Genomic DNA, 56,661 nt, shown 5'->3' on the forward strand with positions numbered 1-56,661 from the left:
TGGGTGATTTGAAGATGCGCCGATTTGAAGATTTGGAGATTGCGCGCGGTAACTCAATGACCCCCGGAGGTTTCAAATAGCCGGTTGAATTCCAGACCCCGGATTTTTATTTTAATTGTTAGTAAGCCAATTAGCTCATTGCGATTTCCAAATTACTTCATTGGTAAACTACCTCATTGGCAAATTCACAAATTGGCAAATTGGCAAATTGCCAAATCAACCTACCGCGCCATCGCCACGGCCTTCTCCCGGATAATGTCTGCTACCGGCCGGCCCTGCAGGTGGCTTTCAAGCCAGGAGAGGATGTCCAGGTAGAGGAAGGCGCGTTTCTCGTAAGGGTGGTCTTCATAGACCTTGAGCCGGTCGTATAATTCCTGGAAGGCATCCTTGAGTTCGTGGGGGTAAATAGACCCCATTTTCCTCAGGAATTTGATCATCTCCCGCTGCACCGCGTGCAGTTCATTCATTTTCAACAGGAATTTATACGTGCTTTTAAGCTGCACCTCCAAATGGTAGTCCATCCCCGCCTCGTAGTGTGCCACCAGGCTCAGTACCCGGGCAAAACACATCAGGTCTTCCCGTACCTTGAGGCTCTTGTTCTGGATAATTTTTTTGAGGTAGAGAATGCAGTTTTTATGGTCTCCGTTCCCGAAATACAGGCAGGCAATCTTGTAGTAAAACAGCATGATGTGGTGCTGGTCCAGCCGCTGCCGGTGCTTGGCGATGCCGTATTCCACAATGCGCACCAGGTCCAGGCCTTTACGGAAAGTGCCTTCCAGGAAATGCAGGTTGAGCTTATTGGCATTCACATAGAGGAAACTCAGGGAGGTCACATTGTCGTTTTTGGGGAAATCTTTGCCGGAAATTACGGTTTCCATATGTTCCAAGGTGCTGCGGAACTGGCTGCTGTATTGCACGTAGAACAGGGATTCCAGCAGGTAGTTGTTCCCCTTGAGGTAGAACACGGGGTTCAGGCAGATCTGGTCCGGGTTGTCGTTGAACAGGCTCACCCATTTGTGGGCATAGCGGTAGGCGGATAAAAAATCCTGGGTCAGGAAACTGTACCACAGGTATGCCTTGTACAACCAAAGTTTTTCGCGGAACCCCAATTGGTTGAGTCGGTAGTCCGGAAGGTGCTCGTCAAAATACTCGGTGACCCTTCGGTAATCCTCGTCGTTGCGTACGTAGCCCACCTGCAGCATCATCCCGTACAACTGCAGGGAAAGGTTGGAGAGCTTGCTGGTGATGTTGTTCAGGTCGGCCAGGCGCTCGGCTTCGGTGGTGAGTTCCCGGGCCCGGTCCGGCAGGCTTCGGGTGATGTACTGTGTCTCGATGATCTTTTCGAGCTCCACGATCTCAAAAGCGATATTTTTCTCCTCGTGTTCGATGGCGGTGGCCTTGACCTTTTCGAGGATTTTCAGGCTTTGCTTGTAGAGGCCTTTCTGATAGAGGATTGTGGCAAAATCGAGTTGTTCCCGGATTTGCACGCGGACATTCTGGTTTACCGGGTTCAGGCGCAGGCTGATCAGGATTTGCTTGTAGAGGTGCGCCTTGAGGTTGGACAACTGGGATTTTTTGACAATTCCGCTCTGCAGGATGGCCTCCTCGTCATAGGCTTTGTGCTTGTCCAGTAAGTTGAACAAAGCCAGGAACTTGGCATCCGCGTTGACGCCCAACCGGCCCACATAGAGTTTGAATTGGCGCTTTTCCGATTTGGACAGGGATTTGACCAAAACGAACAGGGCGTCTTTATGGGTATTCGTCATCGTAATAATTCCATATTAAGCGACTGTTTTACAGCACTGTACGAATAGCAAACTGATCCTTAACATTGTAAATGGACAGGCGGATATCCCGGATTCCAACCCACTCCCGTTATCTTCGTTAATTGGTGATTAAAAGTATGTAAATATAATGAGCAAAGATAAGGTACAGATTTTTGACACAACCCTCAGGGACGGCGAACAGGTCCCGGGTTGCAAACTGGATACGGAGCAGAAGCTGATAATCGCCGAACGCCTCGATGCGCTGGGGGTGGATGTGATCGAAGCGGGCTTCCCGATTTCAAGCCCCGGGGATTTTAAATCTGTTTCGGAAATCTCCCGCCTGGTTAAAAACGCGACGGTCTGCGGCCTGACGCGTGCGGTTAAAAAAGATATCGAGGTTGCTGCCGAGGCCATCAAGGACGCCAAAAAGCCTCGGATACACACGGGCATCGGTACGTCGGAATCCCATATCAAATACAAATTCAATTCCACCCAGGACGAGGTGTTGCGGCGGGCAGTGGAAGCCGTCAAATACGCCAAGACTTTTGTGGAGGACGTGGAGTTCTACGCCGAGGATGCCGGGCGTACCGAGAATGAGTTCCTGGCACGGATCTGCGAGGCGGTCATCCAGGCCGGGGCCACAGTCCTGAACATCCCGGATACCACCGGTTATTGCCTTCCCGAAGAATACGGGGCCAAGATGAAGTACCTGCGGGAAAATGTGCGCGACATCGACAAGGCGATCCTCTCATGTCACTGCCACAACGACCTGGGGCTCGCCACCGCCAATTCCATTGCCGGGGTGATCAACGGCGCCCGTCAGATAGAATGTACCATCAACGGGATCGGCGAACGGGCCGGGAATACCTCCCTGGAAGAAGTGGTGATGATCCTCCGCCAACATCCCCACCTGAACCTGGATACAGGGATCAACAGCAAACTCCTGTACGATACCAGTCAGATGGTTTCCCGGAAAATGGGCATGCCGGTGCAGCCCAACAAGGCCATCGTGGGCTCCAATGCCTTTGCCCACAGTTCCGGAATCCACCAGGACGGGGTCATCAAAAAACGGGAAACCTATGAAATTATCGACCCGGTGGACGTGGGGGTGACCGAATCTTCCATCGTGCTGACAGCGCGCAGTGGCCGGGCGGCCCTGGCTTACCGGGCCAAGAAAGTCGGGTATGAACTGACCAAGTTGCAGCTCGATAAAGTATACGACCAATTCCTGGTCTTTGCGGACCGCAAAAAAGAAATCGAAGATGCCGATATCCACAGCATTGTGGAGGCGTCCGGTGTTAATATAGAAAGTATCGCTTGATGAAATTGAAAATCGCATTGCTCCCGGGAGACGGGATCGGACCCGAGGTGGCCGCCCAGGCCGTTGCCTGCCTGCAGGCTGTTGAAGAGGCCTTCGGGCACCAATTTGAATTTACCAAGGCGCCAGTCGGCGCCATTGCCATCGACCAGACCGGGAACCCCCTTCCGGACGACACCCTGGAATTGTGTAAGCAATCCGACGCCGTCCTGTTCGGGGCCATCGGCGACCCGAAATACGACAACGATCCGGAATCCAAGGTGCGCCCCGAGCAGGGCCTCCTGCGACTGCGCAAGGAATTGGGGCTATTCAGCAATATCCGCCCGGTAAAGGTCTTCCCTACCCTGATTGACAAATCGCCTCTCCGGAAGGAACGCATTGAAAACACGGATTTCGTTATTTACCGGGAACTGACAGGGGGCATTTATTTCGGCGAAAAATTCCTGAGCGAAGACGGGAACACCGCTTCCGACCTCTGCATCTACAGCGAAGAGGAGATCAGCCGGATTGCGCACCTGGCTTTCAAGGCCGCAAAAGGCCGCCGAAAGAAACTCACCCTGGTGGACAAGGCCAACGTACTGGAATCCTCCCGCCTGTGGCGCCGGGTGGTTACGCGCATCGGGGAGAGTTACCCGGACGTGGAACTCCACTATCTCTTTGTGGATAACGCGGCCATGCAAATGATCTTGAACCCCAGCCAGTTCGATGTGATCCTCACGGAAAACATGTTTGGGGATATCCTGTCGGACGAAGGAAGCGTGATCGGCGGGTCCATCGGCCTGTTGCCCTCTGCGTCCGTAGGGGAATCCAGCGCCATGTTTGAGCCCATCCACGGCTCCTACCCCCAGGCTACCGGCAAGAACATCGCCAACCCGATTGCCTCGATCCTGTCGGCAGCCATGCTGCTCGACCATTTTGGCCTGGACGAAGAGGCTGCCGCCGTGGTGCGCTCGGTGAACAAAGCCCTGAAAAAGGGAATGGTCACCCCGGACCTCGACCCAAAAAGCAAACACGGTACGGACGATGTGGGCCAGTTTATTGCCGGACACATCAGCGATTCGGACGATTTCAAGGGGTTGAACCAGGAGAATATCGGCCTGGGAAAATCCACGATTATCTGATACCGCCTGCATTGCAAAGCAATCCCCCCGGCCCTTAACGCCCGGGGGTTTTTATTTTAATCCGGGCCGATGGCGGAAAGTGGAATAAATAGGGACATTGTTTTATCTTTGTTCGCTTAAAACAGCGGAATGAAAATCTCCTATAAATGGTTGCGCCAGTTCATCGAAATGGACTGGCCGGCGGAAAAAACCGCAGAGTTGCTTACAGACCTCGGGCTCGAAGTGGAAGGAATCACGCCGTTTGAATCCGTCCCCGGGGGCCTCAAAGGTATTGTGGTGGGAGAGGTGAAAAGCTGTGAAAAACACCCGAATGCCGACAAGTTGTCGCTATGCCAGGTGGATATCGGTGCCGATAAACCGGTTCAGATTGTCTGCGGGGCGCCCAATGTGGCCAAAGGCCAGAAAGTTCCGGTGGCCACTATCGGAACGACGCTCTACACGGCAGACGGGGAGCCGTGGAAAATCAAAAAAGGGAAAATCCGCGGAGAGGCGAGCCACGGCATGATCTGCGCCGAAGACGAGATAGGCCTGGGAGACAGCCACGACGGCATCCTGGTGCTCGATACGGATGCCGCCCCGGGTACCCCCTGTGCAGAACTCTTCCAACTGGAGGAAGACGAAGTCTTTGAAATCGGGCTGACCCCCAACCGCGCAGACGCCATGAGCCATTACGGCGTGGCGCGCGACCTGCGGGCCGGCTTGAAACAACAGAAAATATCGAAGGAACTCATTACCCCCTCGGTGAGCAATTTCCACGTGGACAACCGCTCGGGGCGGATTGAGGTGCAGGTGGAAAAACCGGAACTCGCGCCCCGGTACTGCGGCGTCACCATCAGCAATTTGATCGTTCAGGAATCACCGGACTGGTTGCGCAACCGGCTCCGCGCCATCGGCCTGAGCCCGATCAATAATGTAGTGGATGCCACAAACTACGTCCTGCACGAACTCGGGCAACCCTTGCACGCCTTTGACGCGGACCGCATCCACGGCAAGAAAATCCTGGTAAAGACCGTTAAGGCCGGTACCAAATTCATGACGCTGGACGGGGAAGAGCGCATCCTCCACGAGGAAGACCTGATGATCTGCGACGCGGAAAAACCCATGTGTATCGCCGGCGTTTTCGGGGGCATCAACACGGGAGTCACCATGGATACCCGGAATATTTTTCTGGAGAGCGCCTATTTTGACCCGGTTTCAATTCGGAAGACCGCCAAGCGACACGGGCTTAACACGGATGCTTCCTTTCGCTTCGAACGGGGCATTGACATCAACAATGTGGAGTACGCCCTGCTGCGGGCCGCTATCCTGATCCGGGACATTGCGGGGGGCGAGATCAGCTCGGACGCCGTGGACCTTTATCCGAAAAAGATGCCGGACCACAATGTGTTCCTCACCTACGAAAAAATTTACCGGTTGGTCGGCACGGAAATTCCCCGGGATACCGTTATTTCGATCCTGGCTTCCCTGGATATCCAGGTAAAGAGCGTCACAGAATCCGGGTTGGGCCTGGTGATCCCGTTTTACCGGGTGGATGTTCGCCGGGAAGTGGACGTAATTGAGGAAATCCTACGGGTGTACGGATACAACAACATCCCGGATAAGTCCCAGTTTACCGCTTCCATCGAGCCCCCTGCCGGCGTGGCGCCCCATAAACTACAGGATCGCATCAGCGGCCGGCTGGCTGCACTGGGGTTTGACGAAATTCTAGGCAACAGCCTCTGCAATCCTGCCCACAATGCGCTTTTGGGCGGTGATCCGGAAGGGGAAGTCGCCTTGATGAACCCGCTCAGCCAGGAGCTGTCCGCATTGCGCAGAGACCTTCTTTTCTCGGGATTGGGTGCTATCTCGCACAACCTGAACCGGCGCCAGCAAGACTTGCGCCTGTACGAATTTGGCCAAATTTATTCCCGGGAAGGGACCCAATGGGAAGAACGGGAAAGGCTGGCCCTGCTCCTGACGGGAAATCAGCATCCCGACCATTGGGAAAACACTGCAAAGCCTCAGGGGTTCTTTGACCTGAAAGCGGTAGTGGCTCATGTTCTGGATAGTCTGGGAGCCGGGCCCCGGGAGGAAATGCCGGTAACGGACCAACGATTTTCGGAAGCCCTCGAGATTTCTATGGGAAAACGCGCCGTCGTCCGGCTGGGATCCGTACACCCGGATATCCTCCGGGCCTTTGATATCCGCCAGGAAGTACTCTATGCGGATATCGACTGGCCGCTGCTGCTCCAGGGGGTTCAGGGCGCGGAAATTTCGTATACCGAAATCCCCAGGCACCCGGAAGTTCGCAGGGACCTGGCCCTGTTGCTGGACGAATCGGTATCCTTTCGGCAACTGCACGACCTGGCACTGAAAACCAATAGAAAAATTCTGCGCGATGTCCGGCTCTTTGACGTTTATACAGGTGATAAGCTGCCGGCTGGGAAAAAATCCTATGCCCTGAGCTTTTTCCTCCAGGACCCGAAAAAGACGCTGGCAGACAAGCAGATCGATTCGGTTATGGGCTCATTGCAGAAAGCGTTTGAAAATGAATTGGGCGCAGAACTCCGCGGGTAATCCATCCGATTTTGGAATCCGGGCCAGTTGGCACACGGACCGACTTTTATAAAGGCGCGGGGAGCACTACCCGGTCGATCTCGTGAAAAACCAGGCGTTCGCTGCCTAAGTCCGCACAGGTAATCCGGGCTCGATTCCCCGAACAATCGGTAAGATAGATATCGGAACCCTCCAGGGTGGCAATCAGGTCCTCACCCTGCAGCGTGGTAAATCGCGTCGTGCCTTTTCCGCGGCTCAGGGCCCGTAAAATTTCCGAAGCGGACAATTCCCCGGCTACGATGTGATAGCCCACCAGGGACTTCAGGACTTTTTTATTCTCCGGTTTCAGCCAGTCGCGCACCCGGTCCGGATCGAGTCTGTGAAAAGCTTCGTCCGACGGTGCAAAAATGGTAAACGCGCCGTTCTCGAGGATTTCCATCAAGTCGGTGGCTGCCACGGCCGTCAAAAGGGTGGGATACTGGTCCGGGGAGAGTCCGAGCCGGGTGATGGGTACTTGTTGCCCCATGCCGCTGTGCCGCTGAGCACACATATCGGGTACCTGGAAAAAAAGGGCTGCCAGCAGCAGCATTCCATAACGGGTAAGCATCCTTATAGTCGATTTCGGGGGCGGGAATACACCGATTCTACCGGAATTCCCGCCCTGAATATACGCAATTCGCCCCCTCAGGCCAATTTGCGGGAATCCGGAAAATGATTTTAACATATCTTTAACAGTTTTAACAACGATACTGTATTTGACTCCCAAAGCCCCAATGCGTATTTTTGGGTAATTGCTAAAAGAAAATTCATGTTAAAGAGGACCAATGTCGAATCCCGGTTGCAGGCGATCCGGGAAAGGGAGTGGCAGGATTCACAGCTTTCCGGCCTGCTCCAAGCCCTGCAAATCCAACAATCCGGGAGAGCCGTGCCAACAGATTTGCCCATCGCGGAAAGCGGGGACAACGATAGGGATGGGCGCCCGGGAAATCCGCCAAATACCTTTGATTTTGACCTGCTGGAAACCCGTAGGATCTACCGGCTGGATCAGATCCGGGCTGTTTGCATCGATTACCGGCTGCGCTTCCTGGACCTGAAGTACTTTAAACCTGAACTCCCGGAAAGTGCCCGTCAGGCCATTGCCGACCTGGAAAACGCACACGATACGCGGCTGGAGGGATTGAAAATCATCGCCCCTTCCCGCCTGTTTAAACTCCAAGACCGGGACGACCCGTTGCTGTTTGTTCCCCTGGGGAACGATTACTTTTACCTGGTCCACAAATGGGGGAACGATCTCCACCCCCTGCGCCGTCTCCTGGTATGGCCTTTCCGGAATATCGCCAACCTGACCCTGGTGGTGTTGCTGGTGAGCTACCTGGTCTCCCTGTTGGTGCCCGGCGGTTTGTTTTCCAAAAACGACAGCGCTGCGGAATTCTGGATCATCTTTTTCTTTATGTTCAAATCCCTGGCAGCCGTGGTGATTTTCTACGGTTTTGCCCTCGGGAAGAACTTCAACCCGGCTATTTGGAACAGTAAGTATTTCAATGCCTGAAATCCCGGCCCGTCAGGCTGGGACACCGTATAATTTCTGCCGTTGCTCCCGGATGGCCGGATCTGACATGTAGTCGTCAAACGTCAGGTAGCGGTCGATGGTATGCGTCGGGGTGAGTTCCACAATACGGTTGGCCACTGTCTGGGCAAACTGGTGGTCGTGGGTCGTGAAAATCACCGTGCCCTTGAATTGTTTCAGGGAATTGTTGAAGGCCGTAATACTTTCAAGGTCCAGGTGGTTGGTGGGCTCGTCGAGCAGCAGCACATTGGCGCGCTGCATCATCATCCGGCTCAGCATGCAGCGAACTTTCTCCCCTCCCGAAAGGACCGTGCATTTCTTGAGTGCCTCTTCCCCGCTGAAGAGCATTTTACCCAGAAAACCGCGAAGGTATACCTCCTCTTTTTCTTCCTGGGTCTTCGCCCACTGCCGCAGCCAGTCTACCAGGTTCATGTCCTTGTCAAAATAGGCGCTGTTGTCCGCCGGCAAATACGAGGTCGTAGTGGTTACCCCCCAGGAATGGGTTCCGGCATCCGGTTTCCGGTTTCCGGTTATGATTTCATAAAAGGCCGTGGTTGCGCGGGAATCCTTTGAGATTAGGGCCACCTTGTCGCCCTTGGCCAGGTTGAGCTCCCCTTTGCGGAAAAGCCAGTCCCCTTCCTCGCTCCGGGCTGCAAGGCCTTCCACGTGGAGAATCTGGTCCCCGGCTTCGCGTTCCCGTTCAAAAATAATGGCCGGGTACCTGCGGCTGGACGGACGGATATCCTCCACGCGCAATTTCTCGAGCATTTTCTTCCGGGAGGTCGCCTGTTTGCTCTTGGCCACATTGGCGCTGAACCGCTGAATAAACTCCTGCAGCTCTTTGGCCTTTTCCTCGGCCTTCCGGTTTTGCTGGGCGCGCTGACGGGCTGCCAGTTGGCTGCTTTCGTACCAAAAGGTGTAATTGCCGCTATACAGGTTGATCTTTCCAAAATCAATGTCCGCAATGTGCGTACAGACGGCGTCGAGAAAATGGCGGTCGTGGGAAACCACGATTACCAGGTTTTCGTAATCCGCCAGGAAATTCTCGAGCCATTGGATCGTATCGTAATCCAGGTCGTTGGTAGGCTCGTCCATCACCAGCACGTCGGGATTCCCGAACAGGGCCTGCGCGAGCAGGACGCGCACCTTGAGTTTGCCTTCCATCTCTGCCATGCTCGCATGGTGGAGGTCTTCCCGGATCCCCAGGTTGGATAGCAGTGCAGCCGCATCGCTTTCAGCGTTCCAGCCGTTCATCTCTTCGAAAGCCACCTGCAACTCCCCAATCCGGTCGGCGTTTGCATCGTCGTAATCCGCATAGAGCGCCTCCATCTCGGTTTTGATTGCGAACAGGGGCTTGTTCCCCATCAGCACGGTTTCCAGTACGCCATGGGCGTCGTAGGCATTGTGGTTCTGTTCCAGCACGGACATGCGTTTGCCCGGCTCCAGGTGGACGTGTCCGGACGTCGGATCCACTTCGCCCGCGAGGATTCGGAGGAAAGTGGACTTCCCCGCCCCGTTGGCCCCGATAACACCATAACAGTTTCCGGGGTTAAACGTGGCATTTACCTCGTCAAAAAGGACGCGTTTGCCAAATTGGACGGACAGGTTCGAAACCGATAGCATATGTGCTGTTTTTAAATTTTTGCAAAAGTAATCAATTATCTGCCCAACGCCTATTAAAACAGCGTGTTAAAATCGGGCGTCCCGGAAGGCCGCAGCCCTATTTTTAACTAGCCATTAACAGGGGGCGCAAAAGGGTTTCAGTAATTTTGATCGGATATTTTGCAGACAAGATTGTATGGTAAACAAGTACTTTGGTGTTATACTTTTCGTACTGTTGTGTAGTTGTGGGGCTGAGGAATCGCAATCCTCAACAACCTATCTGGGGGGCGAGATCGTCAACCCGACCTCGGAGCAGGTAGTGCTCTTTAAAGGGGAAATTCCCATCGATTCTGCGCTTCTCGATGCCGACAACCGTTTTGAAATCCGATTGGATTCCCTGGACAACGGCCTGTATCACTTTTTTCACAAGCCGGAAATGCAATACGTATACCTGGAACGGGGCGACAGCCTGCAGCTTCGGCTCAACACGGTGGCCTTTGACGAATCCCTGGTTTTCTCTGGCAGCGGAGAGGTCATCAATAATTTTCAGCTCGAAGTATTCCTGGATGCGGAAAAGGAGGAACAACTCATTCGCGAAGATTTCATCCACCTGGAACCGGATGCTTTCAGCAATAAAATCGATTCGCTCAGCGAGAGGAAGCTCGCTCAACTCAACGAATTGCGGTCCGAGGAGGGCTTTTCCGAAGACGCTTACCATATGGCCCGGGCCAGCATTGTCTATAAAAACTGGTTTTACAAAGAGAGTTATCCGTTCTGGCACCGGCGAGCCACCGACGACAAAACGCTTCACAACCTGCCAGAAGATTTCTATGCCTACCGCGATGAGGTGTCCTACAGCGACCCCAGGCTCACCTACCTGAAACCCTATTACGATTTTATGAAATTCCATATAGGCAACCTGGCGTATATGGGCTGCAAAAAGGCATGTGAAGTGGATGAAGGGACAGGCAAACTCACGGGGAAATTGCACTTCAACCGACACCAGCTCGAATTAATCGACAGCCTGGTTCACCAGGAGACTTTGCGCGACAACCTGTTTCGCGGGGTGGCCATTGAATACCTGCTCAAGCACGATACGGAGGAAAATTTCCAGGCGTTTCTGGAGGAATTTCACAAGCGCTCCGGGAACAACCGTCACCTGGACGAGATCAACCGGCTGAGCGAAGGAATCCACAACCTGCGTCCGAACCATCCCCTGCCGCGTTTGCAGGTGTTGGGTGCGGATGGCGAAAAGTACTGGTTGCGGGATATTCCGGTAGCCGGGCAACAGACGGTCTTTTACTTTTGGTCAGGGCCCGAACAGCGGCACCTCAGGAATATCAGCCGAAGGGTACGCCAATTGGAAGAGCACCACCCGGATTACCGGTTTGTCGGTATTTGCATGCAAACCGAGGAGGCCCAGTGGAAGAATCTGGTAGCTACCTACAGCCTGACGCCGGAAGATCAGTTCCTGGCAGATAACTTCAAGGAATTTGCCCACACCCTGGTGGTCTTTAACCCGTATAAAAGCGTCATTGCCAAAGACGGGTTGATCGTGGACGGCTTTGCGAACCTGAATACTTCTTTCCGAACGCAGTCAAATCCCGAATAATAACCACTCAGGGCAGCCCTGGTGTCCTGATTTCTGGGATCGGGCCACCTAACGAACTACCGGCTGGTCTATCTGTATTTATGAATTTCCCTTGCGGTAATCCGCCAGGAACTTCTCCAGCCCGATATCGGTGAGCGGGTGCTTCAAAAGGCCTTCAATAGCAGAAAGCGGCCCGGTCATTACATCGGAACCCAGTTTGGCACATTCTATCACGTGCATTGTATGCCGGATAGAGGCGGCCAGAATCTCGGTATCAAACCCGTAATTGTCGTAAATCTCCCGAATCTCGGCGATCAGATGCAGCCCGTCGGTAGATATGTCATCCAGACGACCGATAAACGGGGATACATAATTGGCCCCGGCCTTGGCGGCAAGCAAGGCCTGCCCGGCCGAAAAGACGAGCGTGCAATTGGTTCGGATGCCCTTGTCCGCGAAGTATTTCAGGGCTTTTACCCCGTCCCGGATCATCGGCACCTTGACCACAATCTGCTCGTGGAGGTCGGCGAGCTCCTCCCCTTCCTTTACGATCTCGTCAAAGGTGGTGGCGATCACCTCGGCGGATACATCTCCCCCGTCCACAATCTTGCAGATATCGATATAGTGCTTGAAAATATTGTCCTTCCCGGTAATCCCCTCCTTCGCCATGAGCGAAGGGTTTGTGGTTACCCCATCCAGGACGCCCAATGCCTGGGCTTCGCGAATCTGATCCAGGTTGGCAGTATCGATAAAAAATTTCATAGTGTATGTCGTTTAATGTTTTAAGCAGCCCCGCTTGCGAACAACAAAAATAACGAGGCGGCTGCTCCGGTCAAAACTACAATTTATAATGTTTCAGCAGAAGTCGTTCAAATATTTTATCGGGCAGCATCCGTTTGAGGGTCAGCGACAGCCGCTGCATGGGGCTACCCACGGTATAATGAACCCTGGGATGCTTTTTCTGCAGGATACGGTAGACTTTCCGGCCAACCTCCTCCGGGTCGTTCCCGGCATCCACGTGGTCGTCCATCAGTTTCAGGCTGTTGCCGTACGATTGCCGGTAGGGCGAATCATCGAGCATCGGGCTGTGAAAGCGGCCCGAGGCGATGTTTGTGGCGTAATCCCCCGGGGCCAGGGTGCACATTTTAATGCCGAAACCCCGAACCTCCATGCGGTAGGCTTCCGTTGCGATCCCGAGGGCCGACTTGCCGGCGCTGTATATGCCCCGATAGGGCAACCCCATAAACCCGGCAATTGAGGTGATGTTTACAATAAAGCCAGACTGCTGTTGCCGCATCACGGGCAGCACATGGCGGATGACGCGCAACGGGCCGTGAAAATTGGTTTCCAGGGCATCCAGGCACGCCTGGTGGGGCGTTTCTTCCAGCGGGCCCGTAATGCCAACCCCTGCATTGTTGATCAATATGTCGATCCGTCCTTCCAGGCCGCGGAGTTCCCGGATTGCCGACCTCACGGAGTCTTCGTCCCGGACATCGAGTTGAAGGAGCGTCACTGCCTCCCCCCCGGTGTTATTCGGGGATTTCCGGGTGGTTCCATAGACCCGGTACCCCCGGTCTGCCAGGTAGTGGGCCGTGGATTTTCCAATTCCCGAAGAGGCTCCGGTAATCAGTACGACGGGGCGATGTTGCATGCGCTCAAAATACGAATAAATATTCGACACCTTCCGGAAAAGGGGGGTCGCGACCCCTGGGAACAGGGCATAAAAAAACGGCAAGCTACCTACATCGCACCGCTACGACCGCATACCCTTGCTGCGTTCCCGCCCTGGGGGATTCTGCAGGAGCTGGTCGTGTAGGACTTGCCGCGCGCAAATATACGATGTTTTGCGTTTGGGACAATGGAAATGCATCCGTAATTTAGTACCCGTTCACCGCTTGGCCAGCGCGTGGATTTACAACCTGCTGACAATGACCAAACAATGATTATGACGAATTTGAAAATGGGCCTGACCGGCCTGCTGCTAACGCTTTTCCTCGCCTGCGACGGCGAGAACCCGGCCCGGGGCTTTGCTGTTGAACTCGGGAAGGGGGGCAGGAAATTTACCCATGGGGAGACCGTAGCGATCGGGTTGAAGAATACCTCCGGGACAGCCGTAGACTCCGTGGTTTATTCCCTGGATGGGGTTCGGCTCAACCCGGAAGGCGGACAGGTTCGCCTGGGCGATACCCGGCTCGGCGAGAAAAAACTGGAAGCCCGAGTTTATACCGCCGACGGGGATTTTACCCTGGAAAAAGAAATTACGCTCCTCGCGGGGAACGCCCCGGAAATCTACACGTACGAAATCGTCAATACCTATCCACACGACCGGGATGCGTTTACTCAGGGGCTTGAATTCCGCGGGGACACGCTGTATGAAAGCACGGGCCAGAAAGGGGCCTCCAGCCTGCGCAAAGTGGATTTCCGTACCGGGGAAATCCTGGCGCGCACCGACTTGTCGGATACGTATTTCGGGGAGGGCCTGACCATCCTGGGCGATACGCTCTATATGCTGACCTGGCAGGCAAAAACCGGGTTTCTCTACAATCCGGATACCCTGGAAAAACTCGGGAATTTTGCCTATGGGGAAAGCCGGGAAGGCTGGGGGCTCTGCAACAACGGGGAATACCTTTTTAAAAGCGACGGCAGCCAACGGATATGGAAACTCGATCCCCGGACCCTGGAGGAAGTCGGGTATATCGAAACGGTCACAGACAAGTCTGTCTTCAACAAGGCGAACGAACTCGAATATGTAAATGGGAAGATCTATGCCAATGTCTGGCAGCGCCCGAGCATGATGATCATCGATGCCACCAGCGGGGCGATTGAAGGTGTGGTCAATTTCGGGGGGCTGGAAAACAAGGTAACCCAGCACGACCAATTGGATGTGTTCAACGGAGTGGCCTACCACGGCGGGAGGCAGACATTCTTTGTAACCGGCAAACGCTGGGACAAGCTCTTCGAAGTGCGCATTGTGAAGCGTGACCCTTGAATCGCTACCGCACATACCGCAGGGTAGCCCCGGAAGACCTGGACAACCTGGACCACGTGAATAACATCCGGTATCTGGAGTGGGTACAGGAACTCGCCGGAGACCACTGGGCGCAACTTACCCGGCCGGAATGGGATGCCGATTATATCTGGGTGGTTAAAAGCCACCAGATCCACTACCACCGCTCTGCCCTCCTTGGGGAAGAGCTAGCCCTTGAAACATTTGTGAAGGAGGCCCGCGGCGCCATCTCCAAACGCGTAGTGGAAATCCGAATGAGGGACTCCCTGGATCCTGTCGCCACCTGTAAAACGGAGTGGTGCCTGCTCGAAAAATCCCGGTTGATGCCCGTGCGGATGCCTTCAGGGATGATTGCGGCATTATTGGGGCATTAACTACTCATTAACAGATACTTACATGATATATTACAGTTTTTTCTTATAGTATCTGTTGCTTTTTCTTGTTTTTCACAGCAAGTATTCCCTACTTTTTCGTGCCGATCATCACAATTTGCGAGGTAAACCATAGTTTTTCTATGGTTTTTACATAGGCCTAAATACCTTGTAATCACTAATTTAACCAAAATTTATCAGGCCTTGGAATTCAATTACAGCATTGTTGACCCAAACGCAGCCACTTTCCTTCAGCTTCAGCACTTTTTGGAGGAATACGAGGGGTTGCAATGCGTGGCCCACGATACGGAGCCCCGCAAGGCCCTTGACAGCATTCTCAAATACAACCCGGATGTGCTGTTCATTAACCTGCAGGAATGCGCCACGGAGTGTTTTTCAATGGTGCGGGACCTCTACCAGTACCTGGACACCCCGCCGGTCTGCATCGGGTTGGCACAAACCAAAGACTTTGCCTACGAAGCCCTGAAACACCAGTTTTTTGACTATTGGATGCTTCCCTTCAGCGAATTCGACATCCGCAAAACCCTGCTGAAACTGGGCAAACGACTCCCGGCCCCCGCCGAATCCCCGGTGATTTGCCTGCAATCGTACAAAGACTATCAATTCCTGGATACCAACGAGATCCTCTACCTGAAGGCGGACAACAACGCCACGGACTTTATCCTCAAGGACGGCACCAAAATCAGCGCGTTCAAAACCCTGAAGAGTTTTGAGCAGCAATTGCCCGCCAATTTTGTCCGGGTACACCAAAGTTATATCCTGAACCAGGACTACATCTCCCGGATCAACTACGGCAAAAACCGCTGCACGCTGAAATTCGCCAAGGCAGAATTGCCATTTTCCCGTGGGTATCGTCAAAATGTGGACGCACTCAAGCAAGCGCTCTCGCTGAAATCCCTCTCCGGTAATAATTAACCGGATTCTCACAGATTCCTGTCAAATTCTCACAAAACCCTGCTGATTGCTAAATGCAGTCATAAAAAGTACCATGACTTTTTAGCTTCGGCTAATTTTCAGATGAAATTGATCCATAACAACCTTCTAACACTATTGATTATGAAAAAAGCAATGAGTTTTGCCGCCGTTTTGGTTTTATTCTTCGGATTAACCGCCTGCGAATCCGATTCCACCCTGGCCGATGTCGACGGGCTTTATGACGCGGAATGTACTACCTGTAATGATGTCGACTTAGACGGCGATGCAGAGTGCACTACCTGTAATGATGTCGATTTAGATGGTGATGCCGAATGTACGACTTGCAACGATGTCGATTTGGATCCGGATGCCGAATGCACCACCTGCAACGACGTCGATTTAGATCCGGATGCCGAGTGCACCACCTGTAACGACGTCGATTTGGACGGCGACAACTAGTCTTTCTGAGATAACGAAATGGGGGCCTTGCTAATTGCAGGGCTCTTTTTTTTAATTTTACTCATACAATAATTTGTATGAAGCTTTATATAAGGTTTATATGCTGTGGGCTTTTGATTGTTGGTTTGCCGGCTTCCTGCATCCAGGAAAAGGGCAATGATGACGTTGTTGATGAAAATCGACAGGAAATCAGCGCCCGCATCAGCCAGCTGAAACCGGATTCAATTTCCCCGGAAAATTTAAGAGGTCAGGTTTATGGAATCCTGGGCGACCTTGATCGTTCAGACGACACACTCCCCAGGTCATTGTATCAGGCTTTGTTCCGGAAACTCAATCAAATCCCATCCCTTAAAAGAGAGGTGATTGATGAAGCACTTAAAGATGCCGCTGCTATTTCCGACTCACTATCTCTTGGCGTATTTTACCTGGATAACAGCTCTTTTTATTATAGACTTGGTGACCCGGATAGCATGTATTTACGAGCCAATTTGGCATTTAAAATTTTCGATGCGCTCGATGAACCGTATTACGCGGGTCGCGGGGCCTACAACATGGCTGTCGCACAATACGGAGCCAGTGATTTTGCGACCGCTGAACAATCTGCTATTCTCGCCCTAAACCTGTTGGAGGAATCATCCAGGGAAAACAAGGAAAGGAGGATTATTTCTACCTATAACTTATTGGGCTCCATTGCATCGGCCATGGGGAATTATGAAAGGGCCATTGATTACCGGGAACAGGCATTGAACTACGTGGACCGGGATGCTGAAGACCGGTCTTCCTATTATAGCATTATGAATAATCTGGGGAGTACCCAGATTGATGCCGGCGCCTACCGGGAAGCCCTTCGATACCTGAGCGAAGTAGCCGAACAAACCGATTTAAGAGAAAGCGATCCGCAATTGTATGCAAAGGTCTTAACGAATCAGGCACGGGCCAATTTTGCCTTGGGCAATTTTGATTCCGTGGAGGCCAACTACCTGGAGGCGCTGCGCATCAATGAAGATATTGGAGAGCGGATTAGTCTCCCCAGAAGCAACTATTTCCTCGCCGAATATTATTGGGATCAACGGGATACTGCACGTGCGCGGGAACACCTGCAGGAAGGCAAGCGGATAGCGCTCGAAACCGAAGAACTGGACGGGCTTCAGGACATTCTCAAGTTGCAGATGCTGGTAGACCGGGAAAACAGCGCCCAATACGGGCTGGAACTCAGCGAACTCAAGGACAGCCTGATCCAGGAAGAGCGGTTGCTCCGGGATAAGTTTGCCCGGGTCCGCTACCAGACAGACCAGTATATTGCAGAAAATCAGTTCCTCAGCCGGCAACGCATGATGTGGATCTGGGTAACGGCCGGGATCGTGCTGCTGGGTATGGCCCTGTTGGTGATTATTAATCAGCGGATCCGCAACCAGAAGTTGCGTTTTCTCCAGCAACAGCAAGAGGCCAACCAGGAAATATTCAACCTGATGCTGACCCAGAACGAAAAAATCGAGGAGGGTAAGCAGGAAGAACAAAAACGGATTTCCGAGGAGCTGCACGATGGCGTACTGGGCGAGATGAACGGCATCCGGATGGTCCTTCTCGGGCTGAATGGAAAAGAGGATGAAAAATCCGTCAGCCTGAGGGCCCAGGCAATCGAAAAGCTCAAAAGCGTCCAGGAGGAGATTCGCGGTATATCCCATGCGCTCAGCGATGCCGCCTACCAGAAATTCTCTAACTTTATCGTCTCCATCGAGGACCTGTTGGAAAGCACGGCCGGGACGGCCGGTCTGGAACACCAGCTCGACTTCGACCGGGAAGCGGACTGGGACGGGGTGTCCGGCGAAATCAAGATCAACTTGTACCGGATTATCCAGGAATGCCTGCAGAATACGATCAAACACGCCCGGGCCAATAAGGTAGTTGTGGAACTACAGGCTTCGGAAAACACGCTCGTGGCGCGTATTTGCGACGACGGCCGGGGGTTCCACAAAAGGCGGGGCAAACGCGGGATTGGCCAAAAGAATATCGCCTCCCGGGTGCAACGTCTCGGCGGGCAGTGGGAGATTGCATCCTCGCCGGGGTCCGGAACGGAAATACGAATCACCATCCCCCGGGGCAGGTCGCTGCCAAGCCCGTCGAATGAAGTCCTTGAGGGAATGCTATAAGGGAACGCTATAAAAAAGTAAGGCGCAAGAATTTGAAACCGAAACCATGAATATCATCCGCATTCTGGCTGTAGACGACCACGAAATGACCACCCTGGGATATAAATTCATCCTGGAGGACAGCGAATTTGAAGGATTTAAAGTGCATGTGGATACCTCCAAAACTTTTGAAGAGGCCTCGGAAAAAATCCGGCAGTCCGTCAACCGGCTCCCCTACCACATCATCCTGCTGGATATCCAGCTCTCCAGCAACATCGAACACAAGGAAAAGACCGGCGAAGACCTCGGGGTGCTGGCCCGGGAAGTGAGCCCGGAGTCCAAAGTGGTTTTCATGTCCTCCTTTAGCGACAACTACCGGATCAACAGCATTATGCAATCGGTAGACCCGGAAGGGTACATGGTGAAATCCGAAATCGACGAAGCCTCCCTACAGGCCATGGTGAAAACCGTTACGTCCAACCCGCCCTACTACACCCAAAAAGCCCTGGCCGCCATCCGCAAGAAAATGGCCAACCGCATCAACCTGGACGAAAACGACAAAAAAATCCTCTACCACCTCTCAATCGGGACCAAGACTAAAGATATGGTCAACCATATCTCCCTCTCCCTCCCTACCATTGAAAACCGAAAACGCCATATCAAAGCGCTTTTTGGCATTGAAAAACAAAACGACCAGGCGCTGATTTCCGAGGCGCGGGATCGGGGCTTTATCTGATGCCCTGTTTTACGGGGTGTCAAACCCCCTTGCATTTCAACGACTTATATAAAAACCATCGATATATTATGGTTTTTACATAATCCATTCTGCCGTCATCCACGTACTTTTGTCACAGGACACTGCTTGGATTTTATTGACGGCGAGATGCAGACGAATTTTCCTTATGATTTATCCCTAAAAATGGATTCCAACCCCTCCCTGCCCGGGTTGGATGATTTCTTAAGATCCCTTGAGCGCATATTTTTTGCAGAATCCGAAGTAAAACTCGTATCGGGGAAAACCGGAGAAAATCAACTGATCCTGAACCTTCGCTGCCGCCTGAGCTTGCTGGATGTTCTCTACCATTTCCGAAAAGGCAATTGGGGCCATTGCGGAAACCCCGAATGCTGCAGTGCGGAAAACGACCATCTGAAGGTGCAGTTGGAAAATCTGCAAAACCGGAACACCCAACCGGTGGATATCGAAGAAGTAAACCTGGAACTGGAAGATGTCCTGATCGTGGTGCGGAGTACGGGCCCCGGAAGTATCGCCGGGGAAATCATCAGGCTTTTTGAGGCGCTTGGAGAGCACTATGTTCACTATACCAAGGGGCTGCAAGCGATTCCCTATGAGATTTACATCCCCGTAAAGGAATCGGTTTCCTCTGCATCCCAACCCCCCTCACACCACTCTGCCGATGCGTTCTACAATTATTGGGCGGTGTATTATGAAGATTCGGTGGATGCCAGGATCTACAGCCTGAGACAACGTCAAATCCTGGCGGAAGACCTGTTTTACAGCGATTCGGAATAGCATTTCTGCAATCCGGGATAATCTGCACGCACCCTATGAGGGACCAGAATAGAGCTGGCTATCCGGCAAAAAGTGGCCGGCTTCCCATCATCTCATTGACTTCCTTTTTGACGGCTTGAGCCGTTTCAGAGGATTCCGGATCGGACAACACCCGGTCGATGAACGATACAACGGCCTCCATGTCTGATTCTACCAGGCCGCGGGTGGTGATGGCGGCGGTTCCGAAACGGATCCCCGAGGTAACAAAAGGCGACTGGTCGTCAAAAGGCACCATGTTTTTGTTGGCTGTGATATCCGCGGTCACCAGCAGGTTCTCCGCATCCTTCCCGGTAATTCCTTTATTCCGCAGGTCGATGAGCATCATGTGGTTATCCGTACCCCCGGAGATCAGGTGGTAGTCGCGGGAGACGAAAGCTTTGGCCATGGCATCTGCATTCTTTTGCACCTGGATGGCATAGTGGAGGAAGCCGTCCGAAAGGGCCTCGCCGTAAGCTACGGCCTTGGCGGCGATTATATGCTCCAGCGGCCCGCCCTGGTTCCCCGGGAATACCGCCAGGTCGATCAGCGAGGACATGGAGCGCAGTTTCCCGCTTTTGAACCGGATGTCAAACGGGTTTTCGAAATCTTCACCCATCAGGATCATCCCGCCCCGCGGGCCGCGGAGTGTTTTATGGGTGGTGGTGGTCACAAAATGGCAATGCGGGATGGGGTCGCTCAGCAGGCCCTTGGCAATCAGGCCCGCAGGATGCGCAATATCCGCCAGCAGGAATGCCCCTACCTGGTCTGCTATCTCGCGGAATTTCGCAAAGTCCATATCCCGGGAGTAGGCCGAGGCGCCCGCAATGATCATGCGCGGCTTCTCCTTCTCGGCGACCTCGAGGATCTTGTCGTAATCCAGGCGGCCCGTCTCCCTGTCCACCCCGTAAAATACCGGTCGGTAAAGTTTTCCGGAAAAATTCACCGGCGAGCCGTGGGTAAGGTGGCCCCCATGGGAAAGGTCGAAGCCGAGGATCGTATCCCCCGGTTTCAAACAGGCCTGGTAAACCGCGGCATTCGCCTGGGACCCCGAATGGGGTTGAACATTCGCATAAACCGCCCCAAAGAGTTCTTTGGCACGGTCGATGGCGAGTTGCTCTACCTGGTCCACCACCTCGCATCCGCCGTAATAGCGTTTCCCCGGGTAACCTTCAGCGTATTTATTAGTAAGGACCGACCCGGCCGCCTCCATCACCTGTGAGCTGGCAAAATTCTCGGAGGCGATGAGTTCCAACCCGTTGATTTGTCGTTGCTTCTCGGCCTGGATCAGGTCGAATATTTCTTGGTCTCGTTGCATTTCAGCAGTTTTGGTTAACGATTGAGCCGGCTTTTTCCGTTCTGCGCTACCCCCCGTAATTACAGGCGATACGGCCATGGCTGGCAGGTTTGATTCCGCTCGGTAAAAGTACGAAAGGACAGCAGTTAAACCAGATAAAATGATATATTTGATCAGGAACTTATCAAATAAAAAATTAACAATATCCTATGTCCATTAAAGCCAATGACCCGAGCCGACAGTCCTGGCTCAACGTACCTGAAGATTCCGATTTTCCCATCCAGAACATCCCCTTCGGGGTTTTTCTGACCCGGGACGATGTGATCACGATTGGAACCCGGATCGGGGATACGGCCATCGACCTGGGTGCCATGCACCAGCTCGGGTATTTCCGGGATATTCCCCTGACGGACGATATTTTCCTGCAGGATAGCCTGAATGATTTTATTTCGGACGGCAAAAAAACCTGGCGCCTGGTGCGGAACCGGATTGCCGAGGTATTTGATAAAAATAACCCGGAGCTGCAAGAACACGAAGCGCATCGCAAAACCGTGTTGTTCGACATGGATGAAATTGAGATGCAATTGCCCGTGCAGATTGGCGATTACACGGATTTCTATTCGAGCAAGGAACACGCCACAAATGTGGGCAGCATGTTCCGTGATCCGGATAATGCCCTGTTGCCGAACTGGCTGCACATCCCGGTGGGGTACCACGGCAGGAGTTCCACAATCGTACCCAGCGGGACGCCCGTGCGACGCCCCAATGGACAAACCCTGCCCAAGGATTCGACACAACCCGTATTCGGACCTTCCAAACGGGTGGATTTTGAGCTGGAAATGGCATTTATCACCACGGATGCCAACAAGATGGGCGAGCCTATCCCCGTGGCGGAAGCAGAGGACTATATCTTTGGCCTGGTCCTTTTTAACGACTGGAGCGCCCGGGACATCCAGAAATGGGAATACGTCCCGCTCGGCCCCTTCCTCGCAAAGAATTTTGCCTCGTCCATATCCCCCTGGATCGTTACCCTGGATGCCCTGGAGCCGTTCCGCACCGAGAGCCCGGCCCAGGATCCCGAACCCCTCCCCTACCTGCGCCAGACGGGGAAAAACAGTTTTGACATTTCCCTGGAAGTAGACCTGATCCCGGAAGGCGGCGCGCCGGCCACCATTTGCAAATCCAATTTTAAATACATGTACTGGACGATGGCCCAGCAACTCGCCCACCATACCGTGAACGGCTGCAAGGTGAACAGCGGGGATATGATGGGAAGCGGCACAATTTCAGGCCCCACCCCGGATTCCTACGGATCCATGCTGGAGCTTTCGTGGGCCGGCAGCAAGCCGTTATCCCTCCCGGGCGGAGCCACGCGGGTATTCCTTGAGGATGGGGACACCGTGGTAATGCGGGGACATTGCAAATCGGAAGGCCTGCGTATCGGCTTCGGGGAAGTTCGCACAAAACTCTTGCCTGCCCCGGCATCCAATTAACTGCAGCACAGTCTTTTGATCCCATTTATACGAAGTTTCATCGATTTTCGTTCTATTTAGGGTTGATTTTGGCACAAACCTTGAAAACCATTTGCCAAACCCCTAAACAGACCATCATGAAAAAAGCACTACTCTGCGGACTCGTCCTGGTTCTGGCCGCTGCCTGTGGCGGCGTCAGGAAAACCCAGGAAGCCGTGAACACCGGAAATTACCAGCAAGCCATCCACCGGGCCATCGACAACCTGGCGGACAACAAGACCAAAAAGGGCAACCAGGCCTATGTGCTGTTGCTGGAAGAAGCTTATGCAAAGTATACCGAGCGGGAATTGCAGGAGATTGCCTTCCTGAAACAGGACGGGAATCCGGCCAACCTGGAAACGATTTATGAGAAATACAACCACCTGAAGGAGGTCCAGAACCGGATCCGGCCGCTCTTACCCCTCCCCATCTTTGAGGAGAACCGGGATGCGAGGTTTCGATTTGAAAATTACGACCGGGAAATCCTGGCCACCAAAGACGACCTTTCGGAATACTTGTATACGAATGCCTCCCAGCTGCTGGCCGGGGCGCAGACCAAGTACGACTACCGGCAGGCCTATGACGATTTCAGGTACCTGGAGGAGATCAACCCGGGGTACGGGGATACGCGTGACCTGATGGAACAGGCCCGGATCAAAGGACTGGACTATGTCAAGGTTACGATGATCAACGATACCCAGCAAATCGTGCCGGCCCGCCTGGAGGAGGAATTGCTGAATTTCAACACCTACGGCCTGGACGACCTCTGGACCACCTACCACACCAACCCCGTGGATGAGGTGGAATACGACTACGAAATGCAGGTTGCCTTCCGGGATATTGTTATTTCCCCGGAGCGCGTCAACGAAAAGCAATTTATCCAGGAACGCCAGATCCCGGACGGCAAACAATTCCTCCTGGACGAGGAAGGCAATGTGGTCAAGGACAGCCTGGGCAATAAGATTGAAGTAGACCGCTTCCGTTCCGTGCGATGCAACTTTTACCAGTTCACGCAGCAGAAAACCGCCCACGTAAACGGGAATGTGAATTTTATCGACCTGCACACCCGCCAGTCACTCAATTCCTATCCCCTGGCCAGCCAGTTTGTATTTGAACATGTCTACGCCAATTACGACGGGGACAGGCGGGCATTGGACAACGATTTGGTAGCCCTGCTGGACCTCGCCGCCGTGCCGTTCCCTTCGGATGAGCAGATGGTTTACGATGCAGGGGAGGATTTAAAGGCCCGGTTGAAAAACATCCTCCAACGACAGAAATTCAATCGCTAGGGATTGCGTTTCCCTGGTATGGAATTGCCAGGCAATACCCATTATTTGAAGCCCCGGTCTCAGGCCGGGGTTTTTTATTGCCGTACATTCAGGATTAAGCGGATACGGGCTTTCAGCCAACCGGGAATTCCTCAGGGTCCAGGCTCTCGATAGCGCCGTGGGAAGCGTGAGCCACCAGTTCCCCGTCGCGGATAACCAGCACCTGGGGGGATTGGTGGGTGCAACCGAACCGTCCTGCCACCAAATCCGAAAGGGGCCGGTTCCGCTTTACGTCGATCAGGAAAAACTCCGCCGCCCCAGCCGGCCACAGGCCCTGGAAGCGCCCGAGCATGATCCGGCTGATCCCGCAGGAATTGGAATGCTTGAACACCACCTGCAGCCCGCCTTCCGCAACAGCGTTAAAAAGGGCCTCCCCCTCCGGGTCTTCCAGGTTGTTCCAGGGAAACCCTCCCCGGGATTCCCCTTCCGTGTTGTCCCCCGACCCAAATAGGTTTCCAAACATATTTGCAATTCCCATATATCCTGTCTTATTGTCTTGAATTATTCGTTTTTGGCTGTCAAAATGGCGGTGAAGCCCCCTTGGTAGGATTCTTGACATCCAAGGGCATAAACGTAAGCATAACAAGGATGAACATAAATAATTTTACCATAAAATCCCAGGAGGCCATCCAGCAGGCGCAGCAGCTCGCCCAGGAGATGGGCCACCAGCAGGTGGAAAACGAACACCTCTACAAGGCCATCGCCACCGTGGATGAAAACGTCCTCCCTTTCCTGCTTAAAAAACTGCGGGTCAACGATGTGCTCGTGGGGCAGATCGTCGACAAGGAACTGGAATCCTTCCCAAAGGTTTCCGGAGCGGACCTGATGTTTTCGGCAGAAGCCGGGCGTACGCTGAATGAAGCAAACTCCATCGCCCGGAAGGATAAAGACGAATACGTATCCGTAGAGCACCTGATCCAGGCCATCCTCCGGTCGAAGTCGAAGGTGGCCCGTATCCTGAAGGATCAGGGCGTGAACGAGAGAGACCTGGGCAGTGCCATCGCAGAACTCCGCAAGGGCGGGCGGGTTACCTCCCAGAGTGCCGAGGACACCTATAATTCCCTGGACAAATATGCGCGAAACCTGAACCAGCTGGCCGATGCCGGCAAGTTGGACCCGGTTATCGGCAGGGATGAGGAAATCCGCCGGATCTTGCAGATCCTCTCGCGGCGAACCAAGAACAACCCGATGCTCGTCGGGGAACCCGGAACGGGCAAAACGGCTATTGCCGAAGGCCTGGCCCACCGCATCGTCCAGGGCGACGTGCCGGAAAACCTGAAAGACAAGGTCATTTACTCCCTGGATATGGGGGCCCTGATTGCCGGGGCCAAATACAAGGGCGAATTTGAAGAGCGCCTGAAATCCGTAATCAAGGAAGTCACGACTTCGGACGGGAATATCGTGTTGTTTATAGACGAGATTCACACCCTGGTAGGGGCCGGGGGCGGGCAGGGCGCCATGGATGCCGCCAACATCCTCAAACCCGCGCTTGCGCGGGGGGAATTGCGGGCCATCGGCGCCACCACCCTGGATGAATACCAGAAATACTTTGAAAAGGACAAGGCGCTGGAGCGGCGCTTCCAGAAAGTCACCGTCGAGGAGCCCGATACGGAGGCTGCCATCTCGATTCTCCGTGGGCTGAAGGAAAAATACGAAACCCACCACAAGGTCCGGGTCCGGGATGAAGCGGTCATCGCGGCGGTGGAGCTTTCCGAGCGGTATATCACGAATCGCTTTTTGCCGGACAAGGCCATCGACCTGATGGACGAGGCGGCGTCCAAGTTGCGGATGGAGATCAACTCCAAGCCGGAGGAACTCGATGCGCTGGATCGGAAAATCATGCAGCTCGAAATTGAAATCGAGGCGATCAAACGGGAAAACGACCCGGATAAACTCAAAGCGCTGAATGCGGAGCTGGCAAACTTCAAGGAGGAGCGCAATGAGATCTTTGCCAAATGGGAAAGCGAACGCGAAGTGGTGGACGGGATCCAGAAGACCAAACAGTCAATCGAGGAATACAAGTTGGAAGCCGAACGGGCTGAACGCAATGGCGATTATGGCCGCGTGGCCGAATTGCGGTACGGGAAAATCAAGGATGCACAGGCCCAGCTGGAAAAGTTGCAGGAGGAACTCGCCAGCCAGCAGGAGGCCGGGACGCTGATCAAGGAAGAGGTCACCCGGGAGGATATCGCCGAGGTGGTGGCTAAATGGACAGGGATCCCGGTAAACAAGATGCTTCAGAGCGAACGGGAAAAGCTCTTGCAGCTCGAGGAGGTCCTCCATAAGCGGGTCGTCGGGCAGGATGAGGCTATCGAAGCGGTATCCGATGCGATCCGGCGAAGCCGTGCCGGCCTGCAGGACGCCAAACGGCCCATCGGCTCCTTCCTGTTCCTCGGAACGACCGGGGTGGGGAAAACCGAACTGGCCAAGACACTGGCCGCCTACCTCTTTGACGACGAAAACGCAATGACGCGAATCGATATGTCCGAATACCAGGAACGCCATGCGGTAAGCCGCCTGGTGGGGGCTCCTCCGGGCTATGTAGGATATGACGAAGGGGGACAACTCACCGAGGCCGTCCGCAGAAGGCCCTATTCGGTGGTCCTGCTGGACGAAATCGAAAAGGCCCACCCGGATACATTCAATGTCCTTTTGCAGGTTCTCGACGAAGGCCGGCTAACCGACAACAAGGGTCGCGTGGCGGATTTCAGGAACACGATCATCATCATGACCAGCAACATGGGCAGCCATATTATCCAGGAAACCTTTGAGGACAACCCGGATATTTACAGTGCTACGGAAGCCGCCCGGGTAGAAGTCCTGGGCCTGCTGAAGAAATCCATCCGCCCGGAATTCCTCAATCGGATCGATGACATCATCATGTTTACCCCGCTGAGCCGGGAGGATATCCGGCAGGTGGTGCGCTTGCAGCTGGACCATGTACGCAGCATGCTGGCCGCCCAGCACATCGAGATCGACGCCACGGAAGAAGCCGTAGAGTACCTGGCAGACAAGGGGTTTGACCCGCAATACGGGGCGCGCCCCATCAAGCGGGTGATCCAGAAGGAAGTACTCAACAAACTTTCCAAAGAATTGCTCAGGGGCAGCATTCGCACCGATGGCGTGGTGCTGATCGACAGCTTTGAGAACGAGCTGGTTTTCCGCAACCAGGATGAGTTGGTGGAATAACCGGTAATGCTTTAAAACCCGCCGATTACAGCGGGGTAAATGCCCCCGGCCAGCTGGCCGGGGGTTTTATTTTTGGCTACTATTATACCATACCGTATCTAATTTTTATATTAGCAGGAAATAACCACCTACATGACTACCAAAGCCGAACGGACCACAGCCTACATTATTGAAACCGTGGCCCCTATTTTCAATCGGCAGGGATATGTGGGAACGAGTATGAGCGACCTCACGGAGGCAACCGGCCTCACCAAAGGGGCGCTTTACGGGAATTTCGAAAACAAGGACGCGCTGGCCCTGGCGGCCTTTGAATACAACAGCACCCGGTTGCTGAATGCCCTGGAGGAGCAATTAAGCGGTCCGGGCACCGCCATGGAGCGCCTGGCCAACCTCACAGAGTTTTATAAGAATTACGATACGTTTACGCGGGATATGGGAGGATGCCCCATCCTGAATGTGGGGGTGGATGCGCAGTATAACCACCGCACCCTGGCCGCCGCGGCCCGCGAAACAGCCCGGACGATTGAAGGGAAAATCGCCGTGGTCCTTGAAGACGGTATCCGGGAGGGCGAACTGCGCCTGCCGGTTCCCCCGCTGCTCTTTGCCAAACAACTCTTCACAATGATCCTCGGGGCCGTCACAATGGCCACGATCAGCAACGACCGGAAATACCTCCACAATACGATTGCCTACCTGGAAATCCTGATCAAAAAAGAACTCGGCAAATAATCTGCTGGCAACGGCTGTCAGCGGATCCTCAGGATCCACAGGTCGCCCTGGTACCTGCCTGAGAATTTGCTGTCCCTGGCCCGCCGGGCGGCTTCTATGGAATCGTACCTCCTCAGGAATACGTAATTGTATTTGTTGGAACTCCTGTAGAACGATCCGGGCTCCAATCCGGCATCCCGCAATTGCTTCATAAAAGCATCGTAATACCGCTTGGTGCCGAAGACATTGGCTATCAGGTAATAGCCGGGCTCCAGGTCGCCTTCCTGGGCGAGTTCCTCATACCGCTCTCCTTTCTCGGGCGTGACTTCCTCCTCCTGCAGGGCCAAAGCCCGCTCGGCTTCCTGGATGGAATCCTGCCTCCGCTGTTCGGCAAGGAGCTGCTCCTGGCGGCGTACGGTTTCCAGGGAATCCCGGCGCATCTCTGCCAGCCGGGTCGCTTCGGCCTCCCGGGCCAGTCTAAGGGAATCGGCCTCCACCAGTCGGGCTTCCTCTTCGGCCTGCCGGCGGGCAGCTTCGAGTTCGGCTTCCCGTTCCAGGTCTTCCTCCACATCGAATCCAACCACTTTCTTCCGCTTATCCGTCTTCCCGAAATCGTAGGAGGCCACAAATTCGTATGTGAGTCCGTCCGTTTCAGGGGCGTTGTCCGATGCAAATTCCACTACCCCCCCTACCGAGAGGTTTTGGAAGAAGCGTCCCCCCAACCCCAGGGAAGGTCCGTAAAAACTGTTATATCCGCCCTGCAACCAGTAACGCGTGGCGGAAAACGAGGCGTTGATACCGTATTGGGTGTCAAAACCCGGGATTTGCTTAAAGTACACCAGGGGTGTAAACCGGTTCGGGCGGGCCGCGGTGCCGCCTCCCGTATCGAATCCATATCGGGCCATCCCCATAACGACCTTCTGGTCGTTCTCGGAAACGGCGCCCCGGTAGTTGAAGCTGTAATCAAACAGGTTTTCGAATGCCATTCCCACACCGAAATCCCCCACATTCAGGGTGAATCCCGGCATCACCTGGATGATAAAATCCGTATTGTCGTCCGGAAACGGCAAAATGGGTTCCTGGAGGATTCCGCTGTCATCCGATAGTTTCTGGCTATAGGCAAAGAGGTTCGTACCGAATGCCAGGTTGATGGACTCGGTAAAGGGGATACTGAAGGCGAAGTTTACAAAACCTCCCGTTTGCTGGAAAATCTGTGTGTTATGCTGAAGGAAACCGCCTGAAAACGCCATATCGCTCTGCCGGTTGCCATACTGCAGCAGCAAGGTCGTGGGATCCGCGTCCGGGGTCTGCCATTGCCAACGGGACCAGGTACTGATCCGGTGTTGGGCCTGCTGGTCGAGGCTCAGGGTCGGGTTAAACAGGTTGGGGGAAACCAGCAACAGGTTCTGTTGCCGGAAATCCGGGGGCAGGGGTTCCTGTTGTCCGAAAACCGTAGCAGCAGCCATTACCAGCACGAAGGACGTGATGCTTTTTACCATAGCGCAAAGCGATTAAAGGTAACGATATACTATATTTGGTGAAATACAGTTAAATTCAGTGGGGAAGACAAATTTACACAAACCGTGTCATTATGAAAATAAATAACTGCCTTATCCTGCTAATGGCCCTGATGCTCGGGCTTTCATGCAAGGATGATCCGCAAACGGCAACGATGGACCCCGCGCCGGGAGAAGTCACTACTTTTTACCTGATCCGCCATGCTGAGAAAGATCGCAGCAACCCGCAGGATGCGGATCCGGAATTGACACAAAAGGGGCTCGGAAGGGCCATGCACTGGGCAGAAATCCTCAATGAAGTTTCCCTGGATGCCATCTATACCACGGATTACGAACGCACGTCCATGACGGCCGCCCCGGCTTCCGTCAAACAAGATATCACGGTACAATATTACGACCCCGAGTCCCTGGATGCCGAAGCCTTTAAAACGGAGCATGCAGGGCAGAATGTCCTGATTGTGGGCCACAGCAATACCACGCCCGACCTGGCCAACCGCTTACTGGGCGAAGACCGCTTTTCCCCGATGGACGATACCGATAACGGCTCCTTATTCATCGTACAGGTAGTGGGAAGCCAGTCCACGGCTACCCGATTGGTATTCAATTGCAACTGCCCAAAATAACCAGCCCGGGGTTCCTTTAGTGCGCCAGGACCTAATACAACCGGCGCCTTATCAGAAAGTATCCGGGTCCACCTGTACATCCTCCAACTCAATCACCGAAAGCAACTCCAGTTTCCCGGCTGTGTAAAGACTGTCGATGGCTGCAATGGGGGCGGCTACCAGCGGTTTATAGTTCCGGTAGTCCTGAAAGCGGATACCCCCCACTGAGCGGTCGTTATAGGCCACGCGGAATCGCTGCCCGCCCCCGTCAGTATGGTATTCATAGGCCAGGTAATCCGGTCGGAAAGTCTCCGTATGGAACCAGTAGATAAAAACATCCTCGAAATCCTCTCCCCCGCCTTCCTGGTCAAAGGTGACCCGGATTTTATAATACTCGGAATCTTCCAGCTTTACCCTGCCCAATAGTTCCTTGTTCACAGCCCGGTCATTCAGGCCGTATGGCAGGTAGGCAAAATAGTGGACGGAGTTTACCGAGTTCGCCAGCCGGTTGCTGGTGGTGTCCGGCAGGATCTGCAAGGTGTCGTTTACCAGCCGTTGGAACGTATTGCCAATTTTGCTGTCCGTGATCACAGCCGTGTCTGTGGTGGTAATCCTGCGCAATACCCGTTTCCCGTTTTCACGAAAGGAGACGTAGTCCCGATCCCTGAAGGCGAATTGAATCGCACTCTCCCGATAGCGGTCACCCCCCGCTACTTCGATGGCACGGTCGACGATTTCCTGTGCGGAGAGATCCGCCTGGGCCTTCTCTCCCCGGCATCCCATAATCATTACAGGTATCAGTATCAAAAAGACATATTTCATATTCACGATATTTAAAGACCACAAAAATGATGAATTCCATCTATTGGTCCCGGGATTCCACTTAAAATAACAGTTTAGCCGCATTTTTTCTTTTAATTTTGGGGGCCATGCAGAAACAGATCAACATCAAGAACCGCCGGGCCCGATTCGATTACGAATTGCTGGACACCTATGTAGCGGGTATCGTCCTTGCCGGAACGGAGATCAAATCGATCCGCCAGGGCAAGGCATCCATCGCCGAGGGATTTTGTGAATTCAACGAGGACGGGGAACTGTTTGTGATCAACATGCAGGTAGATGAGTACAGCCACGGGTCCCATTTCAACCACCAGCCCAAGGCTGCCCGAAAACTCCTGCTCAACAAACAGGAACTGGGCAAACTGCACAAGGCGGTAAAAACGAGCGGGAATACGATCATCCCCCTGAACCTGTTTATCAATGACCGCGGCCTGGCCAAACTCCGGATCGCCCTGGCCCGTGGTAAAAAACAATACGATAAGCGGGACACCATCAGAGCCCGGGAATCCAAACGGCAGCTCGACCGCGTCAAAAAAGCTTTTAATTCCTGATCAGCCCTTGTCCTCCAGCATCGGGACAAAGCGGAATGCCCCTCCTGCCTGCCTTTCGAATTTTGTTTTGGAGGCGCGGCGGATAAGCATCATCGTCTGGTCTTCCTCCCCTACCGGCACCACCATCCGGCCGCCTATGGCCAGCTGGGAAAGCAATTCCCGGGGTACCATCGGGGCACCGGCCGTTACGATAATCCCGTCAAAGGGGGCCTCTTCGGGGAGGCCTTTGTAACCGTCGCCAAAGACAAACTTTTTGGGCCGGTACCCCATACGCCTGAAAAAAAGGTTCGTTTTTTTAAAGAGCTCCAATTGCCTTTCGATGGTGTAGACCCGGAGCCTCAAATGCAGCAGGACCGCCGTCTGGTAGCCGCTGCCGGTTCCGATCTCCAATACCTTGTCTCCGGGTTTCAAGCCCAGCAGAGAAGTTTGGTAAGCCACAGTATAAGGTTGGGAAATCGTTTGGCCCGCCGCTATGGGGAACGCTTTGTCCTGGTAGGCGTGGTCCTCAAAACTGCTGTCCATGAAGAGGTGCCTGGGAACGGCGCGAATGGCGTCCAGGACCGCCTTGTCCTCTATGCCTTTAGCGGCTACTGCCCCGGCCAGTTGGTTCCTCTTCCCACGGTGCTTTAAGGTATCCTTCAAGTTTGTCGGTTTTGCGCTAAGTTAGAAAAATAACAGGAGCTTCCCGACCGGGATTTCGTCAGATCCGGCGTTGAAGAGCCCAAGAAAAACCAGCCGGCCCGCTCTGTCTCCCAAACTATGTTTATTTTTGGGAAAAACCTCAAGGATATGATTAAAGCCGGCGTCTTGGGAGCGGGACATTTGGGAAAAATTCACCTGCGCCTGCTCGGGGAATCCCCCCGATACGAACTCGTCGGGTTTTACGATCCGGACCTCGTGCGGGGCAAGCAGGTTTCGGAGGAATTCGGGATCCGGTATTTCGACAATATGGGCGAATTGATTGACGCCGTGGACATGGTGGATATCGTCACCCCCACGCTTTCGCACTACGATTGCGCCGCCCGGGCCATCCGGGAAGGCCGGCATGTATTTATTGAGAAACCCGTAACCCATACTTACGAAGAAGCGCAGGAGTTGATGGAATTGGTGGAAGCCCGGGGCGTAAAGGCCCAGGTAGGCCATGTAGAGCGTTTTAACCCGGCGTTCACGGCTGTTGCAGATGCCATCGACTCCCCCATGTTCATCGAGACGCATCGCCTGGCAGAATTCAACCCCAGGGGCACCGACGTGCCGGTAGTACTGGATTTGATGATACACGATATCGATATCATCCTGAGCGTTGTCCGGTCTCCGGTTCGCGATATCCGGGCAAGCGGCGTTTCCGTTATCAGCAAGTCCCCGGACATTGCCAACGCGCGGATTGCCTTTGAAAACGGCTGTGTTGCCAACCTCACTGCCAGTCGGATTTCCCTGAAGAATATGCGGAAATCGCGGTTCTTCCAGCGGGATGCCTATATATCGGTGGACTTTTTGGAACGTAAAGTAGAAGTGGTCAAAATGAAAGACGCCCCCTCCTCCCCCGGGGAGTTCGATATGATCCTGCAAAACGCGGAAGGGGAGAAGAAACAGATTTATTTTGAAAACCCGGAAATCCGCGCAAATAATGCCATCCTGGACGAACTGGAAACGTTTGCCACGGCCATCGAAACCGGTGGCGACCCGGTGGTTTCCCTGAAGGACGGCGCCCTGGCGCTGGACGTGGCCCTCCGGGTGATCCGGGCTTTCGACGAGCCCGCCCGCGTGGAACCCTCTTAAAAAACAATACCTGAAATGAAGAACATATCAGTGGTAGGCGCCGGTACGATGGGCAACGGAATTGCCCATGTCTTTGCGCAACACGATTACAATGTCCAACTCATCGATATCTCGGAGGATAGCCTGCAAAAGGGCATGGAAACCATTGAGCGGAACCTCCGGCGCATGGTGGCCAAAGGGACTATCGAATCCGAAAGCGTCCAGGCGACGCTGGGGAATATCCAGACCCATACCTCCCTCTCCGAAGGGGTTGCAGGGGCCGACCTGGTGGTGGAAGCAGCGACGGAAAATGCCGGGCTGAAGATGGATATTTTCAGGGAATTGGATGCCTCGGCCCCGGAAGATGCGATCCTGGCCAGCAACACTTCTTCAATCTCCATAACGGAAATCGCGGCGGCTACCGGCCGGCCCGAAAAGGTGATCGGCATGCACTTTATGAACCCGGTGCCCCTTATGCAGCTCGTGGAGGTCATCCGCGGGTACAGCACGAGCGATGCGGTAACCCGCGCGGTATTGGACCTCTCCGTGAAATTGGGTAAAACCCCCACCGAGGTCAATGATTACCCGGGCTTTGTTGCAAACCGCATCCTGATGCCCATGATCAACGAAGCGATTGAATCCCTGTATACGGGCGTGGCCGGGGTGCAGGAAATCGACACGGTGATGAAACTCGGGATGGGCCACCCGATGGGCCCCCTCCAACTGGCAGATTTTATCGGATTGGATGTGTGCCTGTCCATCCTGGACGTACTGAGCGACGGTTTTCGGAACCCCAAATACGCGGCCTGCCCGCTCCTGAGAAAAATGGTCACCGCCGGGAAACTCGGGGTAAAATCCGGGGAAGGCTTTTACAACTATTCCGAGTCGCGGAAAGCCGAACGCGTATCCCGGCAGTTCAGCTGATCCGATGCCAGAAGCACTCCCTTTTGCAGCCATCCGACCTGCCGTAGACAAGGCCCCATTCGTGGTTTCCCGCTCCTGGGACGATTACCCGCCGAGGGACCGGACGGCCGAAATGCGCGCCAACCCGTTCTCCTTCCTGCATATCATCGACCCGGGTTTTAAATTCAACACCCCGCTGAAAGGCAGCCGGCGCCATGAGATGGTCCGCAACCGGTACCTGGAATTTCTGGAAGAAGGTATCCTCGTAAAGGAGAGCCAGCCCTGTTATTACATCTATGAGAGTTCGCGCCCCGGGTTTACCTGTCGGGGAATATTTTGTGCCACACCCACTTCCCGATACCGGGACGGCAGCATCCGCCGGCACGAAGACACCATCCGCCGGCGGGAGGTGTTATTTGCGGATTACCTGGAACAGGTGCGATTTAACGCGGAACCCGTCCTGCTCACCTACCCGGACAACCCGGCGGTGAACGCTGAAACAGCCGCTATCTGCCGTGGAAAACCCCTGTACCATTTTACCACACCGGACCGGGTGGAACACCGGATGTGGGTGGTGCGGGACGAATCCCGGATTCGCGCCATCCGGGAGGCCTTTGCGGGTATCCCCGTGGTATATATCGCAGACGGCCACCACCGGAGCGCCTCCTCCGACCTGCTGGCGCGGAGGCTGCAGGAAAACAACCCGGATCATCACGGCAAGGAGCCCTACAACTATTTCATGAGCTATCTGATCCCGGAGTCCCAGGTGCGTATCCGGGCCTTCCACCGGGTGCTGACCGACCTCGGCGATTTGCAACCTGCCGATATCCTGCTGCAACTCGATGCGGCATTCCGGATTCGGCCCCTGGGAACCCAACCATACGAGCCGACCCGAAAACACGTATTCTCCATGTACCTGGATGGCGCCTTTTACGAGCTGCATTTGCGCAAATCGGCCCGGCCCCGGGAATCCGCCCTGGACAACCTGGATGTCTGCCTCCTGAACGAGAAGGTACTCAAACCGGTTTTCGGCATTACCGATCCGCGCCGGGACCGGCGGCTCCAGTATCGGTGCTGGGAGCACCCGGCACTGGAACTCAAAGCAGCGGTGGACAGCGGGCTGTTCGCTGTGGGCTTCGGGTTGGTACCCGTGAGTATGGAGGAAATCCGGAATGTGGCGGACAGCGGGCAGACCATGCCGCCTAAAAGCACCTTTTTGGAACCTAAATTACGCAGTGGCCTGACTATTTATGATATTTGAACCCAGAGAAGCACTGTGAAAATTTAAATCCAGAGAAGCACCATGTCCATGGAAATAGCGAAAAGACTTGCGGAACTGAAGGAATCCCTGCCGGATGGCGTTACCCTGGTGGCCGTGTCCAAAACCAAGGACGATTCGGCCATCATGGAGGCGTACGAGGCAGGGCATCGCGTTTTCGGCGAGAACCGGGTACAGGAACTCACGGCCAAGTACGAACGCCTCCCCAAGGACATCCAATGGCATATGATCGGGCACCTGCAACGCAACAAGGTAAAATACCTCGCGCCGTTTGTCAGCCTGATCCAGGGGGTGGACAGCCCGCGCCTGTTACGTGAAATCGACAAACGCGGCCGACAGGCCGGTCGGGTCATCGACTGCCTGCTGCAGGTACATATCGCCGAGGAAGACAGCAAATTTGGCTTCGACCGGGAGGAACTCGAGGAGTTGCTCGCAGGCGGGTCGCTCAGGGAGATGGAACATGTACGGGTTCGCGGGATGATGGGCATGGCGACATTTACGGATAATACCGCCCAGGTACGCCGGGAATTTGCCAGTTTAAAAGCATTGTACGACAGGTGGCTGGAAGCCGACCCCCGGGCAGACATCCTTTCCATGGGGATGAGCGGGGACTACCGCATTGCCCTGGAGGAGGGAAGCAACATGGTCCGGATCGGAAGCAGTATCTTTGGCGCCAGGGATTAACAGTAAAAGAACAGGGATTTTGACGTACGCCGTACTCGACATAGAAACCACCGGGGGAAAATTTGACGAAGAAGGGATTACCGAAATCGCTATCCACCGCTTTGACGGCCATGAGGTGGTGGATACTTTTATCAGCCTGATCAACCCGGAACGCCCAATCCAGCCTTATGTTCAGAAACTCACCGGCATCGACCCGAAAATGGTGCAAACCGCCCCGCGATTCCACCAGGTTGCCAAGCGGATAGTTGAAATTACGCGCGACAGCGTCCTGGTAGCCCACAACGCCCAGTTCGACTACCGGATCCTGCGTACGGAATTCAGGCGGCTCGGGTATAATTTCGAGCGGAAAACCCTGTGTACGGTCGATTTGTCCCAGCGGCTGATCCCCGATGCGGAATCGCACAGCCTGGGCAAACTCGTCCGGTCGCTCGGCATCCCGGTCAGCAATCGCCACCGGGCCAACGGGGACGCCCTGGCTACCTTGAAATTATTGCAACACCTGCTGGACCGGGATACCGGCAAGACCATCACCTCGGAGGTGATCCGTGCAGAAACCCTTGGGGAACTCTCCAACCGCCAACTCCGATTTGTGGAGGAGGCCCCGGATTCCGTGGGCGTTTATTACCTGTACGATAAAGATGGCAACCTGTTGTACCTGGATGGCACGCGCGACATGAAACGCAGCCTGAACCGGCACTTTACCGGGGAGAGCCCGCATTCCAGAGCACTGCGGAAACTGACCCGCGAGGTGCGTTTCGAAAAAACCGGAAGCGAATTGATCGCCAGGCTGAAGGCATTTGCCGAGGTCCGGGAAAACAAACCGTCCTACCGACCCAGGAAAAAAGGCCGGCAGGTGACCCCCGGGACGGCCCTCCATATCAACGGGGACCGGTTTCCCCTTGGGGGATGCGATTTATTGCTTGTGGATACCGGGAGGTCCGAGGGAGAGCGTGCCGCAGTTCGCATCGGACAGCAAGGCGTAAAAGGCATGGGGTACTTTGGGCTGAACCATCAAATCAATAATATTCCTATCTTAGAGAATCTGTTGACCCCAATTGCCGACCCCCGGGGCGGTTTGGGCATTGTTGCCGCCTACCTGAAGGATCAGAAGGTCCTGCGGATTGTAGAACTCAACGAATCCTCTTGAAAGACTCCGACAACAATTTCGGCTGGAAGCGCAAGCTCCACGAAATCATCTACGAAGCCGACACCCCGGAAGGGAAATGGTTTGACCTGATCCTGTTTGCGGTGATCATCCTGAGTGTGCTCCTGGTTATGCTGGAAAGCGTCGCGGAATTCGACGCCAAGTACCACCGGGAGTTGCTGGCGCTGGAATGGGTAGTGACGATATTTTTTACCATCGAATACATTGCCCGGGTGGTGTGCATCCGGAAGCCAACCAGCTATATTTTCAGTTTTTACGGCATCATCGATTTCCTCTCCACCATCCCCCTGTATGTTTCCTATATATTTGCCGGCTCCCAGGTACTGCTGGCCGTTAGGGCCCTGCGCCTGCTGCGTATTTTCCGGATCCTGAAACTCGTGCAGTTTATCGGGGAGGCCTCCCAGCTGAAATCTGCCTTGAAGGCGAGCCGGGCCAAGATCTTTGTCTTTATCTATGCGGTATTGATCCTCTCCGTGATCCTGGGCACCATCATGTACATGATCGAAGGGGACGAAGCCGGCTTCACGAGCATCCCGCGCAGCATTTACTGGACGATAGTCACGCTCACCACGGTGGGATTCGGGGATATTACCCCCCAGACAACACTGGGCCAGCTGATCGCCACGATCATTATGGTGCTGGGATATGGCATCATTGCGGTCCCCACAGGCATCGTGACGGTGGAGTACGGCAGACAGAAGCGGGAAGGAACGGCCTCCAAAGAGCCGGTTGTCCACCTGAATACCCAATCCTGCCCTGACTGCGCCGTCGGGGGACACCGGGACGGGGCGGAATTCTGCTTTAATTGCGGGGCCCGGTTGTGATGGGAAAGGTGCTGATCTCCATCGGCGGCCCTACCGGTATCGGCAAGACCACCTGGGCCATCGGCCTGGCCCGGCATTACCGGGCCGAGATCCTCTCCGCGGATTCCCGGCAGTTCTACAGGGAAATCCCCATCGGGACCGCCAGCCCGACATTGTCTGAACAGGAACAGGCGCCCCACCACTTCGTAGGACACCTCTCCGTACACGATACCTATTCCGTCGGGGACTTCCGGCGGGATGCCCTGGAACGCCTCCGGAACCTGTTTAAAACCCATGATATAGCAATCCTTGTCGGGGGGAGCGGCCTCTACCTGGATGCGGTAACACGCGGACTGGACGAATTCCCGGAGGTGGAAGCCAGGATCCGCCGGGAACTCAATGCGCTTTGGCAGGATCAGGGCCTGGGGGCCCTGCAGGAGATGCTGCGCGAAAAAGACCCCGAGTATTATTCCGCGGTAGACCGGCAAAATCCGCACCGGCTGATCCGCGCCCTGGAGGTATGCCTGGTTGCCGGTCGGCCTTACAGTTCATTCCTGGGCAAACGAAAGGCCCCGGAATTTTTCAAAACGATTCGCCTGGGTATCGATGCCCCTAGGGAAACGGTTTACCGCAGGATTGAACAGCGGGTGCAGGCCATGGTGAAAGCGGGCCTGGAAGCCGAAGCCCGGTCGCTCTACCCCTACCGGGACCTCAATGCACTGCAAACGGTGGGGTATCAGGAATTTTTTGCATATTTCGATGGGAAATACGACCGGGATACCGCCCTGGAGGAAATTGCCAAAAACACGCGGCGCTTTGCGAAAAGACAGCTGACGTGGTTCCGGAAAGATCCCGAAATCCATTGGATCCCCTATGATGCCCCCCTGGACCAGGCCATTGAATATATTGACGCACAAATGAAAAATCTGCGCCATGGATAGCAGCCAACCGGACATATTTATCGTAATGGGGGTTTCCGCCTGCGGCAAAACCACCCTGGGAAAGGCCCTGGCAGCCGAACTGGAGTGTCCGTTTTTCGATGGGGACGACTTCCACCCGCCGGAAAATATCGTGAAAATGAAGGCCGAAGAACCCTTGGGCGATTCGGACCGGGAAGGCTGGCTGAAAGCCCTCAATGCGCTGGCCCGCAAACATACGGGCTCGGGAGGGGCAGTGATCGCTTGTTCGGCCCTGAAAGAAAAGTACCGGGACTGGCTCAGGGAGGGGTTGGCACCTGGGAAAATTTGCTGGGTGGTACTAACCGGCACCTTTGACGCCATCCTGGAGCGCATTCAGGCCCGTGCCGACCACTACATGCCCCCTGCTCTGCTCCGCAGCCAATTTGCGGACCTGGAAGTACCCGATTACGGAATCCACCTTCCGGCCTACGGAATGCCAACCGAAGAAATGGTCCGTCGGGTTTCGGCCCATATTAAAACGAACCGCTAATGCGGATATCCGGGCAGGCTGGGCGTACCGCAGCCCACCACAGCCCGGCGGGCTATTCGGATTTTTCAGAATCGGTCTTGACTACCAGGCGGAAGCCTTCCCCGTGGATGTTGAGGATTTCCACGCTATCGTCTTTCTTGAGGTATTTGCGCAGCTTGGCAATGTAAACGTCCATGCTCCGCGATGTGAAATAGTTGTCGTCCCGCCAGATTTTGGTCAGGGCGAGTTCCCGGGGCATCAGGTCGTTTTCGTGCAGGGCCAGGAGCCTCAGCAATTCGTTTTCCTTGGGGGAGAGCTTGGTGGGCTCCTCGTCTTTGTACTTGAGGAACCGCAATTTGGAATTCAGGTGGAAATCCCCGAAATCAAATTCAAATTGCTTGCTGTCCGCCAGGCTGTTGGAGGCTTTCCTCTGCAGGATCGCCTTGAGTTTCACGAGCAGGACTTCCGAATCAAACGGCTTGTTCAGGTAGTCGTCTGCGCCTGCCTTGTATCCTTTCAGCACATCTTCCTTCATGGTTTTGGCGGTGAGGAAGATAATCGGGATGTGGTCGTTTTTCTCGCGGATCTCCTTGGCCAGCGTAAATCCGTCCTTATAGGGCATCATCACATCCAGGATGCAAACGTCAAAAGGCTCCTTTTTAAACTTCTCGAAGCCCTCCATACCGTTTTTAGCCAGGGTAACGTCAAAATCATTCATCGAAAGGTAATCCTTCAGGACGATGCCGAAGTTCGGGTCGTCTTCCACCAAAAGAATCTTTTTATTCTCTGTTTCCATACTCGCTTGTTAAATTAGTGGGAGTTTGATATAAAAAGTGCTTCCTTTTCCTTTTTCACTTTCCGCATACACCTCTCCCTGGTGATCCTCTACTATTTTCTTGACGTAGGCCAATCCCAGCCCATGCCCTTTTACATTATGTATATCCCCGGTGTGTTCCCGGTAAAATTTTTCAAAAATCCGCTTTAAAACGGCTTTGGACATTCCCGCCCCCTGGTCCTGTACCCGGATCAGGATTGCGTTGTTGGCCACCTCCGTATACACGTCGATCTTGGGGGCCTCCGGCGAATATTTCACCGCATTGTCCAGTATATTAACCATCACGTTGCCAAAGTGCATTTCATTGGCCAGAACCTCCGAGCGCTCCGCGTCCAGGTGCGCCTTTACATACCCGCCACGGTCCAGGACAATCAGTTCCACATGGGTAATTGCCTGCCGGATCAGGTCGTGCACGTCTACCCGTTCCTTGCTGATATCCAGCTGGTTCTTTTCGAGTTTCGATATGCGCAGCACGTTTTCCACCTGGGCGTGCATTCGTTTATTCTCGTCCCGGATCATCTGCAGGTACCGGTTGACTTTTTCCCGGTCATCCATGATTTTCGGATTCTTGATGGCTTCCACGGCCAGGTTGATGGTCGCTATCGGCGTTTTGAACTCGTGGGTCATGTTGTTGATGAAATCCGATTTGATCTCAGAAATCTGTTTCTGCCGGATGAGCTGGTAGATGGCGCTCGCATAGGCCACCATAATGATCAGCGTAAAGAGCAGCGATAACCCCGCCATACTCAGCACCGAATTGAGCAGGAACTTTTTCTTTCTGGGGAATGACAACAGCAGGGCGTATTCCGTATTGCCCTCGATGTCCCGGAAGAGCGGCGCCTTGTAATAGTTTTCCCGGTCGTATTTGTATTTCCTGGAGCGGACCTTGGTAGGCAACCCCCGGCTGTAGACCCCGTATTCATAATCGATATCCAGGTTCCGGTCTGCGAGTTCCCGGTCCAGCAGAAGTTCGATTTCCTGCCGGCTCACCCGTTCGTGTATCGGGACTTTTTCCGCGTATTCCCGGTAGATATCGTCAAAGGCCACTTTGTCCAGGATCGGGATACCGCCCACTTTCTCCCATTTCTCAACCGGGTTGTAGCGGTAGGCTTTCCCGTCCAGGCCGTATTCTTCCTTGAAGACCGCGCGGGTTCTTCGGCTCGTATAACTCTTGATGGTGGTGGTATCTGTTATCGTACCACTGTCAAAGAACGTGGAGGCAATGTCGTAATCCTCTTCGAGGATGCCGTGGGAATAGAAGGTAATCTCATTGGAGTTCAGGTCCCGGTCGATAAAGAAAATGTTGCTCCAATGGGCGCTTTTCAATTCGCCGATACTGTCCTTGAGCGTCAGGAACCGGTCCGAGTAATCCTTGATTTCCCGCTCTTCGATCTGGTCCGTCACCTTCGACAGGATTTCCGTGACCACATTCGAGAACTGTTCTTCCTTATCCTCTACCGAACTCTTGATCCAATAGAGTTGAACTGCAATAATCCCTATGAGCGAAAGGCTCATCAGAATGACGAGCAGCACAAATAATCTCCTATTCATCGTCCTGGTAAAAGTAAAAATTTAACATTTAGAGGCGGGGTGGTTTAACCTAACCTTAACACTACGAAGCCCTGGGGGACCCCGGAATTTCAAGCAATTCCCGGTGAATGCGATGTACTGCACGCCGCGTTGCCTCCAATTCCATGTTTTCGATGACAAAGTCGGACAGGGGGATTTTCCGCTTGTCACTCCACTGGGCGTCCATGCGGCTGCGCACCCGGGAGCCGGAAGTGTTATCCCTGGCGACCACGCGCCGGATGCGCTCCTCCTCGGGCGCCGTGACGAGGATGACCTGGTCTAAATTCCGGTATCCCCCGTTTTCAATGAGGATTGCCGCCTCCTGCAGGACATACGGGGCCTCCTGCCGGGCCGACCAGGATCTGAAATCCGCAGCTACTGCCGGGTGTACCAGGGCATTGAGGGCTTCCAGGAGTTTCGCGTCGCCGAAGACACGGGAGGCGATCCAGGCGCGGTTCAGTTTCCCTTCGGCATAAGCTTCCTCGCCCAAAAGGTTTTCGATACGCCCCCGGAGTTCCGGGTCCGCCTCCATGAGTTCCCGCGCCCGGACGTCCGAGTCGTAAACCGGGATACCCAGCTCCCTGAAAAAACCTGCCACCGTGCTTTTTCCGCTTCCGATACCTCCTGTAAGGCCTACCCGCATCATTCGCTTCGCACAATAAATTCCACCGTGGATTCCAGCAGGACCCCGCTTTGGATTGTCCCGGGCTGTTCGGCAATGCGGAGAAGCAGCCGGCCGGTTTCCGGATCCGGGTTTTCAAAATCGGCTACGATCCGGAAATCGGAAGGTTCGAGTTCCTTGAGGGATTCTATCCGTCCCTTGCACAATACCCCCACCGAAGCGGGAAATGTCCGCACTTCCCGGTCCGCTGGCAGGTTGATGACTTCCACCGGGACATCGACAACCGTTTCGGAAAACCGGAACACCCCGGCGGTCACGGTAACCTGCCCAACGGAAAACTGCGTGTTTGGGAGCCGTCCTGCAACGGGTAGGCTGAGGGTCCTGCTAACCGTATCGCGCACCCCGGTAAGCTTCAGGGGTTCTGTCCAAACCTCCCGGATGGTATCGATTTCTCCCGGTGGACCCAGAAGGTGGACATTCGGCGGTTCCACCTGAATCGGCCCATCCAGCATATAGTTCCTGGCCAGTTCTATCTGAACGGCCGCGCGGACGGGGACCGTACGGGATCGGAGGGCCTGGAAATCCAGAAATATGGTATCCCGGGTCATCTCCAGCAGGCCCATGGCCTCCCCAAGTTGACTTTCCACCTGCCGCCTGTAGGCCTCCGGGCCGATAAAATACGCGCCCTTTCTGCGCTGGGCCGTACGGAGATCAATCGCCACATCCCTGGGGCTGATCTGGTACCTCAGGAGCTGGAATCCGCTGGCGCGGACCCGCACATTCAGGTCCCGGGGTGGCTGCGTCAGCAACACGAGGCTGTCCGGGGGTTGTTCATACTGCATCCGGAATGTCAACGTATGGTTGTATGTCTGCGCCAGGCGTATCAGGAGCCAGGCCGAAAAAGAGCAAAAAAGGAACAGGAGAAAGATTTTCGCCTTCGGGGTATTGATTCCGGATTTTAATTTCTTGATCAAGCCTCAGGTATTATAAAAAAGTTCCGGAAAGAGCGTTTGCGGTTTCTTTCTACTAAAGGTAAGCAAGATGGCGGATTTGAAAAAACCCCATCCATACCCCGTAAATTGCACCAGGACTGCAGGGATCGCCAGGCAGGCGGCCCGCCAGTTGCGCGTTGTGCTCCGGGCGCCCACGCCCAGCGCCGCCAGGTAGGCCAGGTAGGCCCCGGCAGGGATCCAGGCCGCGGGGTGCCGAAATAGCAGGGGTAACAGGAGCGCCACGGCCAGTCCCAGCGTGAAAACGGAGGGAAACCAATAGGTAACCCTGGCGCTCCCCGGGTGCCAGCGGTTGAGGATGGGCCGCGCAAGGCCGAATTTGTATACCTGCCTGTAAAATGAATGGAAATCCACCCGGCGTTTGTGGTAGACCACCACCTCCGGGTAATACCCAAGGCGGAAGCCCAGTTTCCGAAGCCTGAGGCTCAGGTCCGGATCCTCCCCGGGATGGATGTTTCCGAACCCCCCGCTTTTTTGGAAAGCTTCGCGGGAAATGCCCATATTGAAACTCCTGGGTTGGAAGGTCTCCCTCCTTTTTGCCCCCCCCCGCAACCCGCCGGTAGTTAGCGCCGAGGTCATCGTATAGCTGATGGCTTGCTGCACGGGGGAAAAAGAAGGGTCGGCTGCATCCGGACCCCCAAAACAATCCAGGGGGTCCGACTGAAGGGCTTCCTGCAGATTCCCTAGGTAACCCGGGGGAAGGATGCAATCCGAATCCACCAAGAGGAAATACTGTCCCCGAGCGCGTTCCATCCCGAAATTCCGGGAGTCTCCTGGGCCGGTATTGGCCTTGCTGAAATAGCGGATATCCAGGTCTCTCCGGAATGCCTCCACCACCTGCCGGGCATCCTTTTCGGAACCGTCTTCCACCACGAGCACCTCAAAGGGGGTGTCCGCCTCCTGTGAGGCCAGGCTGGCAAACAGTTCCCGGAGCTCGTCCGGGCGGTTGTAGACCGGGATTACAAAGGAAAAGAAGGGGTTCATGGAGTCGGGTTAGTCAATCGGCTCCCGTTATCCCGGGGCTGCTGCCTTCCGGCAGGTTCCGGCCGTGCGGGACGGGCGGATTACTCCGAAAATTCGTCGATGATCTCCTGACTGACCCCCGTGCTGGAAAAACCGCCATCGTGAAACAGGTTTTGCATGGTCACCTTCCGCGTCAGGTCCGAGAACAGGCTAACCGTGTAATCGGCGCAATCCTGCGCAGTTGCGTTGCCCAGGGGCGACATCTTCTCCGCATAGGAAATAAAACCGTCAAATCCCTTGACACCCTGTCCGGCGGTAGTAGGGGTGGGCGATTGAGAAATGGTATTGACCCGTACTTTTTTCTCTTTCCCGAAAAAGTACCCGAAGCTTCGGGCGATGGACTCGAGGTAGGCCTTGTTGTCGGCCATGTCGTTGTAATCCGGGAAGGTTCGTTGGGCCGCCATGTAAGTCAATGCCACAATGCTCCCCCAGGGGTTCAGGGCATCCGCCTTGTAGAGGGTCTGCATAACCTTGTGGAAGGAAAGGGCCGATACATCCCAACCCTTTTCCGTCCAGTCGTATTTCTGGTCCGTGTAGTGCCGCCCTTTGCGGACGTTTATCGACATGCCGATGGAATGCAGGACAAAATCCAGTTTGCCCCCGAGAATTTCCATGGACTGGTCCACGAGTTTCTGCAGGTCCTCTTCACTGGTAGCGTCTGCCGGTATGATCTGCGACCCCGTTTTCTCGGCCAGGGCATTGATCTGGCCCATGCGCATGGCTATCGGGGCGTTGGTCAACACAAATGTCCCACCTTCTTCGTGGACTCTTTCTGCCGTCTTCCAGGCGATGGAGTTCTCATCCAATGCGCCAAAAATAATCCCCTTTTTACCTTTCAATAAATTATATGCCATGGTTTGTCGCTTTGTTTAACAGTTCCAAAGATAGCTAAATTGGAGGATTTAACGGCTACGGCAACTCGGGCAGCAACGAGCCGGCCCCGGCTGTTCTCAACGGTCAGTTCAGCAGTTCGCGGGCATGGGTCAGGGCCGTATCGGTCAGCTGGCTGCCCCCGAGCATCTGGGCGAGTTCCTGGATGCGCTCTTCCTGGGAAAGTTGTCGGATCCGGGTGGTGGTGCGGCCTTCGACATCCTCCTTGTATACTTTGTATTGCTGGTGCCCCTTGGAAGCAACCTGGGGCAGGTGGGTAATGGCAAACACCTGCATATGCCGGCTCATTTCCCGCATGATATCCCCCATGCGGTTCGATATTTCCCCGGAAACCCCGGTATCGATTTCATCGAACATCATGGTTGGCAGGGCTTCAAAAGCTGCCAAACGCGCCTTGATGGCCAGCATGATGCGGGAAAGTTCTCCCCCGGAGGCCGATTTTTTAAGGGGTCCGTAGTTTCCTCCCTTGTTCGCCGTAAAAAGCAATTCCAGGACATCGCGGCCGCTTGGCCCGAAGGCTTCCCGTTGCAGCAATTCCCAGGTAAACGACGCATTGGGGATTCCGAGCTCCACGAGTTCCTTTCTCAGATCTTCGGTGAATCCCGGCAACACCCCGGCGCGACGTTCGGATAACTGCCCGGCAATCCGGTTGAGGGAATCCTGCAATTTTTCGATTTTCCCATCCAGCGCCTCAATGTCGGTCTCCAGCTGGGCTGTATCGTGCACTTTCCTGGAAAGGGAGTCCCGGATGGCCAGCAGTTCCTCCACGGTTGCCACCTGGTGTTTCTTTTGCAGATCAAACAGGCGGCCGAGCTGGCTGTTCACTTTTTCCAGCGCATCCGGATCCGGCTGCTGCTGATCCGTCAGGTCGGCAAATTCAGTGGCGATATCGTCGGATTCAATCAACAGGGACTGAACCCGTTCGTGTAATTGGGAAAAACGGGAGCCGTACGCGGCGAGTTTCGAGGTAACTTGCCGCAATCGCCCGAGCATGGCGAGCAAGCCGTACTCTTCCTCCTGCATCACCTGGTCTGCGTTGCCCAGCAGGCCGATGATTTGTTCGGAGTTGCTGAGTGTGGCCTGCTCTTCTTCCAGGCGCTCCTGCATGCCCGGTTCCAGGTTGGCCCCGTTGAGTTCTTCCAGTAAAAATTCATTGTAATCCTGTTCCCGGAAGGCCAGGTCGCGCTCGTTCCGCAGCGCCTGCAACCGCTTTTCCATTTCCAGGTAGGTTTTCCGGGTTTCCCGGTAGGTCTCCAGCAGGGGGCCGTTGCCGGCCAGTGCATCCACCACGCGCAACTGGAAGTCCCTGTCGGTGAGTTCCAGGGTCTGGTGTTGGGAATGAACGTCGATGAGCCGCTGTCCGAGCTCCTCCATGACGCCGAGAGTTACCGGGGTGTCGTTGATAAATGCCCGGGACTTTCCATTGGGTCGGATTTCGCGCCTCAGCAGGGTTTGGGCATCATAGTCCAGGTCGCGGGTCTCGAAGAATTCCCGCATACCCGGGTAGGCGCCAACGGCGAACTCAGCCTCCACCACGCATTTCTTTTCCGTATCGCGGAGCGCGGAGCGGTCGGCCCGGTTGCCCAGTACGAGGCCGAGGCTTTCCAGGAGGATGGATTTACCGGCCCCGGTTTCTCCAGTAATGGTGGTCAGCCCCCCTTTAAAATCGACGCGCAGGTCCTCGATAAGGGCGTAATTGCGAATGGCGAGGTGGGTGAGCATAGAGGCAGCGGGTTACTGCCTGTAAAGATAAAAGAATCGCCGCAATCCGCTAGCGGTTAATAGGTGATTTGATTCCAGGTACTCGCATAGAATGGCGCCACCCGGTTAAGCGTTTCCTTGAGCTGGACAATATCCACCTTCGGGCCGTCCGAAAAGATGTTCTGGATTTCCTCGGCCTTGGCATCGAAAAACGTCTGGATCAGAAAGGCGTTGGGCCGCCGCTGTATAAGTGTTTCGAACAAGCGCAGGGAACCGGCAATCACTTGTTTCCCCGTACTGTTGTTGTCCGCCATGATGTCGAGTCCCTTCCGGTGGTAGTTGTAGAGGGCAATCCGGTATTCCCGGAACGTGTTGGACAGCAGGTTGTCCACCAACTGGAACCTGGTGCGGTTGTCGGTGGCGGTCTGCCCCCAGCCCGGGTAATTGTTGCCCTGTGCCTGGGTGACGATGGCCCGCGCCTTGTTATACAGGTCGGACCCCCCTTCCAGCTGAAAGGTATCCGCATCCAGCCCGAGCATGATGTAGGCGTAATAAGCCACCACGCCGACCAGGTTGGAACTGAACGCGTTTTCATTGAATACAAGCGGCTGGAATTCAATATATTCAAAATTGAACTTGTCGTCCTTGTAATTCAGGATGGGTGTTTCGTAAGAGGTATTGAATACCGGCCGGGACGACTGGATCTGGATGGTCGCCTCAAAACGGTTTGAATCGAAGTTTGTGACCGTGATAAACATCCGGCAATTGACCCGCTCGTTTTCCCGGTAGACGCGATCCGTCCAGCGCGTCTTGTTGACGAATTCGGCCAGGGAACGCTCCAGGGTCCGGAATATCTGTTGGTTTGTCTGGGAGACCTGGTCCGAATTGACAGTGACCGTACAGTTCAATTCTTGGGCCCGCGCCTGCCAGGCAGCCGCCAGCAGAAGCAGGCCTGCAAGCAGGTTATTTCGAAATACGCGCATCGATCTCCCGGAGTATGTCCCTTGCCACATCGGCTTTGCTTTTTAATTCAAACGATTTTATCCCGGAATTCTTGTCTATGAAACTCACTTTGTTCCGATCCCCTCCGAATCCCGCCCCGGGATCCCTCAGGGAATTCAAAACGATGGCGTCGAGCTGCTTCCGCCGAAGCTTTTCCCGCGCATTTTCCTCCTCGTTTTCGGTCTCCAGGGCAAAGCCCACTACAAACTGCCCCTGTTTGCCCGAGGCAAGTGTCTGGATAATATCCGGGTTCTTCACCAGGTCCAGGCGGAGGGTCTCAGCCGTTTTCTTGATTTTCTGTTCCTGAGTTTCCGCCGGGCGGTAATCCGAAACGGCCGCAGCGCCGATCACCACATCGGCATCCGAAAAATGCGATTGGGCAGCTTCGAGCATGTCCGAGGCGGTCTGCACGCGCAGGCAGGTGATCAGCGGGTGGTTGGCCTGTTCCTGGCTGGGCCCCGATACCAGCGTCACCCGGGCGCCCCAACTGGCCGCGGCACGCGCCAGTTCAAATCCCATTTTGCCACTGGAATGGTTCCCGATAAAACGGACGGGGTCGATGGGCTCAAAGGTAGGACCCGCGGTTATCAGCACGTGCTTGCCCCGCCACGGCAAACGCGCCAACAGGCTTTCTTCCAGGTGGCGTACGATCTCCTCGGGCTCGGCCATGCGTCCTTCCCCTTCCAGGCCGCTTGCCAGCTCTCCGCTTGTCGCAGGGATCATCGTATTGCCAAAAGCCTCGAGCTTTTCCAGGGAGGTCCGGGTTGTAGGGTGCTTGTACATATCCAGATCCATGGCAGGAGCAAAGAAAACCGGGCATTTGGCAGACAGGTAACACGCCATCAGGAGGTTGTCGCAGGTTCCGGAAGCCATTTTGGACAGCGTGTTGGCCGTGGCAGGTGCAATGAGCATCAGGTCGGCCCAGAGGGCGAGTTCCACGTGGTTGTTCCAGTCGGTGGCGCCATCCTCCTCCCGGACAAAATCCGTCAGGACCTCGTGACGGGAAAGGGTAGCAAGGGTCAGGGGGGAAACAAAATGGCCGGCGCTTTCGGTCATTACAATACGGACCTCAGCGCCGGCTTTTATCAGTAAACGGGTCAGGAATGTGGTCTTATACGCAGCAATACCCCCGGTAATGCCCAAAAGGATACGCTTGGATGCCAGCATCTTATTCTTCGTCCTTAGCCGTGTTCCGGTAGTATATCTTATCCTCAAGCCACTCCTCGATGGCCAGGGCATGGGGCTTGGGCAATTTCTCATAGAACTTGGAAACCTCTATCTGCTCCTTGTTTTCAAAAACCTCTTCGAGGCTGTCGCTGTAGGTGGCAAATTCCTCGAGTTTTTCGAGAAGTTCCTTCTTGATTTCCGAATTGATCTGCACCGCGCGCTTGGCTACGATGGAAATGGCCTCATAGATATTGTCGGTTTTTTCGTCAAACTCGTTCCGGTTGATGGTAATGGTGGTTACCGGTGCCTGGGAGTTTTTAAGGTCGTTCATATTCATTTGGATAAAGTTTGTATCGCTTCAAATTCTGTAATTTCTTCCTGCAGGTCAGCATAGAGTTGTCGCGCATCTTCGGCGAACTCGCTTTCCGCATAGTACCTCATAAAGGCATTGTACGCCGCAACGGCATTGTCGAGCCGCTCCTTCTTCTTGGAGGGCGTACTGTTTTCGGCCAGGGTAGACGCAGCCCGAAGCCTCAGGAAATAGGCTTCTTCCCTGTAAACAGAACCCGGATGATCCGAGATAAAATTGTCCAGGGCGGCAATGGCCGAAATGTTGTAGTCCAGCGTGTAATACTTGCCCAGTTTCACAAACTGCCGGGCAATCTCAAAGGCCTTTTTCTGTTTTTTCCGGGTGAGTTCCTGGGCCATGGCATTCGCCTCTTCCATGAATTCGGATTCCGGATAGGCGTTGATGAAAACCTGCAGTTTATTCAGGGCCTTGTCCGTATCGGTCTGGTCGAGCGAATACCTGGGCGAAAGCATATAATAACTCTTGGCACCCAGAAAAGCGGCCTCCGGGGCCTTGTCGCTTTTGGGATAGGATTTGAGGAACCGTTCGAACTGGTAGCCGGCGAAATTGTAATCCCCCTTCTGAAAATAGCTGTCCGCAAGGAAGAACATCACCCGTTCACCCTGGGGTTTCCCGACAAATTGCGGGGCGATCTGTTCCAGCAGGCGATTGGCCTTTTTATAGGACCCTTCCTGGTAGAGGCGTTCGGCCAATTCGTATTTCCGGTTGATATCCGTATCCTTCAGCACCTTCTGGTACTCACTGCACGAGGCCAGCGCAAGGCTTGCCAGCAACAGGCAACCGTAAAGTCTGGTTTTCAAAAACATTTGGCAAAATTAGCGATTTCCAACGACATAGAAAACCGAAAAATACGGTATTAATTGCCCCGGGGAGGCTGGGTCTGACGGAATTAAACAAAACTTTAACGCTTCATACCTTTTCCCGCAGAAATGCGGTCATGAACGTATCGAGGTCGCGGCTTAGTTCCCCACTCGCTGCCATGAGCGGCAGTCGCACCTCCGGCCTGCAGATGCCCAGCTGGCTCAGGAGCATTTTCACCCCGGCCGGGTTGCCTTCCCGGAAGATCAATCCGATGAGCGGGCGCAGGGAGTCCGACAGGTCCGTGGCCGGACCGGATTCACCGGCAAGCCCCTGGCGGATCATGGTAGAAAATTCTACGGGCAACGCCTGCCCCAAAACGGAAATTACCCCAACCCCCCCGGCAAGTACTGTCGGAACGGCGGTGAGGTCATCCCCGGAGATTACCAGGAAATCCCTGGGGACTGCATCGATCAGCGTGTGAATCTGGGCGATATCCCCGCAGGCTTCCTTGATGCCGACAATCCCCTGGCAATCCCGGGCCAGCCGGGCCACGGTTTCGGGCAGCATGTTGCTGCCGGTACGGGCCGGGACATTGTACATGACAATCGGCAGGGGCGCCCGGTGCGCCAGATATTTGAAATGCTGGTAAATCCCTTCCTGGGTGGGTCGGCTGTAATATGGGGAAACCGAAAGGATCGCATCGTAGCCATCCAGGTTGGCCGATTCCATTTCGGCAGCTACCGAAAGCGTATTGTTCCCGCCGATCCCAGCCACCAGCGGCAGGCGGCCGTCGTTTTCCTCTGCAATGACCCGCAGCACGGCGGCCTTTTCCCCGGGCGCAAGGGTAGCAGACTCCGCGGTGGTCCCAAGTGCGACCAGGTAGTCTACCCCGCCCTCAATAACGTGACGGACCAATTTGCGCAACGCCGGGATGTCCGGGGACAGGTCTTCCCGGAAAGGGGTGACGAGCGCCACGCCGGTTCCTTTCAATTCGCTTCTCATACCAATTCGTTCATTACCTCCAGGTACTTTTTCATTTCTTTCTTAAACAACCCGAAATCCTGCATGTCGCAGTCAAAAATCAGGTCGTTGAAGGCCGGATCCAGGCCTGCAAAACCCACGCGCATCCGGGCCCGGGTCTTGACGCTCATCAATTGCATCGGGAGGTTGTCCTCCGTGAAGTAATTGATCAGGATATCGTATTCCCGGCTCAGGAACTCCAGCGCATAGCTGTTTGCAATTTCCCCGTTCCAACCCAGGTCCTTGTCCGAAAAAACCGGTGTGGCATAGGGGGAGTTCGTATCGTAAAAACGCCTGTACCCAATTACCTTGATGGCGTTGGGCCGCAGGCCAAAGGCTTCAATCAGGTCAAAAAACACCTCGGCCCTGTCAAAGGTGTCCAGGTCCGCGATAATAGCAATCGCCTGCACTCCCCGCTTGCGCTCTGGAGCGGGCCGGTCGCGGGACATTTCCTCCCGGAGGTATTTCACCCCGGATTTGTATTTAAATTTGTCTTTGAGACCTTTAAACATGTACCTTTACGCTTTAAGCAAAGGTAGGAATTATCCGCTCTTGCACAGCGCAAAGTTACAAGGTTGCAGGCGTTTAAAAATGAAACATTTTGTTTTAATCATAACAATTTGTGTGTTGGCATCCTGCCGGCAACAACCGGTATCCCTTCAGCAAATTACTGTTTCCCAAACCATTATAGACAGCACCCTGTCCGAAGACGACTCCCTGCAGGCCCTGATCGCCCCCTATAAAAATCGTCTGGAAGATGCGCTGAATGCCCCCCTGGCCTATGCCCCGGAGACGCTCACCAAAACCGATGGGGCCCGCAACACGAGCCTCGGCAACCTGCTGGCCGACCTGGTGCTGGAACAGGCCGACTCCCTCCGCACATTGCAGGGGAAACCGCCGGTAGACCTGGTAATCCTCAACCACGGGGCGATCCGGAACATCATTTCCCGGGGGCCCGTCACCCAGCGTACCGCCTACGAAGTGATGCCCTTTGAGAACACCATCTATATCGTGCCCATGCAGGGAGCGGCCATCCGCGCCATGATCGCATTCCTGGTGGCATCGTCCATGCCGCACCCGTTTGCGGGGCTCGACATTCAACTGGGGCCCGGGGGCAGTCTCGAAGCCGTCAATATCGGGGGACAACCCTTTGACGAGTCGAGGACCTACTACGTGGCCACCTCCAACTACCTGGTGGAAGGCGGAGACGGCATGGATTTTTTCCAGTTGGGGGAAACCCCCGAGGATACCGGTTATAAAATACGGAATGCCATGGTAGACTACTTTACGCGGGTAGATACGTTGCGGGCCGCTGTCGACGACCGGTTCGTCCAAATCCAATCGCAATGAACCGAAGGAAGTTTATTAAAACCGGCGCGGCCGGGGGAGCAGCCCTCGGGCTTACCGGGATCAACCTGGCTTCCTGTGCCGGGTTGTCGCGCAGGCAAATCACCATCCTGCACACCAATGATGTCCACAGCCATGTCGACCCCTTCCCCCCCGGACACGGGGCCTTTCCCAATATGGGCGGGGCGGCACGGCGGGCGGGCCTGATTGCAGAGATCCGCAGGGAGAACCCGAATACGCTCCTGTTGGATGCCGGGGATATTTTTCAGGGAACCCCCTACTTTAACTTTTACGGAGGCGAACTGGAATTCCGGCTGATGAGCCGCATGGACTACCAGGCCGCCACCCTGGGCAACCACGATTTCGACAACGGCATCCCCGGGTTACTCGCACAGCTGCCCTATGCGAGTTTTGAGTTTGTCTCGGCCAATTACGATTTCACCAACACGGACCTGAACGGCCTGGTGGCGCCGTATACAATCCGGGTAGTGGACGGGGTCCGGATTGGGATTTTTGGACTGGGCATTGAACTGGACGGCCTGGTAATGCCGGACCTCTATGGGGAAACCCTTTACCAGGACCCTTATGAAAGGGCCCTGGACATGTCCCGCACCCTCAGGGAGGAGGAAGCCTGCCACCTGGTCATCTGCCTTTCCCATCTGGGGTTCCGCTACGACGACCCGAGCCGTCCCAGCGATGTACTGCTGGCTCAAAAAACCGAAGGGATCGACCTGATTATCGGGGGGCATACGCATACCTTCCTGGAAGAAGCCCGCGTGCTGTCTAACCGTGCGGGGGATCCCGTACTCGTGAACCAGGTGGGATGCTACGGGGTTCGGCTGGGCCGGGTAGATTTTTTCCTGGAACCCGGGGCGCCGCCGGCCGGTTCCGGGGTATCGATCACTGTGTGACCCGCTTTATTCCTGCAGTAAATACGCGACAATTTCCCGGAATTCCTCCTGTAGTGAATGCTCCGGGTAAGGCCGGCCGGCCCGGTTGTACCAGTACCCTGCATTCCATCGATCGCCTTCCCGCCTGTGGAGGTAGGCGTGTATCCAGCTTCCCACGGGCCCCTTCATGGCCTCGGCAATATCGTGCGATGCCTGCCAGTCCCCTGCCCCTTCCCACCAAAGGGCCTTCAAGCCGTCCGGCCAGGAAGTATCCGGGGCCTGGCGATCCAGGGTTTTTTCGAATTCGTCTACATTTTCAGGCAGTGGCATAATACTTTCGTTTCAATCTGTTTATCGCAGGTTCTCCCCCTGTCCGCCCGGGTCAGTCCCCGAGCATTTCCAGGAACTGGGTTTCCGAAATAATGGGTACCCCGTTTTTGTCCGCCTTTTCCCGCTTGCTGGGCCCCATGTTGGCCCCGGCAACCAAAAAGTTCGTACGGGCCGATACCGAGGAGGTGACCTTCCCCCCATTGTCCTCGATGCGTTTTTTTAATTCGTTCCGTCCAATGGACTCAAAGACCCCGGAGACCACAAAAGTTTTGCCCCGGAATAAATCGGTTTGCCCCCTGAGTTGTTCTTCACTCAGGGAGAACTGCAGGCCGTGTCCCTTGAGCTTTTCGACCCGTTCCCGGTTGACCGGGTCGCTGAAAAATTCCACCACGCTTCCCGCAATACGCTGGCCGATTTCGTCTACCTGTTGCAGCTCGTCGGCACTGGCAGCCATCAGCGCATCGATGTTCTTATAGGCCCTTGCGAGTTTCTTGGCAACGGTTTCCCCTACATATCGGATCCCCAGGGCAAACAACACGCGCTCGAAAGGCACTTTCCTGGAGGCGGCCACCCCTTCCACCAGGTTGGCTGCAGATTTCTCCGCCATGCGTTCCAGGGGAAGCAGGTCCTCAGTGGTCAGCGTGTACAGATCCGCGTAATCCCCGATCAGTCCCTCCTTAAACAGGAGCTCTACGGTTTCGGAGCCCAGCCCTTCAATATCCATGGCTTTTCGGGAAATAAAATGCTGGATGCGCCCGGTGATCTGGGGCGGGCACCCGGTGTCGTTCGGGCAGAAATGCTGGGCTTCTCCCGGGTTTCGCACCAGCTCGGTCCCGCACTCCGGACAGGCCGAAATGTAGGTGGTCGGGGCACTGTTTTCCGGGCGTTTGCTAAAATCCACCCCCGTGATCTTCGGGATGATCTCCCCGCCTTTTTCCACGTAAACGGTATCCCCTTCCCGTACGTCCAGTTTGGCAATCTGGTCGGCATTGTGCAGGGATGCGCGCTTGACGGTGGTTCCGGCCAGCAAGACAGGTTCCAGGTTGGCAACCGGGGTAATCGCACCGGTTCGGCCTACCTGGTAGGTAATCCGTTCCAGGCGCGTGGCGGCCTGCTCGGATTTGAATTTGTACGCCATGGCCCATCGGGGCGATTTGGCCGTATACCCCAATTCTTCCTGTTGCTGCAGGCTATTGACCTTGACCACCACCCCGTCTGTTTCATAAGGCAGTTCCAGGCGGTGAGAATCCCAGTACTCCAGGTAGGCCACAACCTCGTCGATATTCTTGCACAATTTGGCCGTGTCCGGCACCTTAAACCCGAGTTTCCGGGCCAAACCGAGTATTTCAAAGTGCGAATCGGCCCCGAGGTCCCGGCCTGCCATCCCGTAAAGCAGACAATCCAGGGGGCGCTCAGCCACGATGCTGCTATCCTGCAATTTCAGGCTCCCCGAAGCGGTGTTCCTTGGATTCATATAGGGGTCCTCCCCGTTTTCGACCCGTTCCCGGTTCATACGGGCAAAACCTTCCAGCGGCAACACAATTTCGCCCCGGATATCAAAGCGGTTGGGATAGTCGCCCTGCAGCCGGAGCGGGATGGACCGAATGGTTCGGACATTCGTCGTCACGTCATCGCCCTGCGTACCGTCCCCCCGGGTAACGGCTCGCAACAAAGCGCCGTCCTGGTAGGTCAGGCTGATGGATGCCCCGTCGTACTTCAGCTCGCAGGTAAAAGTCACCGGAACATCGCCCAGCACCCGCTGGATGCGCTTTTCCCATTCCCGCAACTCCTCCACGGAATAGGAATTGTCCAGGGAGTACATCGGGTAATCGTGGACGACGGTCTCAAAATTTTTGGTGATGGCACCTCCCACGCGTTGCGTCGGGGAAGCCGGGTCGTAAAATTCCGGGTGCTGCTTCTCGAGGTCCTGCAACGCCTTGAGCTTCATGTCGAAGTCATAGTCGCTGATTACCGGTTCGTCCAGTACGTAATAGCGGTAATTATGGTCCCGGAGTTCGTCCCGGAGCGCCTGTATCTTCTCCGCTATATCCCGCTTGTTCACTTCCTCGGTCATGGGTTTTGCCTCGCTTTATGGTTTGTATCCGGGCTCCGGCCGCACAGAAACCGGTCCTTTCCAAAAATATCTTTTTTCAGGGAAACTTCGAGTAAACCGGCCTCCCGGAACAACTCCGCGGTCGGCGCGCCGAAATCCTCGTGGATTTCAACATACAACCACCCCCCACCGCGTAAATGGCGGCGCGAAAACCCGGCGATATGCCTGTAATAGAGCAATGGGTCGGAATCCGGGGCGAAAAGTGCCTCCCGGGGCTCGTGGTCCCTGACGTGGACTGCCAATTGGCCTTCCTGGCCCCTAGGAATGTAGGGCGGGTTGGAGATGATCAGGTCGTATCCGGGCCATTCCCCTTCCGGATTAAGAATATTTTCGGGCCATTCCCCTTCCGGTGTGAGGATATCCGCCCGAACCAGGCGCACATCCAGTCCGAGGTGCCGGGCATTCTCCCTGGCAACCTCCAGGGCCTCCCCGGAAATGTCGAGAGCTGTCACCCGGGCAGCGGAC

Annotated in this window: 54 protein-coding genes and 1 other RNA gene (1 of these 55 running past the window's edge); 28 read left to right on the plus strand and 27 right to left on the minus strand. The window is 54.8% G+C overall.

What is annotated here, in order from left to right:
* Window positions 1-221: 221 nt before the first annotated feature.
* Complete coding sequence (locus AC3DKS_RS03130; protein WP_272607393.1) at window positions 222-1,766, minus strand: hypothetical protein; 1,545 nt, start codon at window positions 1,764-1,766, stop codon at window positions 222-224.
* 148 nt (window positions 1,767-1,914) lie between these two features.
* On the opposite strand from AC3DKS_RS03130, the gene AC3DKS_RS03135 reads away from it, so the two are divergent.
* From AC3DKS_RS03135 to pheT, 3 genes are all read left to right on the plus strand, one after another.
* Window positions 1,915-3,087, plus strand: a complete 1,173-nt coding sequence (locus AC3DKS_RS03135) for a 2-isopropylmalate synthase (RefSeq protein WP_015755121.1) — start codon at window positions 1,915-1,917, stop codon at window positions 3,085-3,087.
* On the plus strand, window positions 3,087-4,205 hold the full coding sequence (gene leuB / locus AC3DKS_RS03140; RefSeq protein ID WP_015755122.1) for a 3-isopropylmalate dehydrogenase: 1,119 nt from the start codon (window positions 3,087-3,089) through the stop codon (window positions 4,203-4,205). The genes AC3DKS_RS03135 and leuB overlap by 1 nt, the downstream gene beginning before the upstream one ends.
* A gap of 129 nt (window positions 4,206-4,334) precedes the next feature.
* Window positions 4,335-6,761 carry a phenylalanine--tRNA ligase subunit beta gene (gene pheT / locus AC3DKS_RS03145; protein WP_272607394.1) on the plus strand — a complete coding sequence of 809 codons (2,427 nt, stop codon included), beginning with the start codon at window positions 4,335-4,337 and terminating at the stop codon, window positions 6,759-6,761.
* A gap of 46 nt (window positions 6,762-6,807) precedes the next feature.
* Here the strand turns inward: pheT and AC3DKS_RS03150 are convergent, their stop codons facing one another.
* A complete protein-coding gene (locus AC3DKS_RS03150; protein ID WP_272607395.1) occupies window positions 6,808-7,347 on the minus strand; it encodes a fasciclin domain-containing protein in 540 nt (179 codons plus the stop codon).
* Between the two features lie 201 nt (window positions 7,348-7,548).
* On the opposite strand from AC3DKS_RS03150, the gene AC3DKS_RS03155 reads away from it, so the two are divergent.
* Window positions 7,549-8,289 (plus strand): hypothetical protein, encoded by a 741-nt coding sequence (locus AC3DKS_RS03155; protein WP_015755125.1) that lies wholly within the window; start codon window positions 7,549-7,551, stop codon window positions 8,287-8,289.
* Between the two features lie 12 nt (window positions 8,290-8,301).
* On the opposite strand, the gene AC3DKS_RS03160 is transcribed toward AC3DKS_RS03155, so the two are convergent.
* Window positions 8,302-9,930 (minus strand): ABC-F family ATP-binding cassette domain-containing protein, encoded by a 1,629-nt coding sequence (locus AC3DKS_RS03160; protein WP_015755126.1) that lies wholly within the window; start codon window positions 9,928-9,930, stop codon window positions 8,302-8,304.
* A 175-nt stretch (window positions 9,931-10,105) separates the two neighbouring features.
* Here AC3DKS_RS03160 and AC3DKS_RS03165 point away from each other — a divergent pair, with 175 nt between their 5' ends.
* On the plus strand, window positions 10,106-11,521 hold the full coding sequence (locus AC3DKS_RS03165; RefSeq protein ID WP_474732003.1) for a transaldolase: 1,416 nt from the start codon (window positions 10,106-10,108) through the stop codon (window positions 11,519-11,521).
* Window positions 11,522-11,599: 78 nt separating this feature from the next.
* Here the strand turns inward: AC3DKS_RS03165 and fsa are convergent, their stop codons facing one another.
* From fsa to ffs, 3 genes are all read right to left on the minus strand, one after another.
* The gene (gene fsa / locus AC3DKS_RS03170; RefSeq protein WP_015755128.1) at window positions 11,600-12,259 is read right to left on the minus strand and encodes a fructose-6-phosphate aldolase; all 660 of its coding nucleotides are present in this window, start codon (window positions 12,257-12,259) and stop codon (window positions 11,600-11,602) included.
* A 76-nt stretch (window positions 12,260-12,335) separates the two neighbouring features.
* The gene (locus AC3DKS_RS03175; RefSeq protein WP_272607397.1) at window positions 12,336-13,148 is read right to left on the minus strand and encodes an SDR family oxidoreductase; all 813 of its coding nucleotides are present in this window, start codon (window positions 13,146-13,148) and stop codon (window positions 12,336-12,338) included.
* A 75-nt stretch (window positions 13,149-13,223) separates the two neighbouring features.
* Window positions 13,224-13,322, minus strand: an RNA gene (ffs, locus tag AC3DKS_RS03180) — signal recognition particle sRNA small type.
* Window positions 13,323-13,442: 120 nt separating this feature from the next.
* Here ffs and AC3DKS_RS03185 point away from each other — a divergent pair.
* The 7 genes from AC3DKS_RS03185 to AC3DKS_RS03215 all read left to right on the plus strand — a co-directional run bounded on the left by AC3DKS_RS03185 (window position 13,443) and on the right by AC3DKS_RS03215 (window position 19,930).
* Window positions 13,443-14,486 (plus strand): glutaminyl-peptide cyclotransferase, encoded by a 1,044-nt coding sequence (locus AC3DKS_RS03185; RefSeq protein ID WP_272607398.1) that lies wholly within the window; start codon window positions 13,443-13,445, stop codon window positions 14,484-14,486.
* Complete coding sequence (locus tag AC3DKS_RS03190; protein WP_272607399.1) at window positions 14,483-14,878, plus strand: acyl-CoA thioesterase; 396 nt, start codon at window positions 14,483-14,485, stop codon at window positions 14,876-14,878. The genes AC3DKS_RS03185 and AC3DKS_RS03190 overlap by 4 nt, the downstream gene beginning before the upstream one ends.
* A gap of 201 nt (window positions 14,879-15,079) precedes the next feature.
* Window positions 15,080-15,811 carry a LytR/AlgR family response regulator transcription factor gene (locus AC3DKS_RS03195; protein ID WP_015755132.1) on the plus strand — a complete coding sequence of 244 codons (732 nt, stop codon included), beginning with the start codon at window positions 15,080-15,082 and terminating at the stop codon, window positions 15,809-15,811.
* A gap of 141 nt (window positions 15,812-15,952) precedes the next feature.
* A complete protein-coding gene (locus AC3DKS_RS03200) occupies window positions 15,953-16,270 on the plus strand; it encodes a hypothetical protein (RefSeq protein ID WP_272607400.1) in 318 nt (105 codons plus the stop codon).
* A 470-nt stretch (window positions 16,271-16,740) separates the two neighbouring features.
* Window positions 16,741-18,420 (plus strand): tetratricopeptide repeat-containing sensor histidine kinase, encoded by a 1,680-nt coding sequence (locus AC3DKS_RS03205; RefSeq protein WP_272607401.1) that lies wholly within the window; start codon window positions 16,741-16,743, stop codon window positions 18,418-18,420.
* Between the two features lie 46 nt (window positions 18,421-18,466).
* Entirely contained in the window at window positions 18,467-19,135 is a 669-nt protein-coding gene (locus AC3DKS_RS03210) for a response regulator (protein ID WP_015755135.1), read from the plus strand.
* 183 nt (window positions 19,136-19,318) lie between these two features.
* Window positions 19,319-19,930: a hypothetical protein gene (locus AC3DKS_RS03215; RefSeq protein ID WP_272607402.1), complete on the plus strand. Its 612-nt coding sequence runs from the start codon at window positions 19,319-19,321 to the stop codon at window positions 19,928-19,930.
* Between the two features lie 58 nt (window positions 19,931-19,988).
* Here the strand turns inward: AC3DKS_RS03215 and glyA are convergent, their stop codons facing one another.
* On the minus strand, window positions 19,989-21,263 hold the full coding sequence (glyA, locus tag AC3DKS_RS03220; protein ID WP_272607403.1) for a serine hydroxymethyltransferase: 1,275 nt from the start codon (window positions 21,261-21,263) through the stop codon (window positions 19,989-19,991).
* Window positions 21,264-21,451: 188 nt separating this feature from the next.
* Between glyA and fahA the strand changes: the two genes are divergently transcribed.
* Together fahA and AC3DKS_RS03230 are read left to right on the plus strand one after the other, a co-directional pair.
* A complete protein-coding gene (fahA, locus tag AC3DKS_RS03225) occupies window positions 21,452-22,735 on the plus strand; it encodes a fumarylacetoacetase (RefSeq protein ID WP_015755138.1) in 1,284 nt (427 codons plus the stop codon).
* Window positions 22,736-22,851: 116 nt separating this feature from the next.
* The gene (locus AC3DKS_RS03230) at window positions 22,852-24,042 is read left to right on the plus strand and encodes a hypothetical protein (protein ID WP_015755139.1); all 1,191 of its coding nucleotides are present in this window, start codon (window positions 22,852-22,854) and stop codon (window positions 24,040-24,042) included.
* A 112-nt stretch (window positions 24,043-24,154) separates the two neighbouring features.
* Here the strand turns inward: AC3DKS_RS03230 and ytxJ are convergent, their stop codons facing one another.
* A complete protein-coding gene (ytxJ, locus tag AC3DKS_RS03235; protein ID WP_187289169.1) occupies window positions 24,155-24,544 on the minus strand; it encodes a bacillithiol system redox-active protein YtxJ in 390 nt (129 codons plus the stop codon).
* Between the two features lie 125 nt (window positions 24,545-24,669).
* On the opposite strand from ytxJ, the gene clpB reads away from it, so the two are divergent.
* Together clpB and AC3DKS_RS03245 are read left to right on the plus strand one after the other, a co-directional pair.
* Window positions 24,670-27,270, plus strand: a complete 2,601-nt coding sequence (gene clpB / locus AC3DKS_RS03240; protein WP_015755141.1) for an ATP-dependent chaperone ClpB — start codon at window positions 24,670-24,672, stop codon at window positions 27,268-27,270.
* A gap of 132 nt (window positions 27,271-27,402) precedes the next feature.
* A complete protein-coding gene (locus AC3DKS_RS03245; protein ID WP_272607404.1) occupies window positions 27,403-27,999 on the plus strand; it encodes a TetR/AcrR family transcriptional regulator in 597 nt (198 codons plus the stop codon).
* A gap of 17 nt (window positions 28,000-28,016) precedes the next feature.
* On the opposite strand, the gene AC3DKS_RS03250 is transcribed toward AC3DKS_RS03245, so the two are convergent.
* Window positions 28,017-29,477 (minus strand): PorP/SprF family type IX secretion system membrane protein, encoded by a 1,461-nt coding sequence (locus AC3DKS_RS03250; protein WP_272607405.1) that lies wholly within the window; start codon window positions 29,475-29,477, stop codon window positions 28,017-28,019.
* 92 nt (window positions 29,478-29,569) lie between these two features.
* On the opposite strand from AC3DKS_RS03250, the gene AC3DKS_RS03255 reads away from it, so the two are divergent.
* On the plus strand, window positions 29,570-30,118 hold the full coding sequence (locus AC3DKS_RS03255) for a SixA phosphatase family protein (RefSeq protein WP_015755144.1): 549 nt from the start codon (window positions 29,570-29,572) through the stop codon (window positions 30,116-30,118).
* A gap of 51 nt (window positions 30,119-30,169) precedes the next feature.
* Here the strand turns inward: AC3DKS_RS03255 and AC3DKS_RS03260 are convergent, their stop codons facing one another.
* Window positions 30,170-30,919: a DUF6503 family protein gene (locus tag AC3DKS_RS03260; protein WP_272607406.1), complete on the minus strand. Its 750-nt coding sequence runs from the start codon at window positions 30,917-30,919 to the stop codon at window positions 30,170-30,172.
* Window positions 30,920-31,026: 107 nt separating this feature from the next.
* Here AC3DKS_RS03260 and smpB point away from each other — a divergent pair, with 107 nt between their 5' ends.
* Window positions 31,027-31,488 (plus strand): SsrA-binding protein SmpB, encoded by a 462-nt coding sequence (gene smpB, locus AC3DKS_RS03265; RefSeq protein ID WP_015755146.1) that lies wholly within the window; start codon window positions 31,027-31,029, stop codon window positions 31,486-31,488.
* Here the strand turns inward: smpB and AC3DKS_RS03270 are convergent, their stop codons facing one another.
* Window positions 31,489-32,130 carry a protein-L-isoaspartate(D-aspartate) O-methyltransferase gene (locus AC3DKS_RS03270; RefSeq protein ID WP_015755147.1) on the minus strand — a complete coding sequence of 214 codons (642 nt, stop codon included), beginning with the start codon at window positions 32,128-32,130 and terminating at the stop codon, window positions 31,489-31,491.
* Window positions 32,131-32,277: 147 nt separating this feature from the next.
* On the opposite strand from AC3DKS_RS03270, the gene AC3DKS_RS03275 reads away from it, so the two are divergent.
* Genes AC3DKS_RS03275 through AC3DKS_RS03310 form a run of 8 tightly spaced genes read left to right on the plus strand, consistent with a single transcriptional unit; the run spans window position 32,278 to window position 39,526 of the window.
* Window positions 32,278-33,264: a Gfo/Idh/MocA family protein gene (locus tag AC3DKS_RS03275; protein ID WP_272607407.1), complete on the plus strand. Its 987-nt coding sequence runs from the start codon at window positions 32,278-32,280 to the stop codon at window positions 33,262-33,264.
* 15 nt (window positions 33,265-33,279) lie between these two features.
* On the plus strand, window positions 33,280-34,167 hold the full coding sequence (locus AC3DKS_RS03280) for a 3-hydroxyacyl-CoA dehydrogenase family protein (protein WP_272607408.1): 888 nt from the start codon (window positions 33,280-33,282) through the stop codon (window positions 34,165-34,167).
* A 4-nt stretch (window positions 34,168-34,171) separates the two neighbouring features.
* Window positions 34,172-35,407, plus strand: coding sequence for a DUF1015 domain-containing protein (locus tag AC3DKS_RS03285; protein ID WP_272607409.1), 1,236 nt, complete (start codon window positions 34,172-34,174; stop codon window positions 35,405-35,407).
* A 48-nt stretch (window positions 35,408-35,455) separates the two neighbouring features.
* Window positions 35,456-36,109, plus strand: a complete 654-nt coding sequence (locus AC3DKS_RS03290) for a YggS family pyridoxal phosphate-dependent enzyme (protein ID WP_041327836.1) — start codon at window positions 35,456-35,458, stop codon at window positions 36,107-36,109.
* Window positions 36,110-36,128: 19 nt separating this feature from the next.
* Window positions 36,129-37,256, plus strand: coding sequence for an exonuclease domain-containing protein (locus AC3DKS_RS03295; RefSeq protein WP_272607410.1), 1,128 nt, complete (start codon window positions 36,129-36,131; stop codon window positions 37,254-37,256).
* Entirely contained in the window at window positions 37,253-38,098 is an 846-nt protein-coding gene (locus tag AC3DKS_RS03300; protein ID WP_015755154.1) for an ion transporter, read from the plus strand. The genes AC3DKS_RS03295 and AC3DKS_RS03300 overlap by 4 nt, the downstream gene beginning before the upstream one ends.
* Window positions 38,098-39,018 (plus strand): tRNA (adenosine(37)-N6)-dimethylallyltransferase MiaA, encoded by a 921-nt coding sequence (gene miaA / locus AC3DKS_RS03305; protein ID WP_015755155.1) that lies wholly within the window; start codon window positions 38,098-38,100, stop codon window positions 39,016-39,018. The genes AC3DKS_RS03300 and miaA overlap by 1 nt, the downstream gene beginning before the upstream one ends.
* Window positions 39,011-39,526, plus strand: coding sequence for a gluconokinase (locus tag AC3DKS_RS03310; RefSeq protein ID WP_015755156.1), 516 nt, complete (start codon window positions 39,011-39,013; stop codon window positions 39,524-39,526). The genes miaA and AC3DKS_RS03310 overlap by 8 nt, the downstream gene beginning before the upstream one ends.
* Window positions 39,527-39,578: 52 nt before the next feature.
* Here AC3DKS_RS03310 and AC3DKS_RS03315 read toward each other — a convergent pair whose 3' ends face one another.
* From AC3DKS_RS03315 to AC3DKS_RS03375, 13 genes are all read right to left on the minus strand, one after another.
* A complete protein-coding gene (locus AC3DKS_RS03315; protein WP_015755157.1) occupies window positions 39,579-40,301 on the minus strand; it encodes a response regulator transcription factor in 723 nt (240 codons plus the stop codon).
* 9 nt (window positions 40,302-40,310) lie between these two features.
* Window positions 40,311-41,891 carry a sensor histidine kinase gene (locus AC3DKS_RS03320; RefSeq protein WP_041327234.1) on the minus strand — a complete coding sequence of 527 codons (1,581 nt, stop codon included), beginning with the start codon at window positions 41,889-41,891 and terminating at the stop codon, window positions 40,311-40,313.
* Window positions 41,892-41,952: 61 nt separating this feature from the next.
* Window positions 41,953-42,555: a dephospho-CoA kinase gene (coaE, locus tag AC3DKS_RS03325; protein ID WP_272607411.1), complete on the minus strand. Its 603-nt coding sequence runs from the start codon at window positions 42,553-42,555 to the stop codon at window positions 41,953-41,955.
* A complete protein-coding gene (locus AC3DKS_RS03330) occupies window positions 42,552-43,505 on the minus strand; it encodes a CdaR family protein (RefSeq protein WP_015755160.1) in 954 nt (317 codons plus the stop codon). The genes coaE and AC3DKS_RS03330 overlap by 4 nt, the downstream gene beginning before the upstream one ends.
* Before the next feature lie 3 nt (window positions 43,506-43,508).
* Window positions 43,509-44,525 carry a glycosyltransferase family 2 protein gene (locus AC3DKS_RS03335; RefSeq protein WP_272607412.1) on the minus strand — a complete coding sequence of 339 codons (1,017 nt, stop codon included), beginning with the start codon at window positions 44,523-44,525 and terminating at the stop codon, window positions 43,509-43,511.
* Window positions 44,526-44,605: 80 nt separating this feature from the next.
* Window positions 44,606-45,418 (minus strand): enoyl-ACP reductase FabI, encoded by an 813-nt coding sequence (locus tag AC3DKS_RS03340; protein WP_015755162.1) that lies wholly within the window; start codon window positions 45,416-45,418, stop codon window positions 44,606-44,608.
* 103 nt (window positions 45,419-45,521) lie between these two features.
* Window positions 45,522-47,177, minus strand: a complete 1,656-nt coding sequence (gene recN / locus AC3DKS_RS03345; RefSeq protein ID WP_015755163.1) for a DNA repair protein RecN — start codon at window positions 47,175-47,177, stop codon at window positions 45,522-45,524.
* A gap of 56 nt (window positions 47,178-47,233) precedes the next feature.
* A complete protein-coding gene (gene porD, locus AC3DKS_RS03350) occupies window positions 47,234-48,139 on the minus strand; it encodes a type IX secretion system protein PorD (RefSeq protein WP_015755164.1) in 906 nt (301 codons plus the stop codon).
* Entirely contained in the window at window positions 48,120-49,325 is a 1,206-nt protein-coding gene (gene coaBC, locus AC3DKS_RS03355) for a bifunctional phosphopantothenoylcysteine decarboxylase/phosphopantothenate--cysteine ligase CoaBC (RefSeq protein WP_015755165.1), read from the minus strand. The genes porD and coaBC overlap by 20 nt, the downstream gene beginning before the upstream one ends.
* Window position 49,326: 1 nt before the next feature.
* Window positions 49,327-49,656, minus strand: a complete 330-nt coding sequence (locus AC3DKS_RS03360) for a DNA-directed RNA polymerase subunit omega (protein ID WP_041327837.1) — start codon at window positions 49,654-49,656, stop codon at window positions 49,327-49,329.
* A 2-nt stretch (window positions 49,657-49,658) separates the two neighbouring features.
* Window positions 49,659-50,501: an outer membrane protein assembly factor BamD gene (locus AC3DKS_RS03365; protein ID WP_015755167.1), complete on the minus strand. Its 843-nt coding sequence runs from the start codon at window positions 50,499-50,501 to the stop codon at window positions 49,659-49,661.
* Between the two features lie 103 nt (window positions 50,502-50,604).
* A complete protein-coding gene (gene dapA / locus AC3DKS_RS03370; protein ID WP_272607413.1) occupies window positions 50,605-51,498 on the minus strand; it encodes a 4-hydroxy-tetrahydrodipicolinate synthase in 894 nt (297 codons plus the stop codon).
* Complete coding sequence (locus AC3DKS_RS03375; RefSeq protein WP_272607414.1) at window positions 51,495-52,028, minus strand: DUF6913 domain-containing protein; 534 nt, start codon at window positions 52,026-52,028, stop codon at window positions 51,495-51,497. Before AC3DKS_RS03375 ends, dapA begins: the two co-directional genes overlap by 4 nt.
* 112 nt (window positions 52,029-52,140) lie before the next feature.
* Here AC3DKS_RS03375 and AC3DKS_RS03380 point away from each other — a divergent pair, with 112 nt between their 5' ends.
* Entirely contained in the window at window positions 52,141-52,866 is a 726-nt protein-coding gene (locus AC3DKS_RS03380; RefSeq protein WP_272607415.1) for a 5'-nucleotidase C-terminal domain-containing protein, read from the plus strand.
* A complete protein-coding gene (locus AC3DKS_RS03385) occupies window positions 52,863-53,774 on the plus strand; it encodes a metallophosphatase (protein WP_272607416.1) in 912 nt (303 codons plus the stop codon). The genes AC3DKS_RS03380 and AC3DKS_RS03385 overlap by 4 nt, the downstream gene beginning before the upstream one ends.
* 6 nt (window positions 53,775-53,780) lie before the next feature.
* Here AC3DKS_RS03385 and AC3DKS_RS03390 read toward each other — a convergent pair whose 3' ends face one another.
* The 3 genes in view from AC3DKS_RS03390 to prmC are tightly spaced (at most 52 nt apart) and all read right to left on the minus strand, a layout consistent with a single transcriptional unit that may run on beyond the window.
* Window positions 53,781-54,083: a hypothetical protein gene (locus AC3DKS_RS03390; RefSeq protein ID WP_015755172.1), complete on the minus strand. Its 303-nt coding sequence runs from the start codon at window positions 54,081-54,083 to the stop codon at window positions 53,781-53,783.
* A 52-nt stretch (window positions 54,084-54,135) separates the two neighbouring features.
* Window positions 54,136-56,157, minus strand: a complete 2,022-nt coding sequence (ligA, locus tag AC3DKS_RS03395) for an NAD-dependent DNA ligase LigA (protein ID WP_272607417.1) — start codon at window positions 56,155-56,157, stop codon at window positions 54,136-54,138.
* Window positions 56,154-56,661, minus strand: partial view of a peptide chain release factor N(5)-glutamine methyltransferase gene (gene prmC, locus AC3DKS_RS03400; protein WP_272607418.1) — the 3' portion only. Its footprint extends 407 nt past the window's final position; 508 of the gene's 915 nt are visible here — the last part of the coding sequence; its start codon lies beyond the right edge, outside the window; it ends in the stop codon at window positions 56,154-56,156. Before prmC ends, ligA begins: the two co-directional genes overlap by 4 nt.

The sequence above is a fragment of the Robiginitalea sp. genome, from assembly GCF_982776155.1.

What these genes read in the sequence shown, in the direction of transcription:
- AC3DKS_RS03130 (WP_272607393.1), bottom strand. Translation starts at nt 1,766, where the DNA reads ATGACGAATACCCATAAAGACGCCCTGTTCGTTTTGGTCAAATCCCTG.
- AC3DKS_RS03135 (WP_015755121.1), top strand. Translation starts at nt 1,915, where the DNA reads ATGAGCAAAGATAAGGTACAGATTTTTGACACAACCCTCAGGGACGGC.
- leuB (WP_015755122.1), top strand. Translation starts at nt 3,087, where the DNA reads ATGAAATTGAAAATCGCATTGCTCCCGGGAGACGGGATCGGACCCGAG.
- pheT (WP_272607394.1), top strand. Translation starts at nt 4,335, where the DNA reads ATGAAAATCTCCTATAAATGGTTGCGCCAGTTCATCGAAATGGACTGG.
- AC3DKS_RS03150 (WP_272607395.1), bottom strand. Translation starts at nt 7,347, where the DNA reads ATGCTTACCCGTTATGGAATGCTGCTGCTGGCAGCCCTTTTTTTCCAG.
- AC3DKS_RS03155 (WP_015755125.1), top strand. Translation starts at nt 7,549, where the DNA reads ATGTTAAAGAGGACCAATGTCGAATCCCGGTTGCAGGCGATCCGGGAA.
- AC3DKS_RS03160 (WP_015755126.1), bottom strand. Translation starts at nt 9,930, where the DNA reads ATGCTATCGGTTTCGAACCTGTCCGTCCAATTTGGCAAACGCGTCCTT.
- AC3DKS_RS03165 (WP_474732003.1), top strand. Translation starts at nt 10,106, where the DNA reads ATGGTAAACAAGTACTTTGGTGTTATACTTTTCGTACTGTTGTGTAGT.
- fsa (WP_015755128.1), bottom strand. Translation starts at nt 12,259, where the DNA reads ATGAAATTTTTTATCGATACTGCCAACCTGGATCAGATTCGCGAAGCC.
- AC3DKS_RS03175 (WP_272607397.1), bottom strand. Translation starts at nt 13,148, where the DNA reads ATGCAACATCGCCCCGTCGTACTGATTACCGGAGCCTCTTCGGGAATT.
- AC3DKS_RS03185 (WP_272607398.1), top strand. Translation starts at nt 13,443, where the DNA reads ATGACGAATTTGAAAATGGGCCTGACCGGCCTGCTGCTAACGCTTTTC.
- AC3DKS_RS03200 (WP_272607400.1), top strand. Translation starts at nt 15,953, where the DNA reads ATGAAAAAAGCAATGAGTTTTGCCGCCGTTTTGGTTTTATTCTTCGGA.
- AC3DKS_RS03205 (WP_272607401.1), top strand. Translation starts at nt 16,741, where the DNA reads ATGTATTTACGAGCCAATTTGGCATTTAAAATTTTCGATGCGCTCGAT.
- AC3DKS_RS03210 (WP_015755135.1), top strand. Translation starts at nt 18,467, where the DNA reads ATGAATATCATCCGCATTCTGGCTGTAGACGACCACGAAATGACCACC.
- AC3DKS_RS03215 (WP_272607402.1), top strand. Translation starts at nt 19,319, where the DNA reads ATGGATTCCAACCCCTCCCTGCCCGGGTTGGATGATTTCTTAAGATCC.
- glyA (WP_272607403.1), bottom strand. Translation starts at nt 21,263, where the DNA reads ATGCAACGAGACCAAGAAATATTCGACCTGATCCAGGCCGAGAAGCAA.
- fahA (WP_015755138.1), top strand. Translation starts at nt 21,452, where the DNA reads ATGTCCATTAAAGCCAATGACCCGAGCCGACAGTCCTGGCTCAACGTA.
- AC3DKS_RS03230 (WP_015755139.1), top strand. Translation starts at nt 22,852, where the DNA reads ATGAAAAAAGCACTACTCTGCGGACTCGTCCTGGTTCTGGCCGCTGCC.
- ytxJ (WP_187289169.1), bottom strand. Translation starts at nt 24,544, where the DNA reads ATGTTTGGAAACCTATTTGGGTCGGGGGACAACACGGAAGGGGAATCC.
- clpB (WP_015755141.1), top strand. Translation starts at nt 24,670, where the DNA reads ATGAACATAAATAATTTTACCATAAAATCCCAGGAGGCCATCCAGCAG.
- AC3DKS_RS03245 (WP_272607404.1), top strand. Translation starts at nt 27,403, where the DNA reads ATGACTACCAAAGCCGAACGGACCACAGCCTACATTATTGAAACCGTG.
- AC3DKS_RS03250 (WP_272607405.1), bottom strand. Translation starts at nt 29,477, where the DNA reads ATGGTAAAAAGCATCACGTCCTTCGTGCTGGTAATGGCTGCTGCTACG.
- AC3DKS_RS03255 (WP_015755144.1), top strand. Translation starts at nt 29,570, where the DNA reads ATGAAAATAAATAACTGCCTTATCCTGCTAATGGCCCTGATGCTCGGG.
- AC3DKS_RS03260 (WP_272607406.1), bottom strand. Translation starts at nt 30,919, where the DNA reads ATGAAATATGTCTTTTTGATACTGATACCTGTAATGATTATGGGATGC.
- smpB (WP_015755146.1), top strand. Translation starts at nt 31,027, where the DNA reads ATGCAGAAACAGATCAACATCAAGAACCGCCGGGCCCGATTCGATTAC.
- AC3DKS_RS03275 (WP_272607407.1), top strand. Translation starts at nt 32,278, where the DNA reads ATGATTAAAGCCGGCGTCTTGGGAGCGGGACATTTGGGAAAAATTCAC.
- AC3DKS_RS03280 (WP_272607408.1), top strand. Translation starts at nt 33,280, where the DNA reads ATGAAGAACATATCAGTGGTAGGCGCCGGTACGATGGGCAACGGAATT.
- AC3DKS_RS03285 (WP_272607409.1), top strand. Translation starts at nt 34,172, where the DNA reads ATGCCAGAAGCACTCCCTTTTGCAGCCATCCGACCTGCCGTAGACAAG.
- AC3DKS_RS03290 (WP_041327836.1), top strand. Translation starts at nt 35,456, where the DNA reads ATGGAAATAGCGAAAAGACTTGCGGAACTGAAGGAATCCCTGCCGGAT.
- miaA (WP_015755155.1), top strand. Translation starts at nt 38,098, where the DNA reads ATGGGAAAGGTGCTGATCTCCATCGGCGGCCCTACCGGTATCGGCAAG.
- AC3DKS_RS03310 (WP_015755156.1), top strand. Translation starts at nt 39,011, where the DNA reads ATGGATAGCAGCCAACCGGACATATTTATCGTAATGGGGGTTTCCGCC.
- AC3DKS_RS03315 (WP_015755157.1), bottom strand. Translation starts at nt 40,301, where the DNA reads ATGGAAACAGAGAATAAAAAGATTCTTTTGGTGGAAGACGACCCGAAC.
- AC3DKS_RS03320 (WP_041327234.1), bottom strand. Translation starts at nt 41,891, where the DNA reads ATGAATAGGAGATTATTTGTGCTGCTCGTCATTCTGATGAGCCTTTCG.
- coaE (WP_272607411.1), bottom strand. Translation starts at nt 42,555, where the DNA reads ATGATGCGGGTAGGCCTTACAGGAGGTATCGGAAGCGGAAAAAGCACG.
- AC3DKS_RS03335 (WP_272607412.1), bottom strand. Translation starts at nt 44,525, where the DNA reads ATGAACCCCTTCTTTTCCTTTGTAATCCCGGTCTACAACCGCCCGGAC.
- AC3DKS_RS03340 (WP_015755162.1), bottom strand. Translation starts at nt 45,418, where the DNA reads ATGGCATATAATTTATTGAAAGGTAAAAAGGGGATTATTTTTGGCGCA.
- recN (WP_015755163.1), bottom strand. Translation starts at nt 47,177, where the DNA reads ATGCTCACCCACCTCGCCATTCGCAATTACGCCCTTATCGAGGACCTG.
- porD (WP_015755164.1), bottom strand. Translation starts at nt 48,139, where the DNA reads ATGCGCGTATTTCGAAATAACCTGCTTGCAGGCCTGCTTCTGCTGGCG.
- coaBC (WP_015755165.1), bottom strand. Translation starts at nt 49,325, where the DNA reads ATGCTGGCATCCAAGCGTATCCTTTTGGGCATTACCGGGGGTATTGCT.
- AC3DKS_RS03360 (WP_041327837.1), bottom strand. Translation starts at nt 49,656, where the DNA reads ATGAACGACCTTAAAAACTCCCAGGCACCGGTAACCACCATTACCATC.
- AC3DKS_RS03365 (WP_015755167.1), bottom strand. Translation starts at nt 50,501, where the DNA reads ATGTTTTTGAAAACCAGACTTTACGGTTGCCTGTTGCTGGCAAGCCTT.
- dapA (WP_272607413.1), bottom strand. Translation starts at nt 51,498, where the DNA reads ATGAGAAGCGAATTGAAAGGAACCGGCGTGGCGCTCGTCACCCCTTTC.
- AC3DKS_RS03375 (WP_272607414.1), bottom strand. Translation starts at nt 52,028, where the DNA reads ATGTTTAAAGGTCTCAAAGACAAATTTAAATACAAATCCGGGGTGAAA.
- AC3DKS_RS03385 (WP_272607416.1), top strand. Translation starts at nt 52,863, where the DNA reads ATGAACCGAAGGAAGTTTATTAAAACCGGCGCGGCCGGGGGAGCAGCC.
- AC3DKS_RS03390 (WP_015755172.1), bottom strand. Translation starts at nt 54,083, where the DNA reads ATGCCACTGCCTGAAAATGTAGACGAATTCGAAAAAACCCTGGATCGC.
- ligA (WP_272607417.1), bottom strand. Translation starts at nt 56,157, where the DNA reads ATGACCGAGGAAGTGAACAAGCGGGATATAGCGGAGAAGATACAGGCG.